General features: G+C 59.1%; 61 protein-coding genes. 28 read left to right on the top strand and 33 right to left on the bottom strand.

The features are described from left to right. The 8 genes from LB577_RS20530 to virB11 form a co-directional block, all read left to right on the top strand. Positions 1 to 1,735: VirB4 family type IV secretion/conjugal transfer ATPase (locus LB577_RS20530; protein WP_224688082.1), on the top strand; the 1,735-nt coding region annotated here is incomplete at its 5' end. Between the two features lie 12 nt (positions 1,736 to 1,747). Beyond that, positions 1,748 to 2,431 (top strand): type IV secretion system protein VirB5, encoded by a 684-nt coding sequence (locus tag LB577_RS20525; RefSeq protein ID WP_224688081.1) that lies wholly within the window; start codon positions 1,748 to 1,750, stop codon positions 2,429 to 2,431. 58 nt (positions 2,432 to 2,489) lie between these two features. After that, positions 2,490 to 3,377, top strand: a complete 888-nt coding sequence (locus LB577_RS20520; protein ID WP_224688080.1) for a type IV secretion system protein — start codon at positions 2,490 to 2,492, stop codon at positions 3,375 to 3,377. Between the two features lie 22 nt (positions 3,378 to 3,399). Next, positions 3,400 to 3,558, top strand: coding sequence for a type IV secretion system lipoprotein VirB7 (locus LB577_RS20515; protein ID WP_013533338.1), 159 nt, complete (start codon positions 3,400 to 3,402; stop codon positions 3,556 to 3,558). Further along, positions 3,555 to 4,268 (top strand): type IV secretion system protein VirB8, encoded by a 714-nt coding sequence (locus LB577_RS20510; RefSeq protein ID WP_013533337.1) that lies wholly within the window; start codon positions 3,555 to 3,557, stop codon positions 4,266 to 4,268. The genes LB577_RS20515 and LB577_RS20510 overlap by 4 nt, the downstream gene beginning before the upstream one ends. Next, positions 4,265 to 5,146, top strand: a complete 882-nt coding sequence (locus LB577_RS20505) for a TrbG/VirB9 family P-type conjugative transfer protein (protein ID WP_013533336.1) — start codon at positions 4,265 to 4,267, stop codon at positions 5,144 to 5,146. Before LB577_RS20510 ends, LB577_RS20505 begins: the two co-directional genes overlap by 4 nt. Then, positions 5,143 to 6,285 carry a type IV secretion system protein VirB10 gene (virB10, locus tag LB577_RS20500; protein WP_224688079.1) on the top strand — a complete coding sequence of 381 codons (1,143 nt, stop codon included), beginning with the start codon at positions 5,143 to 5,145 and terminating at the stop codon, positions 6,283 to 6,285. The genes LB577_RS20505 and virB10 overlap by 4 nt, the downstream gene beginning before the upstream one ends. After that, on the top strand, positions 6,269 to 7,309 hold the full coding sequence (virB11, locus tag LB577_RS20495; RefSeq protein ID WP_224688078.1) for a P-type DNA transfer ATPase VirB11: 1,041 nt from the start codon (positions 6,269 to 6,271) through the stop codon (positions 7,307 to 7,309). The genes virB10 and virB11 overlap by 17 nt, the downstream gene beginning before the upstream one ends. A 118-nt stretch (positions 7,310 to 7,427) precedes the next feature. On the opposite strand, the gene LB577_RS20490 is transcribed toward virB11, so the two are convergent. Together LB577_RS20490 and LB577_RS20485 are read right to left on the bottom strand one after the other, a co-directional pair. Further along, positions 7,428 to 9,872, bottom strand: coding sequence for an ATP-binding protein (locus tag LB577_RS20490; protein WP_013533333.1), 2,445 nt, complete (start codon positions 9,870 to 9,872; stop codon positions 7,428 to 7,430). Between the two features lie 171 nt (positions 9,873 to 10,043). Continuing rightward, complete coding sequence (locus LB577_RS20485; RefSeq protein ID WP_224688077.1) at positions 10,044 to 10,796, bottom strand: carbonic anhydrase; 753 nt, start codon at positions 10,794 to 10,796, stop codon at positions 10,044 to 10,046. Positions 10,797 to 11,778: 982 nt separating this feature from the next. Here LB577_RS20485 and LB577_RS20480 point away from each other — a divergent pair. Together LB577_RS20480 and LB577_RS20475 are read left to right on the top strand one after the other, a co-directional pair. Further along, the gene (locus LB577_RS20480; protein WP_013533331.1) at positions 11,779 to 12,111 is read left to right on the top strand and encodes a helix-turn-helix transcriptional regulator; all 333 of its coding nucleotides are present in this window, start codon (positions 11,779 to 11,781) and stop codon (positions 12,109 to 12,111) included. After that, positions 12,108 to 13,394, top strand: a complete 1,287-nt coding sequence (locus LB577_RS20475; protein WP_224688076.1) for a type II toxin-antitoxin system HipA family toxin — start codon at positions 12,108 to 12,110, stop codon at positions 13,392 to 13,394. The genes LB577_RS20480 and LB577_RS20475 overlap by 4 nt, the downstream gene beginning before the upstream one ends. A 75-nt stretch (positions 13,395 to 13,469) precedes the next feature. Here LB577_RS20475 and LB577_RS20470 read toward each other — a convergent pair whose 3' ends face one another. Then, positions 13,470 to 15,116 (bottom strand): MFS transporter, encoded by a 1,647-nt coding sequence (locus tag LB577_RS20470; RefSeq protein WP_224688075.1) that lies wholly within the window; start codon positions 15,114 to 15,116, stop codon positions 13,470 to 13,472. A 184-nt stretch (positions 15,117 to 15,300) separates the two neighbouring features. Between LB577_RS20470 and LB577_RS20465 the strand changes: the two genes are divergently transcribed. Beyond that, positions 15,301 to 15,441 carry a hypothetical protein gene (locus LB577_RS20465; RefSeq protein WP_155767326.1) on the top strand — a complete coding sequence of 47 codons (141 nt, stop codon included), beginning with the start codon at positions 15,301 to 15,303 and terminating at the stop codon, positions 15,439 to 15,441. A 10-nt stretch (positions 15,442 to 15,451) separates the two neighbouring features. On the opposite strand, the gene LB577_RS20460 is transcribed toward LB577_RS20465, so the two are convergent. The 9 genes from LB577_RS20460 to LB577_RS20420 form a co-directional block, all read right to left on the bottom strand. Beyond that, positions 15,452 to 16,435 carry a beta-ketoacyl-ACP synthase III gene (locus LB577_RS20460; RefSeq protein ID WP_172832176.1) on the bottom strand — a complete coding sequence of 328 codons (984 nt, stop codon included), beginning with the start codon at positions 16,433 to 16,435 and terminating at the stop codon, positions 15,452 to 15,454. After that, positions 16,432 to 17,697, bottom strand: coding sequence for an adenosylmethionine--8-amino-7-oxononanoate transaminase (locus tag LB577_RS20455; protein ID WP_013533327.1), 1,266 nt, complete (start codon positions 17,695 to 17,697; stop codon positions 16,432 to 16,434). Before LB577_RS20455 ends, LB577_RS20460 begins: the two co-directional genes overlap by 4 nt. Next, positions 17,697 to 18,332: a dethiobiotin synthase gene (gene bioD / locus LB577_RS20450; protein ID WP_224688074.1), complete on the bottom strand. Its 636-nt coding sequence runs from the start codon at positions 18,330 to 18,332 to the stop codon at positions 17,697 to 17,699. Before bioD ends, LB577_RS20455 begins: the two co-directional genes overlap by 1 nt. Next, positions 18,329 to 19,468, bottom strand: a complete 1,140-nt coding sequence (locus LB577_RS20445) for an 8-amino-7-oxononanoate synthase (protein WP_224688073.1) — start codon at positions 19,466 to 19,468, stop codon at positions 18,329 to 18,331. Before LB577_RS20445 ends, bioD begins: the two co-directional genes overlap by 4 nt. Beyond that, positions 19,465 to 20,475: a biotin synthase BioB gene (gene bioB, locus LB577_RS20440; RefSeq protein ID WP_224688072.1), complete on the bottom strand. Its 1,011-nt coding sequence runs from the start codon at positions 20,473 to 20,475 to the stop codon at positions 19,465 to 19,467. The genes LB577_RS20445 and bioB overlap by 4 nt, the downstream gene beginning before the upstream one ends. A gap of 186 nt (positions 20,476 to 20,661) precedes the next feature. Further along, positions 20,662 to 21,540, bottom strand: coding sequence for a carboxylating nicotinate-nucleotide diphosphorylase (gene nadC / locus LB577_RS20435; protein WP_013533323.1), 879 nt, complete (start codon positions 21,538 to 21,540; stop codon positions 20,662 to 20,664). Position 21,541: 1 nt separating this feature from the next. Then, a complete protein-coding gene (locus LB577_RS20430; RefSeq protein WP_224688071.1) occupies positions 21,542 to 23,083 on the bottom strand; it encodes an L-aspartate oxidase in 1,542 nt (513 codons plus the stop codon). Next, positions 23,080 to 24,054, bottom strand: a complete 975-nt coding sequence (gene nadA / locus LB577_RS20425; RefSeq protein WP_224688070.1) for a quinolinate synthase NadA — start codon at positions 24,052 to 24,054, stop codon at positions 23,080 to 23,082. The genes LB577_RS20430 and nadA overlap by 4 nt, the downstream gene beginning before the upstream one ends. Before the next feature lie 64 nt (positions 24,055 to 24,118). Further along, complete coding sequence (locus LB577_RS20420; protein ID WP_224688069.1) at positions 24,119 to 25,081, bottom strand: NUDIX hydrolase; 963 nt, start codon at positions 25,079 to 25,081, stop codon at positions 24,119 to 24,121. A 174-nt stretch (positions 25,082 to 25,255) separates the two neighbouring features. Between LB577_RS20420 and panB the strand changes: the two genes are divergently transcribed. From panB to LB577_RS20400, 4 genes are all read left to right on the top strand, one after another. Continuing rightward, positions 25,256 to 26,092 carry a 3-methyl-2-oxobutanoate hydroxymethyltransferase gene (gene panB / locus LB577_RS20415; RefSeq protein WP_013533319.1) on the top strand — a complete coding sequence of 279 codons (837 nt, stop codon included), beginning with the start codon at positions 25,256 to 25,258 and terminating at the stop codon, positions 26,090 to 26,092. Continuing rightward, on the top strand, positions 26,089 to 26,952 hold the full coding sequence (panC, locus tag LB577_RS20410) for a pantoate--beta-alanine ligase (protein WP_224688068.1): 864 nt from the start codon (positions 26,089 to 26,091) through the stop codon (positions 26,950 to 26,952). The genes panB and panC overlap by 4 nt, the downstream gene beginning before the upstream one ends. A gap of 159 nt (positions 26,953 to 27,111) precedes the next feature. Beyond that, the gene (locus tag LB577_RS20405; RefSeq protein ID WP_224688067.1) at positions 27,112 to 27,837 is read left to right on the top strand and encodes a LuxR family transcriptional regulator; all 726 of its coding nucleotides are present in this window, start codon (positions 27,112 to 27,114) and stop codon (positions 27,835 to 27,837) included. Between the two features lie 94 nt (positions 27,838 to 27,931). Then, a complete protein-coding gene (locus LB577_RS20400) occupies positions 27,932 to 28,567 on the top strand; it encodes an acyl-homoserine-lactone synthase (protein WP_224688066.1) in 636 nt (211 codons plus the stop codon). A gap of 559 nt (positions 28,568 to 29,126) precedes the next feature. Here LB577_RS20400 and LB577_RS20395 read toward each other — a convergent pair. From LB577_RS20395 to LB577_RS20365, 7 genes are all read right to left on the bottom strand, one after another. After that, entirely contained in the window at positions 29,127 to 29,690 is a 564-nt protein-coding gene (locus tag LB577_RS20395) for a hypothetical protein (protein ID WP_224688065.1), read from the bottom strand. Between the two features lie 80 nt (positions 29,691 to 29,770). Further along, entirely contained in the window at positions 29,771 to 30,352 is a 582-nt protein-coding gene (locus LB577_RS20390) for an SDR family NAD(P)-dependent oxidoreductase (protein ID WP_013897109.1), read from the bottom strand. Positions 30,353 to 31,013: 661 nt separating this feature from the next. Beyond that, on the bottom strand, positions 31,014 to 31,823 hold the full coding sequence (locus LB577_RS20385; protein ID WP_224688064.1) for a galactosyl transferase: 810 nt from the start codon (positions 31,821 to 31,823) through the stop codon (positions 31,014 to 31,016). Continuing rightward, complete coding sequence (locus LB577_RS20380; protein ID WP_224688063.1) at positions 31,820 to 32,836, bottom strand: polysaccharide pyruvyl transferase family protein; 1,017 nt, start codon at positions 32,834 to 32,836, stop codon at positions 31,820 to 31,822. Before LB577_RS20380 ends, LB577_RS20385 begins: the two co-directional genes overlap by 4 nt. Before the next feature lie 32 nt (positions 32,837 to 32,868). Further along, entirely contained in the window at positions 32,869 to 34,350 is a 1,482-nt protein-coding gene (locus LB577_RS20375) for a lipopolysaccharide biosynthesis protein (protein ID WP_224688062.1), read from the bottom strand. Between the two features lie 308 nt (positions 34,351 to 34,658). After that, positions 34,659 to 35,600 (bottom strand): polysaccharide pyruvyl transferase family protein, encoded by a 942-nt coding sequence (locus LB577_RS20370; protein WP_224688061.1) that lies wholly within the window; start codon positions 35,598 to 35,600, stop codon positions 34,659 to 34,661. After that, complete coding sequence (locus tag LB577_RS20365; protein WP_224688060.1) at positions 35,597 to 36,562, bottom strand: glycosyltransferase family A protein; 966 nt, start codon at positions 36,560 to 36,562, stop codon at positions 35,597 to 35,599. The genes LB577_RS20370 and LB577_RS20365 overlap by 4 nt, the downstream gene beginning before the upstream one ends. 503 nt (positions 36,563 to 37,065) lie before the next feature. Between LB577_RS20365 and LB577_RS20360 the strand changes: the two genes are divergently transcribed. Beyond that, positions 37,066 to 37,353, top strand: a complete 288-nt coding sequence (locus LB577_RS20360; protein WP_013897108.1) for a helix-turn-helix domain-containing protein — start codon at positions 37,066 to 37,068, stop codon at positions 37,351 to 37,353. Positions 37,354 to 37,416: 63 nt separating this feature from the next. Here LB577_RS20360 and LB577_RS20355 read toward each other — a convergent pair whose 3' ends face one another. Beyond that, positions 37,417 to 37,806, bottom strand: coding sequence for a hypothetical protein (locus tag LB577_RS20355; protein ID WP_224688059.1), 390 nt, complete (start codon positions 37,804 to 37,806; stop codon positions 37,417 to 37,419). 295 nt (positions 37,807 to 38,101) lie between these two features. Here LB577_RS20355 and queC point away from each other — a divergent pair, with 295 nt between their 5' ends. From queC to queE, 3 genes are read left to right on the top strand one after another with little or no spacing between them, the layout of a single operon-like run. Further along, positions 38,102 to 38,800 (top strand): 7-cyano-7-deazaguanine synthase QueC, encoded by a 699-nt coding sequence (queC, locus tag LB577_RS20350; protein WP_013533307.1) that lies wholly within the window; start codon positions 38,102 to 38,104, stop codon positions 38,798 to 38,800. After that, the gene (gene queD, locus LB577_RS20345; RefSeq protein WP_013533306.1) at positions 38,800 to 39,156 is read left to right on the top strand and encodes a 6-carboxytetrahydropterin synthase QueD; all 357 of its coding nucleotides are present in this window, start codon (positions 38,800 to 38,802) and stop codon (positions 39,154 to 39,156) included. The genes queC and queD overlap by 1 nt, the downstream gene beginning before the upstream one ends. Next, the gene (gene queE / locus LB577_RS20340) at positions 39,153 to 39,887 is read left to right on the top strand and encodes a 7-carboxy-7-deazaguanine synthase QueE (RefSeq protein WP_224688058.1); all 735 of its coding nucleotides are present in this window, start codon (positions 39,153 to 39,155) and stop codon (positions 39,885 to 39,887) included. The genes queD and queE overlap by 4 nt, the downstream gene beginning before the upstream one ends. Positions 39,888 to 40,973: 1,086 nt before the next feature. Here the strand turns inward: queE and LB577_RS20335 are convergent. The 3 genes from LB577_RS20335 to LB577_RS20325 all read right to left on the bottom strand — a co-directional run bounded on the left by LB577_RS20335 (position 40,974) and on the right by LB577_RS20325 (position 42,803). Next, complete coding sequence (locus LB577_RS20335; protein WP_013525246.1) at positions 40,974 to 41,258, bottom strand: hypothetical protein; 285 nt, start codon at positions 41,256 to 41,258, stop codon at positions 40,974 to 40,976. A gap of 514 nt (positions 41,259 to 41,772) precedes the next feature. Beyond that, a complete protein-coding gene (locus LB577_RS20330; RefSeq protein ID WP_024505443.1) occupies positions 41,773 to 42,015 on the bottom strand; it encodes a hypothetical protein in 243 nt (80 codons plus the stop codon). Positions 42,016 to 42,083: 68 nt separating this feature from the next. Beyond that, positions 42,084 to 42,803: an SOS response-associated peptidase gene (locus LB577_RS20325; RefSeq protein WP_024505444.1), complete on the bottom strand. Its 720-nt coding sequence runs from the start codon at positions 42,801 to 42,803 to the stop codon at positions 42,084 to 42,086. Positions 42,804 to 42,878: 75 nt separating this feature from the next. Between LB577_RS20325 and LB577_RS20320 the strand changes: the two genes are divergently transcribed. Next, the gene (locus LB577_RS20320) at positions 42,879 to 43,112 is read left to right on the top strand and encodes a hypothetical protein (RefSeq protein ID WP_224688057.1); all 234 of its coding nucleotides are present in this window, start codon (positions 42,879 to 42,881) and stop codon (positions 43,110 to 43,112) included. 9 nt (positions 43,113 to 43,121) lie between these two features. Continuing rightward, positions 43,122 to 43,367 carry a hypothetical protein gene (locus tag LB577_RS33320; RefSeq protein WP_013533301.1) on the top strand — a complete coding sequence of 82 codons (246 nt, stop codon included), beginning with the start codon at positions 43,122 to 43,124 and terminating at the stop codon, positions 43,365 to 43,367. A gap of 326 nt (positions 43,368 to 43,693) precedes the next feature. On the opposite strand, the gene LB577_RS20310 is transcribed toward LB577_RS33320, so the two are convergent. Together LB577_RS20310 and LB577_RS20305 are read right to left on the bottom strand one after the other, a co-directional pair. Then, positions 43,694 to 43,909 (bottom strand): hypothetical protein, encoded by a 216-nt coding sequence (locus LB577_RS20310; RefSeq protein ID WP_013533300.1) that lies wholly within the window; start codon positions 43,907 to 43,909, stop codon positions 43,694 to 43,696. Beyond that, entirely contained in the window at positions 43,906 to 44,490 is a 585-nt protein-coding gene (locus tag LB577_RS20305; protein WP_318013532.1) for a hypothetical protein, read from the bottom strand. Before LB577_RS20305 ends, LB577_RS20310 begins: the two co-directional genes overlap by 4 nt. Positions 44,491 to 44,853: 363 nt before the next feature. Between LB577_RS20305 and LB577_RS20300 the strand changes: the two genes are divergently transcribed. Next, positions 44,854 to 45,045, top strand: a complete 192-nt coding sequence (locus LB577_RS20300) for a hypothetical protein (protein ID WP_224688055.1) — start codon at positions 44,854 to 44,856, stop codon at positions 45,043 to 45,045. Positions 45,046 to 45,153: 108 nt separating this feature from the next. Further along, complete coding sequence (locus LB577_RS20295) at positions 45,154 to 45,342, top strand: hypothetical protein (RefSeq protein ID WP_224688054.1); 189 nt, start codon at positions 45,154 to 45,156, stop codon at positions 45,340 to 45,342. Between the two features lie 269 nt (positions 45,343 to 45,611). Here the strand turns inward: LB577_RS20295 and LB577_RS20290 are convergent, their stop codons facing one another. Both LB577_RS20290 and LB577_RS20285 read right to left on the bottom strand, forming a co-directional pair. Further along, positions 45,612 to 45,851, bottom strand: a complete 240-nt coding sequence (locus tag LB577_RS20290; protein ID WP_224688053.1) for a hypothetical protein — start codon at positions 45,849 to 45,851, stop codon at positions 45,612 to 45,614. Between the two features lie 559 nt (positions 45,852 to 46,410). Then, complete coding sequence (locus tag LB577_RS20285) at positions 46,411 to 46,761, bottom strand: hypothetical protein (protein ID WP_013533296.1); 351 nt, start codon at positions 46,759 to 46,761, stop codon at positions 46,411 to 46,413. Between the two features lie 199 nt (positions 46,762 to 46,960). Here LB577_RS20285 and LB577_RS20280 point away from each other — a divergent pair, with 199 nt between their 5' ends. Beyond that, positions 46,961 to 47,584, top strand: a complete 624-nt coding sequence (locus tag LB577_RS20280; RefSeq protein ID WP_013533295.1) for a hypothetical protein — start codon at positions 46,961 to 46,963, stop codon at positions 47,582 to 47,584. A 374-nt stretch (positions 47,585 to 47,958) separates the two neighbouring features. On the opposite strand, the gene LB577_RS20275 is transcribed toward LB577_RS20280, so the two are convergent. From LB577_RS20275 to LB577_RS20250, 6 genes are all read right to left on the bottom strand, one after another. Next, entirely contained in the window at positions 47,959 to 48,339 is a 381-nt protein-coding gene (locus LB577_RS20275) for a hypothetical protein (protein WP_013533294.1), read from the bottom strand. A gap of 21 nt (positions 48,340 to 48,360) precedes the next feature. Next, positions 48,361 to 48,705 carry a hypothetical protein gene (locus tag LB577_RS20270; protein WP_224688052.1) on the bottom strand — a complete coding sequence of 115 codons (345 nt, stop codon included), beginning with the start codon at positions 48,703 to 48,705 and terminating at the stop codon, positions 48,361 to 48,363. A 112-nt stretch (positions 48,706 to 48,817) separates the two neighbouring features. After that, positions 48,818 to 49,477: a GYF domain-containing protein gene (locus tag LB577_RS20265; RefSeq protein ID WP_224688051.1), complete on the bottom strand. Its 660-nt coding sequence runs from the start codon at positions 49,475 to 49,477 to the stop codon at positions 48,818 to 48,820. Between the two features lie 100 nt (positions 49,478 to 49,577). Then, a complete protein-coding gene (locus tag LB577_RS20260; protein ID WP_041163917.1) occupies positions 49,578 to 49,841 on the bottom strand; it encodes a hypothetical protein in 264 nt (87 codons plus the stop codon). Continuing rightward, positions 49,799 to 50,152, bottom strand: coding sequence for a hypothetical protein (locus LB577_RS20255; protein ID WP_224688050.1), 354 nt, complete (start codon positions 50,150 to 50,152; stop codon positions 49,799 to 49,801). Before LB577_RS20255 ends, LB577_RS20260 begins: the two co-directional genes overlap by 43 nt. A gap of 15 nt (positions 50,153 to 50,167) precedes the next feature. After that, the gene (locus tag LB577_RS20250; protein ID WP_013533291.1) at positions 50,168 to 50,377 is read right to left on the bottom strand and encodes a hypothetical protein; all 210 of its coding nucleotides are present in this window, start codon (positions 50,375 to 50,377) and stop codon (positions 50,168 to 50,170) included. 631 nt (positions 50,378 to 51,008) lie between these two features. On the opposite strand from LB577_RS20250, the gene LB577_RS20245 reads away from it, so the two are divergent. The 4 genes from LB577_RS20245 (at position 51,009) to LB577_RS20230 (ending at position 52,511) form a co-directional block, all read left to right on the top strand. Further along, on the top strand, positions 51,009 to 51,233 hold the full coding sequence (locus LB577_RS20245) for a hypothetical protein (protein ID WP_013533288.1): 225 nt from the start codon (positions 51,009 to 51,011) through the stop codon (positions 51,231 to 51,233). A gap of 92 nt (positions 51,234 to 51,325) precedes the next feature. Continuing rightward, a complete protein-coding gene (locus LB577_RS20240; protein ID WP_224688049.1) occupies positions 51,326 to 51,526 on the top strand; it encodes a DUF2076 domain-containing protein in 201 nt (66 codons plus the stop codon). Positions 51,527 to 51,885: 359 nt separating this feature from the next. Beyond that, positions 51,886 to 52,269, top strand: a complete 384-nt coding sequence (locus LB577_RS33315; protein ID WP_318013529.1) for a hypothetical protein — start codon at positions 51,886 to 51,888, stop codon at positions 52,267 to 52,269. Continuing rightward, entirely contained in the window at positions 52,269 to 52,511 is a 243-nt protein-coding gene (locus LB577_RS20230; protein WP_013533285.1) for a DUF982 domain-containing protein, read from the top strand. Before LB577_RS33315 ends, LB577_RS20230 begins: the two co-directional genes overlap by 1 nt. The last annotated feature ends 1,429 nt before the right edge of the window (positions 52,512 to 53,940 follow it).

Genomic DNA, 53,940 nt, shown 5'->3' with positions numbered 1-53,940 from the left:
GATCTACACTGACCAGGTCATCTGCGGGAAGCGGGCGCTTGAGATTCGACGGCCCGGGGGCAGCTCGGTGGGGTCATTGTTTTCGTTCCGTGAATATCCGGCGACGACGCGGCCCGGCATGCTAAATCCCTTGCTGTCGGCCAACTTCCCGCTTGTGCTCAGCCAGAGCTTTTCCTTCCTCACTCGGCCCCAAGCTCATGCGAAGCTTAGCCTTAAGTCCAGCCAGATGACGAGCGCCGGCGACAAGGCTCTCACCCAGATCAATGAACTTGCCGAAGCAGAGGACGCACTGGCAAGCAACCAGTTCGTCATGGGTTCGCATCATCTGAGCCTGTGCGTCTATGCCGAAAGCCTCAACAGCCTTGCAGATCGCGCAGCAAATGCCCGCGGAAGGCTGGCCGATGCGGGCGCCGTTATCGTCCAAGAGGGTATCGGTATGGAGGCCGCGTACTGGTCCCAACTTCCGGGGAACAACAGGTGGCGCACACGCCCCGGGGCGATCACCTCGCACAATTTTGCCGGGCTCGTGTCATTTGAGAACTTCCCAAACGGTTCCGCATCCGGCCACTGGGGCAAAGCTGTTGCGCGCTTTCGCACGAACGGTGGAACTTCTTTCGACTACATCCCCCATGAGAATGACGTTGGCATGACGGCGATATTCGGGCCCGTCGGCAAAGGCAAGACGACGCTGATGACCTTTATCCTCGCGATGCTTGAGCAAAGCGTGGTCGATCGCGATGGTGCCATCGTCTTTTTCGATAAGGACCGGGGTGGTGAACTGCTGGTGCGGGCCACGGGGGGGACATATCTAGCCTTGCGAAGAGGCGCTCCGAGCGGCTTGGCCCCTCTGCGTGGACTGGACAACACCTCCGCCTCGTTGGACTTTCTGCGCGAATGGTTGATGGCCCTTATCGAGAGTGACGGCCGCGGTCCGATCTCGCCGGAGGAAAGCCGTCGATTAGAACGTGGCATTGTTCGTCAACTTTCGTTCGAACCCGTGATGCGCTCAATTGCGGGCCTGCGGGAATTCCTGCTGCACGGCCCCTCCGAGGGCGCAGGAGCACGGCTGCAGCGGTGGTGTAGAGGGAATGCGCTTGGATGGGCCTTTGACGGCGATGTCGACGAAGTAAGGCTTGATGCCTCCATCACCGGCTTCGACATGACGCAGCTCCTGGAATATGAGGAGGTCTGTGCGCCGGCCGCCGCATATCTTCTGCACCGCGTGGGCGCCGTTGTCGATGGCCGTCGGTTCGTCATGAGCTGCGACGAATTTCGCTTCTATCTGCTCAACCCGCAGTTCTCGGCTGTTATCGACAAGTTCTTGCTCACCGTCCGCAAGAACAACGGGATGTTGATACTTGCAACGCAGCAGCCCGAACACGTGCTGGAATCGCCGCTGGGAGCCAGTCTCGTTGCACAATGCATGACGAAGATTTTCTACCCGTCACCGACGGCGGACCGGGCTGCGTATGTCGATGGCTTGAAGTGCACCACGCAGGAGTTCGAGGCGATCCGCCACGGAATGGCAATTGGCAGCCGCAAGTTTTTGCTCAAGCGCGACAGCGGGAGTGTTGTTTGCGAATTCGACCTTGGCCAGATGCGCGAGTACGTAGCCGTACTCTCGGGACGGGCCAATACCGTGCGCTTTGCCGACCAGCTTCGTGACCAGCACGGAGATGCCCCAAGCGGGTGGCTCGACGAGTTCATGGCTCGTTACCACGAAGTTCAAGACTGAAGGAGCATATTCATGAGATTTGCCAAACTTGTAGTGACGACGCTTGCTGTTTCCTTTCTGCTTAGCACACAGGCCAGGTCGCAATTAATCGTCACCGACCCGGCAGTGACAGTACAAGCGGGCCTAACAGCGGGTTCCACAGCGGCGATGCTTATAAAGTCAGCTCAGACGCTCGCTACCACGATCGAAATGGTAGAAATACTGAAGTCGTCATTTGCTGTCACGGGTCTGCTGGGCGCTCTGAACCAGGGAAACCACTACCCATCGAGCAATAAGCTGGAGGGGCAGATGTTTGATGCTCGGGCGCCGGTTTCGACCATGGCGCGTACCATTGTGCAAGACCCAACCCGGAGAGTCACCGGCACGGATTCAGAAGCGAAACTGTTAGAGGGGCAAATCACTGGTGCCGCCAATGCGGCAGCTCTTGCAGCCGACACTCTGGACACAATGGACAAGCGCCTTAAGGCTAACGACAACACGCCTGGTCAGCTTTCGCGCTCGCGAAATATTGTGCAGGCCACCGTGACCAACGGTCTGGTCCTCAAGCAGATTCACGATGCGGTCATCCAAAATGTCGAGGCCACGAGTCTGCTGACGATGACCACTGCACAAGGCAGCCTTCACGCCGTGGAGGAGGCCGCCACGCAGCGTCGCGAGCGCCAGGATACCGCCAAGATGTTTGGCACCCTGCCGTGAACCACGCAGAGTTCGTCCGGCTCAACTGGGCTGATCAGGGACAAATCAGGCTCAGGCCATGAATTTCAAGATTGCCGCGCCATTCACGGCCATACACACGATCTTTGATCTGGCCTTTACGTCAGGGCTGCACAACGTGCTTGAAAAGATCCAAGAGGCGGTCAGCGCACCTCTGGTTGCGTGTGTAACGCTTTGGATAATAATACAAGGCTGTCTGGTCATGCGTGGTCAAGTCGATGCGCGCGGGAGTATCTCGCGCGTAATAATGGTGTCGATTGTCGTTGCCCTGATCTTGGACCAGTCCAACTACCAGCAGTACATTGAAACGTTCTTCGACGACACGATTCCAAGGTTTGCTCACAAAATAAGTAGCAGCGACTTGCCATTCGTCGATATTCCTCGGAAGCTAGACTTTATGTTTGCTGCAAGCCAGTATGCTTTTCAGATGATTGCTTCCGAAATTGGGACAATGAATGGCCAGGACATACTTGCCTTCCAGGGAGCGCAATGGATTTTCTACGGCTCGCTGTGGACGGCGTTCGAGATCTACGATGCCGTTGGAATTCTGACGAAGCTGCTCTTGGCGATCGGCCCCCTGGTCCTTGTCGGCTACCTTTTTGATCGCACGCGAGACATGGCCACCAGATGGATCGGCCAACTGCTCTCGTACGGGCTGCTGCTTCTCCTTCTCAACATCGTTGCGACGATAGTTATTGCGGCCGAAGCAGTCTCGCTGACAGCAATGCTTATCATAATCAAAATGTCGGGCACGACAGCAGCCAAGATCATCGGGCTTTACGAGCTCGACATGCTCTTCCTCGCTGGCGACGCTCTGATCATCGCGCTTCCGACGATCGCCAGCAGCATCGCCGGCGGCTCTTTGGCAGGCGAGAACCGACCTCTTAGCAACCTCAACCGCTACTTTGCCAAAACGGCGGGTGGTTAATCAATCAACCGGTGCCAAAAACATGAAACGCTATCTACTGTTGCTAATCCTCGCTTTGGCGGCCTGCAAGACAACCGATCGGCTTGCGACCTGCACGGGTACGCCATTCCAACTGAACGCGGGACAATGGGAAACCACCCCTGAGGATCTTCAGGTCGAGTGCGCGGAAGAGCCCAAGTGAAATTTCCTGAACATGCCCTTCTGGTGGAGAGAGAAACGCTAGCCGCTCACTATAAGAAGGTGGAAGCGTTTCAAACTTCTCGAGCGAAGTCTGCGCGGCGCTTGTCAAAGGCGCTTATAGCCTTTGCCGCAGCGGCGGTCCTGGGAAATGTCGCCCAGGCATTTACCATCGCTGCCATGGTCCCGTTGGCCAAGCTCGTACCTGTGTTCCTCTGGGTGCGGCCGGACGGTACCGTTGACAGCGAAGTGTCAATCTCTCGACTGCCGGCAACCCAAGACCGAGCCGTCATAAACGCTTCGCTATGGGAATATGTACGCCTTCGCGAGGGCTACACGGCAGATACAGCCCAATACGCCTATGACCTCGTCTCCAGTTTCAGCGCACCTTCTGTGCAACAGCAATATCAAGATTTCTTCAACTATCCCAACCCCACCTCGCCGCAGGTCACGGTTGGGAAGCGCGGCAAGCTCGAGGTCGGGCATATTTCATCAAATGACATCAGTCCCGACGTTCAGCAGATCCGATACAAACGTACGCTTGTTATCGATGGGCAGACGCCGATAGTGACCTCCTGGACTGCTACCATCCGCTACGAGCGCTTGACGGGTCTGCCTGGGCAATCGAGGCTCACCAATCCGGGAGGTCTACTCGTCACATCCTATCAAGCCTCGCAAGACACCGTATCGAACCTGGGCTTCGTGCAGCCATGACAAAAAGAGCATTTCTGGCGCTGGCCTGTTCACTCTTCCTGACGATGGAAGCGTGCGCCGAAGACACGCCACTTGCCGGCAAGCATGATGCTCGGATGCGCTACCTGGCTTACCGCCCCGACGAAGTGGTGCGCCTATCGACCGCAGTTGGGGCAACGCTGGTTGTCACATTCGCGGCCAACGAGACCGTCGCAGCCGTGGCCGTTTCCAATAGCAAAGACCTGGCTGCGCTCCCGCGCGCCAATTATCTCTTTTTCAAGGCTAGCCGGATGCTGTCGCCGCAGCCGGTCGTCGTGCTGGCCGAGAGCGAGTCCGGTACCCGCAGATACGTCTTCAGCATTTCAACGAAAGCGATGCCAAAACTCGATGAGAAGCAACCAGACCTATACTACAGTGTGCAGTTCACCTATCCTGCTGATGAGGCTGCTGCTCGGAGAAAGGAAGCAGAAAGGCGCTCAATTCTTGGCCAGGCCCGGGCGAGAGTGCTGCAAGACGAAAGAGTTCGGGATTTGTTGAATCGGCCCGCCGCAGCTGCCAGTCCGGACGACAGCAATTTTCACTACGTCGCAAAGGGCGATCGGTCGCTCGCGCCGTTGGAAGTCTTCGATAATGGCTTTACGACCGTATTTGGATTCGCAAGCAATTCCCGCATACCCTCCCTCTACGTTATCAATCCCGACGGCAAGGAAGCCGCTGCCAATTACACGGTCAAAGGCGACTATGTTGAAGTATCCGCCGTCGCCCGGGAATGGCGTCTGAGAGATGGCAACACGGTCTTGTCCATTTTCAACAGAGCTTATGACCCTGTGGGACGAGCGCCAGCGACCGGTACAGTGACACCCGACGTGTGGCGTGTTTTGAAAGGCTCGGGACGATGAATGAAACCGGTCCACAGGCGGGACATGATGTCCATGCATCCGGATCGATGGTCTCGGAGCCGGCCCGCCGGCATGTTTCGGGATCGCAGAAGTTGGCCGTCGCTGCTCTTGTTCTCATCTCGTCTCTATCGCTCATCTGGCTCGGAGGTCGTTCCAGCACACAAGACGAACCATCTCAGCCAAAACCGCCAATTGACGCCAACGTCGAGCCATTCCGTCCCGTGCCAATCGAGGTTGCTCCCGAACCTCCAGCACCCGCAGAGGCGGCCAAGGCGGCAGAGCCTGCGCCATCCACGCCGCCCCTACCAGCGGCAGATGATCCGCCGCCGGAGGAATCACCAATTTTCGCCTACAGCGGCAGCGGTCAAATGCCCAATGACGATCAGCGGAGCGAAGACAAGCAAAATGATGCTCCGGCGACCGCAGATGAGATTTCAAACGGTGGCGATCTGTCAGGCCGATTGAAGCCAGATATACAGGAGCCGAGCCGGGCCACACTTTTGCCGCACCCTGATCTCGTGATTACTCAAGGAACGATCATTCCCTGCATTTTGCAAACTGCGGTCGACACAAATTTACCCGGCTATGTGAAGTGCGTCTTACCTAAAGCCGTCCGAGGCGCCACCAACAACGTCGTGCTCTTGGATCGCGGGACAACCGTGATTGGCGAGATCCAGCGCGGTCTCCAGCAGGGGGATGCGCGTGTATTCGTGCTGTGGACGCGCATCGAAACACCCGACCATGCCCTCGTTTCGATAGCATCGCCGGGGGCTGACGAGCTCGGCCGCTCCGGAATGCCTGGCACGGTGGACAATCACTTCCGGGAACGCTTTGGCGGAGCGATTCTGATGAGCGTCATCCAAGGCGCGTTTCAGGCGGCTGGTCAATATGCGGCCAGCTCTGGCGGAGGAAGCGGCACCAACAGCTTCCAGAGCAATGGTGGACAAGCCGTCGAGACGACATTGAGAGCGACGATCAACCTTCCCCCAACCCTGAAGAAAAACCAAGGAGACGCCGTATCCATCTTTGTGGCTCGGGACCTCGACTTCTCGGATGTATACGATCTTAGAGCGACTGCCGCAGCGCCATCCCCCAAACATCGCGAACGCCGGAGAAACAACAATGCAATCGGAGGCTGATCCTCAATTGCGTTTGCTTCTCGATCCCGTTCTGAAATGGCTTGAGGAGCCAAGAACCGAAGAGGTCGCTATCAACGGGCCTGGGGAAGCCTTTGTCCGACAGGCCGGCGTTTTCACGAAACATCCACTGCCGCTGTCTTATGACGATCTGGAGGACATCGCGATCCTCGCCGGAGCGCTGCGCAAGCAAGATGTCGGACCGCAAAGCCCCCTCTGTGCGACTGAGTTGCCGAACGGAGAGCGGCTGCAGATCTGTTTGCCCCCCGCAGTACCCTCAGGAACAATAAGCCTTACGATACGGCGTCCCTCAAGTCGTGTGACCGAACTCAAGGAAGTTTCTTCTCGCTACGAATATTCGCGTTGGAATCAATGGCGGTCACGAAAAGAGCGCCAAGAGCGGCAGGACGAAACGATTCTTCAGCACTACGACCATGGTGACTTGGAGCAATTTTTGCGAGCCTGCGTCTGCGGGCGGCTCACAATGCTGCTTTGCGGACCGACTGGAAGCGGCAAAACGACAATGAGCAAGACTTTGATCAACGCTATACCCCCGCATGAGAGGTTGATCAGCATCGAGGACACGCTCGAACTTGCAATCCCGCACGAGAACCATGTCCGCTTACTCTATCCAAAGGACCGAGCAGGCGCAGGTGCGGTGACGGCCGAGCAACTGTTGCAAGCCAGTTTGCGCATGCGCCCTGATCGAATATTGCTTGGCGAGATGCGCGATGACGCCGCTTGGGCCTACCTTAGTGAAGTCGTCTCCGGCCATGCGGGATCGATATCAACGATTCATGGGGCTGATCCGGTACAAGGTTTCAAGAAGCTCTTTTCACTCGTCAAGAGCAGCGCGCAAGGAGCCGCTGTCGAAGACCGCACGCTTCTTGACATGCTGTCGGCCGCCATTGACGTCATCATACCGTTCCGTACCCAAGGCGACGTGTATGAGGTAGGAGAGGTATGGCTCGCCGCCGATGCCCGGCGACGGGGAGAGACAGTAGCCGACCTTCTCAACAAGCACTAAGACTGGAACAACGTCTCGGGATCGGTAAGCCGGTGTCGACGCGTCATTCTGTTCTGCTTCGATATCTTTTTGACGGGCCTTCTCGCAGTGGTTGGATAGGCTGAGCGATTCGGCGGTATCATGCCATCATCATTGTACGAACCGCATGCGCCATTGTCCGGGACGAGACCGGCTTCGCTAGCCAAAGGACGAGGGCCTGATTAGCGGATATGACCGGCATGGAGTCGATTTGGCCGACGACTATGACAGGCACCGTCATGAGGGTGGGGCATACGGATTCGGCCTGTCCTCGCTCCAGGAAAGGCGTTCTACCTAAAATCACCAGGTCTGCTGCCTTCCCGCTTTCGGTCCACTCGCAAAGACCTTCGAGGGTCGCGAAGCCGACCGGCTCATAACCCAGCGCGGCGATCTGGTCCCTGTAGATCTCCAACTCTGCTGGATCGGGCTCCACGACTGCAACGATTTCTCCGTTGCCAAGTGATCCGTCGTAACGACCGAAAGCGATGTCAGCGCTGACTGGCTCCTCGTCGGAGGCCGGTAGGTAGATATCAAACCGCGTCCCTCGGCCAACAGCCGACGTGACATCAAGGCATCCTGCGAGCGCGCTCACGTGCCTGTCAACCGCAGCAAGACCCAGCCCGGTCCCGCCGACGACAGAGCGCGTGGTAAAAAAGGGCTCAAAGACATGCGGAAGTATCGAACTTGCGATTCCTGGGCCATCGTCGCTGATGGAGAGGAGAACGTAATCTCCAGGTCTCAGGGTGCCCTGAGCCAGCGACTTGGTTTGGCGCACCTGGGCGCGAGAAACGCTGACCTCGACACGGCCCTCGTTCAAGACAGCCTCCGACGCATTCTTGCATAGATTCATGAGGATCTGCTGTATCTCGGTTGGGCTGCCCTCGACCACCGTTTGCCACTCGTTGACCTTGAAGTTCAACTGAACATCCGACCGAACTGTGACCCGCAGCAATGGCGCAAGATCCATGACAATTTCGGAGACGTTGAATGGCACTGCCACGCGCTGTCGGTTTCGGCTTAGTGACAGAATCTGGTCGACGATCAGCTTGGCTCGGTGTCCAGCTAAAATGATCTGGTCGATGTGATTACGGATTCTGGAGGGGCGACGCACAAGGCTTTGGGCAATCTCTGAATAGCCGATTATTGCCCCTAAAATGTTGTTGAACTCATGTGTAACGCCGCTTGCGATCGTGCCCACGGTCCTCAGCCTTTCCACATGCTCCCATCGACTCACCAGAAGGTCGCGTTCCGTATTTATACGTTGCAGTTCAAGATGGTTGCTCAAACGCACAATGGCGCTGGCAAGAACCCGCAGGTCGTCTGCTGAGGGGAGTGAGCGATCTCCTTCAAAAACAAGGATGCAAACCACAACCTGCTGATCGGAAGCCCTGCAGGCAACAATTTGAAAAACACCGGAAAGCCCTAGGGCGGTCCGAACGACGCGAAACACTGGCCGTCCGGCGCGGACAAGTGAAACGACTTCATCAATAAGCGCCACGTTCCAGACGGGTGTGTACGTGTTCGCCACAAAGCACTCGGTATGCCTGCTGAGACTCGGATCCACCAGTGCGAGCGCGCATTGATCCGCATCGAAAACGCGTTGAACGACTCTGAGCGCTTCTTCGGTGGAAAAGCGCGCCGAGGCGTCCTTTGCTTTACTTTCGTTGAGCCGAGTTTCGATCTCACTCATTGCCTCTTCAAGCTCCAACCGCCTTTTCAGCCGGTTCGTCCGTAGAGGCTGCCTGGAGAACCGAATGATCGCAAATATGCAGAGGCACATGGACACCAAACCGAAGAAAAGTCGCGTGCGCTGCGCTTGCGCGCTGGCCAAGCTGTAGCCTTCCAGGTGCTCTCGCTCCAGTTCGGCGGCCTTGGAGAACGTGTCCGGAGATGCGATCTGATCGGCAGCTTCGTCCAACCTCCATGAAGAAGATAAGGCAGCTCCAGCCTTGCTCAGAACGAGCCTCGGTTCAGCCGAAAGCACGATCAGCATCGAAAGTTCAACCATGCTCGACGGTGCCCCCCCAAGGCGACCAATCGAGCGAGCTAGCTGCGCAAGACAGCTTTGCATGAGCTGATTTTGTTCGACCAAGACTGAGACGGCAGCCTTTTTGCTTTCGATCGAGTTTATGAGCTGCGCGAGCAATCTGGATTGCTCTGATCTCTCATCGGAGGAAATCTCGAAAGAACGTTGCAAGTTTTCACGAGTCTTTTGCAATGCCTGTCCGGTAGAAGCAACCGAACGGTAGTCCAATGTCATATCCGTCCCAGCGCGGACGACGTCGCGCCGGAGCAATGCGTCATTGATCTGAATCGTTCGCAGCTGGCTTAGAACCGCGTGATCGATCTGCGGGGGCTGGCCCTGCGTCCCGACCAAGAGCGCAATCGAGGTGGCTAGGGCGATCATAATTGCTTTGTCGGAACTGAGCCATGTTTCCCAGGGAAACGGCGTTTGATCCGCGATGGACCCCTTGCGAAGGTCTGACATGAATTCCAGTTCATGGGCTCGGTATGCGGCCGGATGCTGCTGGAACAGGAAAGCCACGCCTACCTCTCCCCCTTATGAGAATGGCTTAACACCGTTACCGAACTTGGTCCTGGTCCGCTTCCAGCGCGAAATGAGCGCCCAAAGCGCCTACGCGACGCGGAGCACATCCTTATGATCTTGAAAGCAGATCAACATGACGCGCAGGCGGTGCTTCGACCTGTTACGGCGTCAGCTTAGGCCCAGGATGAAGCGCCGATTGGGCGCGCGGATAGGGCGCGTGTTTCCGGGATATAGCGAGGTAAATCGCTCTATATCTGCTGGGTCGACATCAACCGGTTCCGTCGCCACCATCCAGTCGACGTTTTCCGTGCATGGCGGCGTCGTCAAAGATCCTTCATATGTCCAGTAGCCAAGAGAAGCCGGCAGAAGCTCGTTGGGGTCGACGTCATCGACGGCTGCCTCTTCGCCTGACGTTGCAGGAAATGCGGCAGCAAGCCTGGCAAAGCTGGCATTTGTGGCGCCTGGCTTCAGAAACACGCCCAAAACACCCACAGTATCGCTGTTGCGGTCCTTATGGACAAAATGCGCTTCCATCGGGAAACTCTTACCTGCGACGTGGTGCTCGCTTGGTGCATGGAAATGGAACTGTAGCAGCTCATAGACACGATCCCCCCGAGTGAGCGTGCTGCCTTGCGGCAGGTTGATCTGAATGGTGTGGCCGTTGTTCACCATTCTGCCGCCGCCCCGGTGCCAACCTATGGCGATGTGCGGAATATCCGCTTTGACCGCGCCCCTGATATCGACCGGCGATTGCTGCATGCCCGCCGAGCAGACCAAATTCGTCTGGTCCAGATGCCCCCATTGTTCGGGGCCGACCGGGCCGGCATATCCCCATTCGGTGCTGGCCGCCCGCGCGGCTTCAGCGCAAATGGGACAAGCGCCGAGTGCAACGAATCCTTTGATCAGATTACGACGGTGCATATTGCTGTGGCTCCTACTGAACACTTCAATTTGGCGTGGCATGGGAACTGCGGGCGCAGCTGTAATGTGGGCGACAGGGCCGAACAGTTCGGCACGCCACCATCGCGGCCTCAGGGGCGACCGACGGTCCCGCGCACGGCCGTGCTCGCCGGCTACATGCGGTTGTCGCAGCTATTTTCCCCCGGTAGAGGATAGTCCCAGCTACCCGGCTGTATCCATGCTCATTGTCTCCACGACCGCCGTTTGCCGTTCGGCTGCAGATCACATTGGCAACTCCACCGAAGATGGCAGCACCCGGGCCGCACTGGGCAAGCGATTCCACTCAACAACTCCGATGGCCCCACCAGGCCAACTGACGCTTCATATTCATCATCGAACAGCCAGAGAAATCGATTGCTTAGATAAAGAAGCATCCATGACGTGGATGCATACATTGCCATTGCCCAATTTGCGGTGCTGCTTGGGACGCGCCGGCTACGGAAAGGAGGGTCCGCCATTTCCCGACGACAACAACGCGGCTGAGAACTGGGCGAGGTGGAAAGAAATTTGAGTAGACCTTATGAGGTCTTAAGTGGTCCGATTTCGGTCTCCTGGCCCGTCCAAGTCTTAAACGTGACACGCGTGTTGCTCTGCCAGGTCGGCCGAACTTCCGCGGTTCGTCTAGTCGCATAAGGGGTCGACATCTTCGATGCCGACAGCTTTTGTTCGCGATGAAAGGTCACGACAGCGTGCCCGCTCAGGGCGAGCAATCTGGAATTGAGCCAAGCATGGCCCGCTCGGTTCGCACCGGCACATGCGCATCGTCCGCAGCTCACCTAACGCCGAATGGGGATTGGTGATGTATGCTCACGAGATTGGCGCATCTGGTGCAGGACGATATCTTTTGGGGGGCGGGTACAGTCTGGCCAACTCTCGACAAATCCCGAATTCGGACTTATATAAAAGACCTAAAACTAGTTAAGGTCGTTTTTATGAGACAAAAATGCGCTCGACGGTGACCGACACATTGCCTCCCAAAGTCAAGCGGGCGCTCGGCAAGCTGGGCGCCGACATCGCGCTCGCCCGTAAAAAGCGCAGTCTGACCGTAATGATGATGGCGGAACGACTCGGCATCGCAAAGAGCACCTATCTGAAGATCGAAAAAGGAGACCCGACAGTTGCTATGGGGGCTTATGCCATGTCCTTTTTTGTTCTGGGTTTTGACGACGCTCTGACTAAAATCGTCGACACCCAGCGCGACGAACAAGGCCTGCTCCTCGACGCCGAACGTTTGCCCAAAAGGGTAAGGGTGCGGAAGTCGACCGGTGCAACATGAGACGTTCTATTGCTGTTCACCTCGACGAGGAAGCGACGCCACTGGGCACGTTGCGCTATGATCAGCAGGGTTCGCGCGAGAGCGCTGCTTTTGAATACGATGCGAGCTGGCTGAAAGCAGCGGACGGATTCTCGATCGAACCCGGTCTGCCACTCGTCACTGGCCCTCAATTCCATCGAAAGAGCGGCGACGGATCCGTGTTCCACAACGCGATCGCCGACACTGAGCCGGACGGATGGGGTCGGCGTGTCATCCAGCGCGACCACGCCAAGCGTCGCCAAGAGGCGCGCCGGGCGGGAAATGTCGCGGAAACTCGGCCTCTGAATGCGATGGATTACCTCTTGGCGGTGGACGACATGAGCCGCATTGGTGCGTTGCAGTTGAAGGACGAAGAAGGGCGCTACCAAAGAGCGGCGGAAGAGGGTCGACGCACCACGCCGCCCCTCATCGAGATCGGTCAACTCCTCGCAGCTACGCACGCCGTCGAGACCAACACCGAGACGGCGACGGATCTCGCCTATTTGCGTGGACGTGGCACGTCCCTAGGGGGCCTTCGCCCGAAATGCTCTGTCGTCGACGATGACGGACGCCTCGCTATCGGTAAGTTTCCGAGCGTTGCCGATGATCGATCTGTCACAAAAGGCGAGGTGCTCGCCATGATTCTGGCCAGAAAAGCCGGCGTAGAGGCTGCTGAAACACGTTTGATCGACAGCGACGGCGCTCCTGTCGCGCTCATCCGGCGCTTCGACCGGACCCCGAACGGAAATCGACTCATGTATGTCTCCGCCGCCACCATGATCGGCGCGGAGTCAGGGGACGCTGGCGAGCATAGCTATACTGAACTCGTCGATATGCTTCGTCGGCACGGCAGCCAGCCAGCCGCCGACATAGAAGAGCTTTGGCGGCGTATCGCCTTCTCAATCCTTATCACCAATGTCGATGACCACCTCCACAATCACGGCTTTATCCATGTGGATCGCGGGCAATGGCGCTTGGCGCCTGCCTTCGACATCAACCCATTCCCCGAGCGTGTGCGAGACCTGAAAACCTGGATATCGGAGGAAACCGGGCCTGAAGCGAAGATCGACGCGTTGATGTCCGTCATTGCTTATTTCCGGATCAAGACCGATCGAGCAAAGACCATCCTCGCAGAAGTCGAGAGGGCGGTCTCCACATGGCGTGAGGAGGGGCGGGCGCTTGGGATGACCCACCAAGAACTCGATAGCTTCGCTGACGCGTTCGAACATCGCGAAAGGCAAGCCGCCCAAAGGGCGCTGCAATAACGGGTGAATGCGCCCTTGTTCCTCGGGAACTGTGCCTCAAGTCGTCTGCTCCGATCCGCTCGTTTTGTGCTCACGTCACCTCGGAGGGCGAGAAAAGAGTGTTGGGGAACGGGTACGCGCGGCCTCAGTCGTGCGTTCGATGGAAAGCACTGTGTGAGGAGAATCCTCCCCATCATGCAGTGACAGGAGATGATCACCGATTTCCTTATCCGCTGCCGTGAGCCGATGATTCAGGCGTAGAAAGTCCATCCAGGTTGGCGTGCGGAATGTCTCTGTCCAAATCGAAGGCGTTTGAAGATTGCGCTGCAGTGTCCAGTTTCGCGCACCGGCACGGCTCTGAACATGCCGCCTGGCGCGCATGTAGCCCAGAAAGGTCTCGATATTCTCTTCGGGTATCCGATACTCCACCTTGACCACTATGGGTCCACTTCTGGGCTTCAAGTCGAGTGCCAGCTCCGGCGGGCGAAAATCCGAACTTTCCTGATCCGTTTCCTCCCATGGACCGACGGGAAACAGCATTCCCGCAGCCGCAACCAGCAACAGAGCGCCTGCGGCGCCCTCCAAAGCCCAGCCTAAGGAGTAGTTCTGTGCGACAGTACCCCAGATCCAGCTGCCAGCCGCCATCCCGCCTGCGCTCAAGGCGTAGTAGATCGACAATGTGCGGCCGACCACCCATCTGGGGCTTGCCAGTTGCACCGACACGTCGATCCCAGTCCAGGTGATGAGCCAACCCGCGCCGCCAAGTGCCAGCGAAACGGCCGCCACGGGGACCGATGATGTGAGTGCAAGCGAAAGGCAACATGCCGCACAAGCGACGGAGGCGAAGGACACCAGCCTGTTTTGAGACGTGATCCGCCTTAGAAAGCTATTGCTCATGCCCGCAATGAAAGCACCCATCCCGAAGCCGGCCAGCAAGATGCCGTAGATAATCGGGCCGCTCTTCAGCTGGTCCCGGACAAATAGAGGCAGCAATGCAAGGATGGAGATGCTTGCCAGGCCGAAAAGGGTTGCACGGGCAATCGCTGCCCTGATCTCCAGGGACATCACAGTGAAGCGCACTCCGTCGTGAATTGCCATCGTCATGCGTTCACGAGGGAGAGGGAAAGTGCGAACGTTCCATCGTGTGCGCCATATCGCGGTTAGCGGCGCCAGATCACTCAGCGCTGCCAAGGCGAAAGCGGCAAGCGGTCCAAGAAATGCCAAGACCACGCCCCCCAAAGCCGGACCAACGCTGCGCACAATGTTGTATCCTACGGACATCAGGGTGACCGCGGCCGGGATGTCCCTTTTGTGAAGGATATCGCCAACAGATGCGTGCCAGGCCGGATCATTCAAGGCAAAGCCGCAGCCGGCCAGGAAACCCAATGCGAGAATTAGCCATGGACCGGCAAATCCCAGACCCACGGATATCATCAGCGTCGTTGAAGCCAATGCTATCAGGCAGTGCCCCGCAAACATCACCCATCGGCGGCTGAAATTGTCGGCAATGGCTCCGGCAACGATTGAGAGGAGGAACACCGGCAAGGTGGATGCAGCCTGCACGAGCGCAACCATCAGGTCCGAAGCGGAAATAGTGGCCATCAGCCAACTGATGGCCACCGTTTGCACGAGCCAGCCCAGGCTGGAAATTTGTGTGGCGGTCCAGATCGAGCGAAACACCGGGTTTCGAAAGGGAGCGAGCGTTGCTGAGGCAGGCAGATGGGTATTGTTTTCGGACTGCATGATCATTGCCTTCGAGGGGCCGCTTTTTCAATTCTCGGCTGCCGGTGCTGCCGCTACAATATTGATCTATGGACCAGAAGGGCCGGACTTATCGACCAGGAGGACTTCGTCGAGGTGAGGAGGGGTGATGAACTCTGCTGGCTCCGCTCTCCCATGCTGGCGCCGACAACCCGGAAAGACAGCATTGCCGATCGTGCTGATCGACAGAATCGTCTGCAACTTTGATCGCTCTGGCCTGACCACGCCAGCGCCCATGAAGCTTGCCGGCGACCATTTTTTCGTGCGCCCGTTCGTTCGTGTCATCGGTGACGGATCCTGTGCATGACCGCGTACGGCTAAATTCCTATGACGAGTGCGCCTCCGCTGAGACCGGCACCGGCCGCCGCAAGAAGAATCTTTTCGCCTGGCCGAAACGGCTGCACCCGATGCGAAAGCGAGAGCGAGAGCGGGATCGTCGCGGCCGAAGAGTTGCCGTAGTCGGCAATCGTCTTGATAATTGCATCATCCGCTATGCCCAGATTCCTGCCGACCGCATCGAAGATGCGGGCATTGGCCTGGTGCGGCACGAAACGATCGATCTGGTGCGGCGGCATTTGGGCGGCCCCGAGCGCACCTCTCGAGCAGTCAGTCATCATCTCTACAGCCCTGGCGAACACTTCACGCCCGTCACTGATGGTCATCCGGGTTTGCTCGAGGTCCAGCTCGCCATGAAACGGCGTGTTGCTTCCGCCGGCGGGAATCTGGATCAGCCCGTAGCGCGAGCCGTCCGAGGCCAGCGCCGCGCCGAGAATGCCTCGGTCCGGCTCTTTGCACGGGGCAACCACCACCGCGCCGGCGGCATCCGCAAACAGCACCGCGCTTGCGCGCTCGGCCGGATTGATCCGGCGGCTGAGGATATTGGCGGCAATCACCAAGCTCGCTTTGCCATGGAGGCGGGTGAACCCATCCGCCAACATCAAGGCATAGATGAAGCCGGCGCAGGCGCCCGTCAGGTCAACCGCACCGGCGCGGTCGAGTCCCAGCCGGTGGGCCACCAGCGGCGCGCTCGGCGGCAGTAGATGGTCGGGCGTGGACGTCGCCAGCAACAGCAGGCCGATATCGTCACGCTCGACACCGGCATTCGCCAGCGCCATGTCGCCGGCGCGCGCGGCAAGGCTCGATAATGTGTCTTCGCCCGTTGCCCAGAAGCGCGACCGTATCCCGGTGCGCCGCTCGATCCAGCCGGGTTCGAGCCCGAGACGACCTTCGATTTCCGCGTTCTCGACCTTGCGCGCCGGCGCGTGATGACCGAAGCCGACGATGCGCGACGACCGGTTCATGATCGCGAACCGAAGCATTCGCCGGCCTCCTCTATGGCGTCATAGAGCCCGTCCAGTTCGTCGCCGGTGATGCAATAGGGCGGCAAAAGATAGAGGACATTTCCGAGCGGGCGCACCAGCATGCCACGCTCGAGGAAAAAAGCGCGCAGTTTCGGCCCGATCTCCGCCAGATATCCGGCCGAGCCGGTGCGCAGATCGAGAGCTAGGATCGTGCCGTTCGCTCGGCTCTCGGTGAAGAAGGGATTGTTTTGGAAGCGTTGCAGGCCAGCGGCCTGTCTCGCACTTAAGGCCGCAATCCGCTCGGCGACCGGCTCGCATCGCCAGACCTCGACATTGGCAAGTGCGGCCGCGCAGGCGATCGGATTGGCGGTGTAGGAACTTGAGTGGAAAAAGGTCTTCTTTCGGTCCACGCAATAGTGGGCCTGGAAGATGGCATCGCTGGCGAGCGTGGCTGCCAGCGGGACGGCGCCGCCAGTCAAGCCCTTCGAGGTGCACAATATGTCCGGTGAGATCGATGCCTGCTCGCAGGCGAATATGGTTCCGGTGCGCCCCCAGCCGGTCATCACTTCGTCGGCGATCAAGAGCGTGCCGGACGCTTCAGCGATCCGCTTCAATTCCGCCAGCACCCAGGCCGGATACATCAGCATGCCGCCGGCGCCAAGCACGAGCGGCTCGATGATGAGCGCGGCGGCGCGGCGGTCAAGAGACAGGGTCTCGAAACGATCCAGCGTTTCCTGCTCGCGCCCCGCGGCCGGAAAAGGAATGGTGTCGACCTCGAACAATAGCGGTTCGTAGGCGGCATTGAACACGCCCCGGGCGCCGACGCTCATCGTGCCGATCGTGTCGCCATGATAGCTGTGTTCCATGGCGATGATGCGCGAGCGCGGCGCGCCTATGTTGCGGAAATAGCCGAGTGCCATCTTCAGCGCGACTTCAACGCTCGTGGAGCCGCTGTCGGAATAAAAGACCCAGTCGAGGCCTGGCGGTACCATTTCGATCAGCGCCGAGGCCAATTGCTCTGCCGGCTGATGGGTGAGGCCGGCGAAGATCACCTGGTCAAGCATCCCGGTCGCGATCCGGATCGCTTCCATGATCCGTGGCTGGCGGTGGCCGTGTGTGACCACCCACCAGGAGGAGATTGCATCAAGGATACGCCGTCCGTCATTCGTCTGTAGCCAAGCTCCGTCGGTGCTGACGATCGACGGGATGGGCGGCTCGATCGCATGCTGGGTGAATGGATGCCAGACGCGCGACCGCGACATCATTCGCCTCCGGCAATCTGGGCGAGGTCGAAGCCGGCAACCATCGCCTCTCGCAGAGTTTCGCGCGTGAGTGGAGCCAGGTGCGGCAGTCTGCCGAGCCGACGCACCGCGCCGAACTCGGTGATTGTCCTTTGCGTATCGGCCGCCTCTTCACCGATGAAGACAACGCCGATCAGCGGGATGGAGCGAGCCCGCAGGGCTTCGATGGACAGCAGAGTGTGGTTGATGGTGCCGAGCTCGGTGCGGGCGCACAGGATCACCGGCAGCCGCCATTCAGCGAAGATGTCAATGAATCTTGTCTGTCGGTTGATCGGCACCATCAGTCCGCCGGCGCCTTCGATCACCAGCGGTGTGGGCAGGACCGGAAATGCAAGATCGGCAGCCTCGATCGAGACACCGTCGATTTCGGCTGAACGGTGCGGCGACAGCGGGCTCCTCAAGCGGTGGGCTTCCGGCAGCACGCGCCCGGATGGCAGACCAGCGAGCCGTTCGACCACCTCGCTGTCGGTCTCTTCATCGAGACCCGATTGCACCGGCTTCCAGTAGAAGCCGTCGAGCAGGCCTGCGAGCCCCGCGGCAAAAACCGTTTTGCCAATCCCGGTATCGGTTCCGGTGACGACGATGCGTTTGCTCATGCCGTGGCCAACACTTCGGCAAGCGTCTCGACCATCGCCGCAATGTCAGCCTCGCCGACATTGAGCGTCAGCGAAATGCGCAGCCGCGAGGTACCCTCCGGCACCGTCGGCGGACGAATGCCGCGTAAGTCGAAGCCGCGAGCCTGCAGAGCCGCCGCGATCGCCATGGTGCGCGCCACGTCTCCAATAACAAATGGCTGTATCTGCGAACCGCTGGGCTTGGCTCCGCAATGCTCGGCCAGTTGCCGGCTTGCGAAGGCAACGTGCTCGTGCAACTCAACGCGGCGCATCGGCTCGTCGACCAGCATTGCGAGCGCTTCGCGCGCAGCCACTGCCATCAGCGGCGATGGTGCGGTGGCATAGATGAACGGCCGGCAGCGATTGACAATATACTCGCACAGCACTCGCGGCCCGGTGACGAGCGCGCCCGATGCACCGAGTGCCTTGCCGCATGTATGGAGAGCCATGATGTTGTCGCGGCCCTCGAACGACGCGGCCAGCCCGCGGCCCCCCGGTCCCCAGACCCCGGTGGCATGTGCCTCGTCGACCAGTATGAAGGCCTCGTGCCGATCGGCAAGCTCAACCAGGCTCTCCATCGGCGCACAGTCGCCGTCCATGCTGTAGAGGCTTTCGACCGCGATCCAGATGCGGCCAATGCCGCCTTCGGCGCGCCAGCGCCTGATCGCATCCTCAAAAGCATCAATGTCATTGTGCGCCACCAGCCTGAACTCGGCGCGTCCGGCCCGCGCCCCTTGATGCATGCTGGCGTGCGCGAGTTCATCGAGGATCAAGAGGTCGCCCTTTTTCACCAGGGTGCTTAGCAGGGCGAAGTTGGCGATGTAGCCGCTGCCGAAGAACAGCGCCCGCTCGGCACCGAAGAAGGCGGCAGCGTCTGACTCCAACGCCTCATGCTCCGGCGCGTTGCCGCGTAGAAGCCGCGATCCGGTAGCGCCGACCGGGGTGCCCCGCTGGATTGCCGCCGCGACTGCATCGCCAAGCCTCTTTGAGGCGGCAAGCCCGAGATAATCGTTGGACGAGAAGTCGAACCCGACCCGCGGCGCCATTGCGCGCAGCCGGTCCTTGCGTGCCAGCCCCTGCAAGGTGGCTTCATAGCGGGCGAGCGGTGGCTCGTTCATTTCGCCTCGCATTGCATCGGTTCGATGCCCAGCCGCTTAAATAGACGCGTATCCTTGTCCTCTCCGGGATTGTCTGCAGTCAGCAGCGTGTCACCGACAAAAATGGAATTGGCGCCGGCAAAGAAACACAGCGCCTGGGTCTCGTCGCTCATACTTGTCCTGCCGGCGGAGAGCCTTACATAGGACTTCGGCATCATGACCCGGGCGAGCGCAATCGTGCGGATGAAATCGATCGGATCGATGGGTTCGGCATCGGCAAGCGGTGTCCCCCTGATGGGGATCAGCATGTTGATTGGTACGCTTTCCGGCGGCTCGGGTAGGTTCGCCAGCGTTACCAGCATGTCGATGCGATCGGCCCTTTCCTCTCCCATCCCGACAATGCCGCCGCAGCAGACCTTGATCCCAGCCTCGCGCACGCGCCCAAGCGTTTCCAGACGGTCGGCAAAGGTCCTGGTCGAAACGACCTTGCCGTAATAGCGCGCGGACGTGTCGATGTTGTGGTTGTAGTAGTCGAGACCGGCCGCTTTCAGGCGCTGCGCCTGGCTGAATTCGAGCATGCCGAGCGTCATGCAGGTCTCCATGCCGAGCGCCTTCACGCCTTCGATCATGGCGAGCACGGCGTCCATGTCGCGGTCTTTGGGACTGCGCCAGGCAGCGCCCATGCAATAGCGGGTTGCTCCAGCATCTCGTGCCTTGGTCGCCTCCTCGATCACATGATTGACCTCCATCAGCTTCGATGCCTTCAGGCCGGTTTGGTGATGCGCAGACTGGCTGCAATAGCCGCAATCCTCCGGGCATCCGCCGGTCTTGATGCTGAGCAGCCGCGACAGCTGCACCCGGTTGCGATCGAAGTTCTGGCGATGGATGGTCTGGGCCAGGAAGAGCAGATCGTTGAACGGCATGCCGTATATAGCCTCGGCCTCTTTGCGGCTCCATCGGGCTAGTGCTTCCTGCATCGACTGCGTGGCATAGTCCGAGTCGCATTCCTCGTTCATTCCCGTCATCATCGTCAAAGCCTCTATTGCTGATCAGCGAGCGCACTCACCAGTCCGCCAGTGGCGAGCCCCTTCCGAAAGGCTGTCGGCGCAACATTCGGACACCGGAAATATTGAAGGGTGACCCATGTAGCGTGCTCTTTCGCGCCTCTTTGATACGCGTGTAGCCCGAGCGCGTTGCTCCTCATTGTGTCTCCGTTAGTTCAAATGGGTGCTGATATTACCGCGAGCCGGCATATCCAGGCCGATGTCGAGAATGGGCGCGCTGTGTGTCAGCCAACCGACCGAGATGAGGTCAACACCCGTGGCAGCAATCGCCGGAGCCATTTTCGGTGTCACCCGACCGGAAGCCTCGGTGATGGCGCGGCCGCCGACCATTGCCACGGCGCGGGCAAGGTCCTCAACCGACATATTGTCGAGCAGCACCGCGTCGACTCCCAGCGTGAGCGCTGTATCGAGCTGCTCAAGGGTCTCGACCTCGACCTCGATCTTCACCATGTGCCCCGCGGCGGCGCGCGCCCGCTCTATTGTCGTGCGAATGTCGCCGGCGATCGCGATGTGGTTGTCCTTGATCAGGAAGGCGTCGTCGAGCCCGAAGCGGTGATTGGCGCCGCCGCCGACGCGTACCGCATATTTCTCCAGCGCGCGCAGGCCGGGCGTCGTCTTTCGCGTGCACACGATCCTCGCCTTGTGGCCGCGCACGGCTTCGACCATCGCTGCCGTGGCAGTGGCAATGCCGCTCAGATGACACAGAAAATTGAGCGCCGTACGCTCGGCGGTGAGCAGGCCCCGCGCCGGTCCGCACAGCATGGCGATGATTTCGCCCCCCGCGACATCGCTGCCGTCAACTCGCCAGATTTGCATGTCGATCGCAGGTTCGACGAGCATGAAGGCGAAGGCGGCCAGATCGAGGCCGGCAACGATCCCCGTTTGTCGCGACTTCAGCACCAACGTGGCGGTGCGATCGCGCGGGATCACGGCGTCGCTGGTCAGATCGCCGCATCTGCCCAGGTCTTCGAGAAGAGCGCCGCGCACGATCGGTTCAATCAGGGTTGAGGGAAGCGGTGAGAACTTCATGTCAGGTGCTCCGCATCGGTGCTCGCCAGCTGAGTGCGACGGCGGTCTGTATTGCGCTGCGCAGTGTCAGCCGCGACAGGCGCACGTCCGCATCGCGTCCGGCGAAATCGGAACGATAGTGCGAGCCGCGGCTCTCTTCGCGCCGCAGAGCCGCAACGGCGATCATCAGCGCGACCATGGCGGGGTCGGAGGCGGCGCTGTCGTGAGCTGCAATCGGCAACAGGGTCGCCACCCCGTCGCGTAGCGTCTCGCCATCGCGGACGATGCCGAGCGCGGCGGAGACGATTGGACGGATGCCGGAGGCGTCCGGCCGTTGAGGCACGAATGCCGAACACACGCGCGGTCGGCGGGTGTGTGACACGTCGGCGACGCTTTCAGCAACCCAGCTCGCCGTCACCATCGCTTCGATAAGCGAGTTGCTGGCGAGCCGGTTCGCGCCGTGCAGACCCGTGCAAGCGACCTCGCCGCATGCCCACAGTCCGTCGATGGAGCTCCGGCCCGCAGCGTCTACTGCAACACCGCCCATGTGGTAATGTGCGGCCGGGCGCACCGGGATCGGTTCGGTCGCGGGATCGATGCCGGCCTCGCGGCACAAATCGGCGATCGCCGGAAAGCGCTTGTCAAAGCTGAGGCCAAGACATTGCCTGGCGTCAAGGAACACACGGCGTCCGAGAGCGAGCTGGCGCCAAACCGCGCGGGCAACCACGTCGCGAGGCGCAAGCTCGCCCCCTGGGGTATCAGCCAGGAAACGCTCTCCCCGCTCGTCGACGAGCACAGCACCCTCGCCACGCACCGCTTCGCTCACCAGCGGCATCGGCCGCCGCGGGCCCTCGAGAGCGGTCGGGTGGAACTGCACGAATTCCAGGTCGGCGAACTCCGCGCCGGCACAAGCGGCGAGCGCGAGCCCCTGTCCGCATGAGCCGGGCGGGTTTGTCGTATCGCTGAACAAGGCGCCGATGCCGCCGGTCGCCAGCACCGCGCGGCGCGTTGGCAAGGCGATTGCGCCCGTGCACCCGGCCGCCACCACGGCGATGATCGCCCCGTCTTCAACGACAAGCCGGCGGGCCTCGACGTTCTCCAGGACAGTGATGGAGGCTGTGCGCCGTGCTGCCGCGACCAGCGCGCGCACCAGTTCGCGACCGGTGGCATCGCCCGCCGCATGCACGATCCGCCGCTGCGAGTGCGCCGCCTCAAGCCCGAGCCGCAACGCACCGTCAGCGCGTCGGTCGAATGCGACTCCAAACCGCTCTAGAGTCCTGATCGCTTCAGGTGCAGCTCGGACCACCCGCCGCACCGTCGCCTCGTCGCAGAGGCCGTCACCGGCCGCCAGGGTGTCACAAAGATGAAGTTCGGGACTGTCCTCGCCGCCGACACTTGCCGCAAGACCGCCTTGGGCGAGCTCGCTGCAGGCTCCGGTTCCCAGCTCCGCATTGGATAGAAGCACAACCGGTTCCGGCGCCAGATGGAGCGCCGTCATCAGACCTGCCAAACCAGAGCCGATGATCACCGGTGCCCCGCCAATGTCACGAACGTCGAGGCTCATATGGAAAGCATTCGCTCGACTGAGCGGCGCGCGCGCCCTGCAATCCCGGCAGCGATCCGAACCTCATGCCGATTCTCCTCAAGCGCGGCGCGGATGTTGGCCAAGGTGATGCGCTTCATGTGCGGGCAAAGATTGCAAGGCCGAATGAACTCGATTTCGGGATGCGCGACCGCGACATTGTCGCTCATCGAACATTCGGTTAGCAGGACGACGCGCACCGGTTTCTCCCGCTCGACATAATCCAACATGGCCGCAGTCGAGCCGGAGAATTCCGCCTGTGCGACAATCTCGGGCGGGCATTCGGGATGGGCGAGAATGATGACCCCAGGATGTGCATCGCGCAATTCCCGGATGTCGGCCGACGTGAAGCGCTCATGCACTTCGCAGTGGCCCCTCCAGGCGATGATCTCGACATCCGTGTCCGCCGCAACGTTTATCGCCAGATATTCATCGGGCACCATGATCACACGCGGCACGCCGAGCGATTCCACCACCGCCCGGGCGTTGCCCGACGTGCAGCAGATGTCCGACTCCGCTTTTACGGCCGCGGAAGTGTTGACGTAGGTGACAACCGGAACCCCCGGATAGCGCTGCCGTAGCAGCCGCACGTCCTCTGCCGTGATCGAATCAGCGAGCGAGCAACCCGCGCCGAGGTCCGGAATGAGGACCATCTTGTTCGGATTGAGCAGCTTGGCCGTCTCAGCCATGAAATGCACGCCGGCAACCAGGATGACCTGCGCCTCGACCGTGGCCGCCTTGCGGGCCAGTGCGAGGCTGTCGCCGACGATGTCGGCCACGCAATGGAAGATCTCCGGCGTTTGGTAGTTGTGCGCAAGGATCACCGCGTTTCGATCGCGCTTCAGCGCTAGGATGGCTTCAATGTCGTTGGTAAACGCCGGCCATTCGACTGGCGGAATCACCCGCCGGACGCGCTCGTACAGGGACGCAGCCGTAGGTAACGCCCCAGTCATCAGCGCCTCCGCTTATATTCGATCTGACAATAAGGGGAATATGTCTACCTTGACTATAAGTATGTCAAGCCCGCGCGAGCGGCAATTTTGTCCCAGCCACAGCCCTGTCGTCGAGGACGGCATGCCGGAACCGATAGAGCTTTGCCGGTCGCCCGCCCGTCTCGAGAGAGGTCTCGCCAGTTTCCTCGACCAACTCTTGCTGCTCAACAAGCCTGCGGAAATTCGGCTTGTTGATAAGCCTCCCGGCGAGGGCCTCCACGGTCCGCTGCAGCTGAAGCAGCGTGAAGGACGGCCTCATGAGCTCGAACACTACCGGCCGGTACTTGATCTTGGAACGCAGCCGCGCAATGCCCGTCGCCAAGATTCGCCGATGGTCAGCGATCATCGCCTTGCCAGATGTCACCGCGGGCGCGACGTCCCGCCCGCGGCCAGCCTCTTCGATCAGGGCAGATTCGTAGAGCAACTCGTAACGTTGTAGCGTGAGTTCCTCATTCCAGTTGCGGTGGTCGAAACCGAAGGCAATCGCGGCGCGCTGCAGGCGTTCGCGTCGCGTGGTGGGGTCGCTGGCGCCCTCAGCCCACTCACTCAGGCGTGGTCGTAAGATATCGAGCACGACCGGCGTGCCGGAGCGATGGTCCTCCCAAGGCAAATACTCGTACCAACTGCGCCACCCACAGTTAGCGGAGCCCGCTGCCTGTTCCTTGCGAGTGAGTGCGAGATAACTGATTGAGATGGCGCGTTCCTGGCGCTCGGCACCTATGCGGTCCCGATCGGCGAAGGTGTAGAGCTGCTCGATGTAGCCGAGCGGGTGGCCGGTCTGTTGCTCGACCCAACCCCTCAGACCGGATTGCAGCGATCGATGCTCCAGCGCATATGGGCCGGACGGAAGGGTATCCGCGTTCCCGATGGTGAGAAGACAGGGATCGCTGTCGGTTACGGCGACGACAACGGCGATCAGGTCCACTTTTGCTTCGTCGGCCTTGACCGCGGCTCTGCGTTTTCTGGTTCCTTTTGCCTGATGGTTCATGTTTGCGAAGGTGAGTTGTTCCCGAATTCGGGGTTATCAATCGATTGAATTTAAGCGTTGCTGCCCGAAGGTCAACACCTGACAGTTGGACGCTCTTTTTTGCACTTCGCACTCGCACAAAAATATGCCAAACGCGACACCCGCGGCGGGTAACGCTAGGGAAGGACGTATCGGTTGAGCGCAACGGGTGAGACAAAGGCGATCACACCGCCGGATATCCGAGCGCGGAAGGGCCGGGCTCCACTCGTCTGCCTGACGGCATACACCACGCCGATAGCCAGATTGGTTGATCCACACTGCGACGTCGTTCTCGTTGGCGACAGCGTTGGCATGGTATTGCACGGCCTCTCATCGACGCTGGGCGTCACTCTCGACATGATGATCATGCACGGCCAGGCGGTGCGCCGCGGTCTGGTGCGATCATTGATGGTCGTTGACCTGCCATTCGGCTCCTATGAAGAGAGCCCCGTGCAGGCCTTCGGCAACGCTGCGCGCCTGATGGCGCAGACCGGTTGTGCGGCTGTGAAGCTCGAAGGCGGTGAGAAAATGGCCGAGACCATCCGCTTCCTCTGCGCCCGCGGCATCCCTGTCATGGCGCATGTCGGTTTAACGCCTCAGGCGGTCAATACGTTCGGTGGCTACCGCGTCCAGGGGCGGGGAGAAGATGCCGAGCGCATCAGGCGCGATGCCAATGCGGTTACCGAGGCCGGCGCCTTCTCCGTGGTGCTGGAGAAGGTCCCCGAACCCCTCGCAAAACGCATCACTGCGGAGATCGCCGTCCCCACCATCGGTATCGGCGCCTCACTCGCCTGCGACGGCCAGATTCTGGTGAGCGACGATATGCTCGGGCTTTTCAGCTCCTTCCGGCCGAAATTCGTCAAGCGCTACGCCGAACTTGGCGAACAGGCCGATGCAGCGATTGCGGCTTATGCCGCTGACGTCAGGAGACGGTGCTTTCCGGCGGCGGAACATCTCTACACCCACGAGGCGAGGGCCGGAGACGTCACATGAGCGTGCCGATCGTTCGAAGCACTGCCGAGCTCCGCGCTGTTACCGCGCGATGGCGTCGCTCAGGCGCCAAGGTCGCCCTTGTACCGACCATGGGGGCCTTGCATGAAGGTCATCTCAGTCTCGTGCGTGCCGCGCTTCAGAAGGCCGATCGGGTAGTCGTGACGCTATTCGTCAACCCCAAGCAATTCAACAGTGCCACCGACCTTGATGCCTATCCTCGCACAGAAAACCAAGATGCTGCAAAGCTGGCGCCGCTGGGCGTGCATTTGCTCTATCTGCCGGATGCAGAAGAGGTGTATCCGCCAGGTTTCGCCACGAGCATTTCGGTGTCCGGCATCAGCGAGGGCCTGTGCGGCAGCTTTCGGCCTGGCCATTTCGACGGCGTGGCGACGGTCGTTGCCAAGCTCTTCCTGCAGACCGGCGCTGACTTGGCCTGTTTTGGCGAAAAGGACTTTCAGCAGCTTCAGCTGGTCAGGCGCATGGTCCGCGACCTGGACATTCCAATCACCATCCTGGCCTGTCCGACAATCCGCGAAGCCGACGGTCTTGCACTGTCCTCGCGCAATCTTCAGCTCTCGCCAGCACAGCGCGCCATTGCCCCAAAATTGGCAGCGCTCTTGCTGGGGGTGGCCGATCGGCTTGCGCGCGGCGCTCCTGTCCTTCCCACTCTTGCGGAAGCGCGCGCGGCAATCCTGGCTGCCGGCTATCGCGAAGTCGAGTACCTGGAACTTCGCCGCGAGGCAGATCTGCAACCGCTGACGAGCCTTGACCAACCGGCACGCTTGCTTGTCGCGGCATGGCTAGGCGACATACGGCTTATCGACAACATAGGAATGTCACCAATTGGTGCAACAAATTAGAGGCTCGCGGCGCTGCATCGCCGCACAACAGGCTCATTGACCAGTAGCAGAGCAATGCCCGCGATTAAGCCGACCAGCTCGCAAACGTCGAATGGATCGCCAATCATTTAGGCGAAGGTCTGCGCCGAGCAACGGCACGGAGGTTTATGCAAAGCGCAGATGCATCGCGTGTTTGAAAATTTCCTCGAGCAACTCTCCGAAAGCGTCGATGCTGTCGATCTGTGTGAGACAATGGCGTCTGCCGCAGCCGCGTTAGACTTTCCGCTCTTCGCCTATTTCAGTTGCCCGTCAGCTTCCGGCCGGAAGCCGCGCTTGATTTCGAATTATCCCCCATCCTGGACATCGCGCTATATGCAATTGCGCTACCACAGGCATGATCCGGTGATCCTGCGCGGGCTTCAAGGCTGGGACACCTTTGATTGGGGTGTGGATTTAGCTCGGCAACATCTCCCGGCTGCACAGCAACGAATTCTGGAAGAAGCAGCTCGATTTGGCATTCGTTGCGGGTTGACCATGTCGATGCACGACCATCGCGGCCGCTTTGCTGCGCTGACCTTGGCTTCCGACCAGTCCCGTCCGCCTCTCTTGCGGTCACTGTCACGGTACGAACAAGCATTGCAGCTGGTCGCGATCAGCTTTCATATATTTGCCCGGCGCAGGCTCGCCGAAGATTGCGTGGTCGATGGCGTAATCCTGACCCCGCGAGAATTCGAATGCTTGAAATGGGCGGCGAATGGAAAGTCGGCTTGGGATATCAGCCAGATTCTCAGCGTGTCGAAACGCACCGCGACCTTCCATCTGGAAAACGCCAAGGCAAAACTTGGCGTGCGAACCATCAACCAAGCCGTAGCACGGCTGGCTTCTTCCCGACATTCGAGATCCTGATTCCTTTCTTCGGATACCTGTAAAGGTCTACAGGCTGCATGATTGTCGGCTTTGCTCTTCGATGGCGGGAACACATCCTGCACGGAGGCGACAAATGATGCAGCTAATCACACCTGAGCTCTACGATGAGTTTTCGAGCGAGCTCAAAGAAATGTACGGACTGAGGCATCGCGTTTTCAAGGAAAGGCTGGATTGGGATGTTCAGACCGAAGAGGAACTGGAAACAGACGCATATGACGGGCTGAGGCCCGTCTATCTCCCTCTCAAAGGATCCGACTGGCGCATTCGCGGTTGCGTCCGTTTTTTGCCGACGACGGGACCGACAATGTTGCGCGACACGTTTCCGATGCTGCTTGGCGAGACCGCGGCGCCAGCGAGTGCCCGCATTTGGGAGAGCAGTCGTTTCGCACTCGATCTCCCTGCATCAACGCCCAAGGCTGGAGGGCTGGCCCAAGCAACCTACGAGCTATTCGCGGGCATGATCGAATTCGGCTTGTCGAACGAACTCACTCGGATCGTGACAGTGACCGATACGCGCATGGAACGGATCCTGCGTCTTGCAACCTGGCCGTTGGCGCGCATCGGGCATCCCAAGGCGGTGGGCAACACGGAGGCGGTCGCCGGCTTTCTCGAGGTTTCGCACGCTAGCCTCATGCGCATCCGCTGGAGGGGACGTTTGAACGGACCTGTATTATGGCAGCCGGTTCTCGGCCTGCCGGCATACGCTTAAGATCTTCCCACACTTGAAGGCGTCATCGCGCTGCCGTTGGCCAAAGGCGTTTCAGAAGCTCACATGAGGCCTCTATCGACGGTCGGGTATGGTCCATATTGCGGCGAAGGCTGGCGGCTCCAGCAAGGGAGCGGTGCGCAACAGGAAGCTGACCTCAATCACCGCCCGCGCGCTTTCCAACGGAGCTACTAAAGGAATCAGCCTTACGGCTTTGATACCTACGTGAAGCGATGCAGCGCGCCACTGCGTGATGACGACGAGGGGGCATCGCCGGCCGGGCCGGTCAAGCGGCCCGTGAAGGTGGAAAATCTTCCGCCCCAGTCCGCGAGCGGACCGAGAAGGTCCCCCACCTTCCGCACCACGCCACTTGACAGTCCCGCCCGCCGCCGTGGGGCGGGCTCTCGCCATCCCTCCGGAAAGACCGGGGAGGCTTCGCCCGAAAGGGCTTTCCCGTCGGGAAACACACACTCAGGACACAGACCATGACCGAACTCGCAAACTTCATCCCCCTCAACGAGGACGGCACCTATCTCGATGGCGTCGTGCGCTGGCGTCTGTGCTAATCGAAACCACGTTCTTCCACAGGTGCAATCTTGCTTCTGTGAAATAAAATCACCTCGTACGAGCTTCCATATTCCGTCTTCACTCCATCCAAGCCGTATCTCTGCGCCAAGGGAGCCCATGCGCCTAGTTCATCGGGGAACACTTGATTACCCTGCTCGTCCATGACCGCTAATTTGAGGGGCTCTTTCGCCTCGACAACAAAGTACTTTCCAGAACTACCTGCATAGCCGCGTGCCGTGTTTACATCGTTTTCTGAGGTCATCCAAATTGCGTCGCCCGTGTGCCCGCTTTGCCCCCGACCGCCCCACACCCCATCCCTGTTAGCGTGGTTGAACTTTGTTCCCGCCGGAAGTTCTTCCATCTTCTTCCTCTCCCAACCAACTGAGGCTGCCTGATCTATGTGGTGAACGGTTTGTCCCTTGCCCTTAGCCGAAACCTGACTACTCGGTACGAGGACGATCACGGTCGCAGCAAGGATCATCCCCTTCCAGAAAGACGGGGGATGCACTCGATGAATCGGGATGGCCGCGGTGGCGGTCTCTTTCGGTGAGGATCTCATGTAAGGATTTCCTTGTGCTCGTTTGTGAATTGTCCGCCATCGCATCCGTTTCGCGATCGTCAAGTCGAATGGAGTTGCCGTCAGGTCGCGATGACCCGGCGGCGGTATTCGCTGGCGGCGTATGCCATGAGCGCGGCGAAGATCAGGCCGCCAGCAAGTTGTATCCAGTCAATGCTGGCGCCTGAAATAGCGATAGCAGGTTCCTGCGGCACCGGGTTGGCGGCCGGCCAAGCCAGTCCATCCGTAAAGCTCTGAGTAGCGGCAAGTTCCTTATGCAGATCAACCCGCTTGGGCCATTCAGGGTCATGCAGGCAGGCGAAATTCACGATCGAAGAGGCCTCGGGCATTGGGCAGGCAAGTGCATGTGACAGATGACGTATCCCGAGATAATTCACGCGTGCGACAATGTCCCGATCCAGGGTGCCCGAGACGCCTGCGGCATTGACGAGGCCGTCGACGCGTTCGGGGAACTGGGTAAGCGCTGCGTCAATTTCTTCGGGAGAACCCTGATCGATGCGAAAGAACGCGTCCAGCATCACGACGGGATCCTCCAGATCGACTCCAATAAGACGCGCGCCTTCGCACCGGGCGAGACGGGCGACTTCGGCGCCGACCCCGGAGCAGACACCGGTTACGACAACGGTTTTACCGGCAAGCTTCAACGGCTTCTCCATCTTTTCGCAAAGGACGGCGCTCTCGAATGTCTGATCAGGTCGCGGCGTCCTTGAGCGCCGACGCCGATTGGTTGAACTCTTCGATGCCGCCTCAGACTCCCGGGCGTGCGGTTGCCCGACTCGGACGTTTCGTGCCTCAGCGATTGAAGCAGCGATACGGGCCGATGCACCGCAGGTGCTGTCGCTTATGTCGGTTCGGGTACGATCGACAAAACTGATTCTATGCATGGTTTTCATCCACACCGTAGATGCAAAGCGCCCGTCGGCTTGGATGGTTCAAGCGCAAAAACCAGGCCAACTGACAGAGCGCTTCGGCCTGGCTGCTGGGTATGGTTTTCCTTAGGCGCAGCCGGTGCCACCGAGAGACCTTCGGCCCTCGACCGCCAATGCGATACCCTCATTTGCGGATGTCAGAAGCTGGAGAATATGGTCCCCGCCTAATGGCCGCTCATGCTGAAGCGGTGGCCAAGATCCTCCTGAATTGCCCCTGACCGATACTGAGTCGATTCCCTTACCTGGGCTGACAATGGGCTACGCAATTCAGGCCAGGCAATCAATCAGGCGTGTCGAACTCGCGCGTTAAGGCCGTAGAGCGCAGCCGAAAACGCCAATATTGCTCAAGCCCTGCTACAACTTTGCAGCCGCCCGTCTATTCCGGTCGTCCGAAGAACTCTTTCCTGTGGCGAGCTGACAACAGACGCAACCCGGCGACATTCCTCGCGACACGGAAGGGACGCTTCAGAGCGCTTCTGCTTACGAAATACATCTGCATGAGGCTCGGAGTCTTACTGTGCGACCCCTTGTTTGCAACACGGTACACAGCGCCCCGGAACGGTAAGCAATTCAAGGGAGTTCCGCGCTTGGCCAGAACTGGTGCTATACGGACGTGGCTGCCAAGCGTATCTTTGATCCATTCGATGGGGGCATCTTCGATTTTTGCCGGCAGCCCGTACAGATCCGAACGAATGATCAGCGATGTTCCGCAATAGTGACTGAACTGGTCACGACAGAGCAGAACATTGCCGCCATCGTCCCAGAGATACCCCTTGTCAATCCTCCAGCCGTTTTCGTTCGGATGCTTAGAAGCATACTGCACGATACGAGAGCTTACCAAATCGTCGTCGTCAACGATCATGAAGAAGCGGCTGCCAGCGGCATTGAGCATGCCGGCAAGAACTCGGCGGCCTTTGTCGGCGCGGAATGAATCCAGAAAGTCGTTCTCAGTCGCATCGCCTCGCTCATGAATATCGTTCGGTGGAAAGCTCACCCAGACCACCGAGAACTTATCGGGCATGACAGGAAGTTCGGCCCCTTCATTCGCAACCACTATGCCTCGCCAATCGGGGTTGGTTTGATTGGCAATGGATGTGACGGTTTGGGCGAGGTTCCTCTTCAGGAGGCCCCAATCACGCGCGTTATCCTGATGCCTGACAGGCACAATGAACGTTACGGCAGTCATGACAGTCTCCAGTCGTTGACTGTGCCAACCGCCTGTTCTCTTGCCCATCTAATGCCGTCGTCGATCGACATTGCCTTGTAGGATAGATCGGTACCCCCCGAAAAAGCGTTCATGAACCGGCGAATTTTTCCGTAGTTGTTGTCCAGCACCGCGTGGGGGCGCGCTATGAGAATCGAACAGATGTGCACATGCAGGCGATCCGTAAGGATGGCCTTGCCACGGGAAATCTGCCGGATGCCGCGTCGAAAGCGGTTGTTGGCCGCGGCATTCAGTTTGCGCAACCGCACTTCTGAGGGGCTGAGGTGCAGCAAAGCAGATGCCGCACCGAGCGCTTTTGCAACGCGCACCCTCGAGTGGCGCTCGGTGATCCAGTCCTCCCTTGGGATATGGGGGTAGGCAGAGAAATCGACCGCTCCGACCTGCTCCTTGTCCTGGCGAAGCATCGCGAGCACCGGGAAGCGGGGCGCATCAGGCTGCACGCTGCCGATGCAAAAAGCCATGTCGGGGCAGAGATGCACTTGGCAATCGAGCTTTTCCTGGGCGAACAGAAGGGATTCCTCGTCGCGCACCAGCAGCACGAAGTTCTTATGTCGGCCAATGGCGCGTCTGCTTTGCTCAAGCCGTTCCGGAGAGCTGTAATGGATCGATTGCGGAAACTGGACGATCTGCCGGTCGGGAAACAACTCCATTATATGTTCCCGGAAGTCCTGGTGAGATACCCATAAGTCGCCGAAATTGCCGCCCCCATGGATAAATATCGGCCCACTCGGAGCCATCCCCTTGAGTTCATCATGGGAAAAATCGTCCGTCGTGCAGACATAGGAAGGCCGCTTTGCGTAACGATCTTTCAAATATGCAATCTCCCCCAGCCATATTGCCGAGTCGCCACAGTTCTTGATGTCGGGAAAATCCAGTATCGCTATCGGCTCATCGGGCCTGACGAACATCTTTAGGCAATCATGCGTTATGTCCTGCAGCGCAGCAATGAGTTCTAGTTCCTGAGCACCTGGCATCGTACCTCTCTTTTGAATTGACGAGCTGGAGATCACGCGTGGCTGACTTTGGACAGCGCCTTGAAAGCGAGCTTTCTCACTTCGGTTTCTGGCCCATCCGGACGGCCCATAACGATCCAGAGAAAGAGACTGAAACCGCAATAGAGAGTTCCGCCGAGGCAGATGAGGACGGCGAGTTGGAGAACCAAGCCGGTCTGCGTGGTCTGAACGCTGATGTAATGATCGGCGAGCGTTACGCCTGCGGCCAGAACGGCCGAGCTGGCGAGCGCCCTGAAATTCGCCAACAACTGCGCCCTGACCGAGACATTGATGAGCCGCTCCACCACCACCATGTTGACGACAGCGCTGAACAGACCGGTGAGCACCCGGCTGAATATCAGCCCCGGTAGCCCCCAGCACACCAAACCGATCGAAATCACCGGTATGCGGACAAGAAGCATCTGTGTATCACGCACGAACAGGGTCCGGGTCTGCCCCAGCGCCATGCCAAGGGGCTGGTTGAGAGAACCCAATGTTTGCAGCGCGTAAACTGAGGCGAGCGCCTGGATGATGAAAATAGCGGGAAGCCATTTTTCGCCGAGCACCAGTCTCACCAGGGGATCTGCTATCACAGCCATCCCTATGCCGGCGGGCAGGGCAGCCGCTGTCAGCAGGGCCTGCGTTCGCGAATAGGCCGCCGCCAGACGCTGAGCATCATGGCGCACATTGGCGAACGCCGGATAGATGGTTGCTGTCAGTGGCGCAGTGGCTTCACGGGTGGCCATCATCGCAAGCTGCCCACCCAGCGAATAATAGCCAATGGCGGACCTGTCTAACAGCTTTCCTATGAGCAGGTAGTCGAAACGCCAGTTGAGCGTATTCACGATCTGTCCGGCAGTAATCCAGGCCGAAAACGAAAAGAACTCTCGCATGTGGGAGAAAGTTACGCGCGGACGGAACGGCATGACGAGGTAGGACGTCACAACATTTGTCGCCTGCATCACCAAAGTGCCGACCACAAGCGCCCAGTAACTCTGGTAGATGATCACAACGCCGATCGCGGCTACGAAACCGGCCACTCTCTGGGCAACGTTCAACACGAACTCTTGCCTGAAGATCAGTTCGCGCTGAAGAATGATTTTTCGCGGGTTCACCAGTCCGCTCATGGCAAGACTGAGGCTCAAAGCGAGCAAGACGCCGAACAGGCGCGGCTCGTTATAGATGAGGGACGCGGGATAGGCGAACGCGGCGAAGAAGATGCACAGTATGAGGCCTCGCGTCGCACCCAAGGTCCATGCGGCGCTGAAATGGGATTCCCTGGGGTCTTCATGACGGATAAGCGCTTCACTCAGTGAAAGATCGGTGATTGAGGTCACCACGGCCAACAATGTCGTCGCAAGCGCCACCACGCCGAAGTCCGAAGGCAAAAGATACCTGGCCAGGACAATGGTGCCCAGCATTGAGAGCCCGTTGACGATTATTCTTGAGAGAGTGACCCAGAGACTTCCCACTACCAGGCGGTCAGCGATACTCATGACTGAACCCAACTGGCATATCCAGAACTCTCGGCTGCAGCTCCATTCTATCGGTGTCCTCTATGCGCAACTGCCCGGCACCGCGCCTGTCTCGTCGTGGATACGATCAAAGCTTCCTCGCGCCACAATGCAGTCACGTGCGGGGACGCCAACGCACGTCTCGCTGTCTCACCACGCAATTTCGGAATTTTCGGCCCGAGTCACTGCTCGCGCACTTGTCATCGCGTGTCCGTTCAATCGCGCGACCTCGTCTGGCCGCGAGCACCACGCCACGCTGATTTTCAACATTTGCTGGAGCGTCCCGTTGCTTAAAGATAGTCTTTGCGGATTCCGTTCAGAACCTCACCCAAGCGACTCTTCAAGCCGTCTAGCGAGCCATCGGGACTAAGCTGCGGTTCCCGGCGGCTCGCTTTGAACAGACCTGCTGCCGAGGGTGCGGCCAAGAATTTTTTGACCGTCGACCGCAGCAAGGACTGGGGCCTCTCCGGGCGCGTGGGGCGTCGCCCTGGGGTTGGGCCAACCAACACTGGCTTCGGGAGGCTGTCGTTTGGTGTGACACCCCAAAAGGACTTGCCTTTCGCCGACGCTTCCCCCCGCGAGGACACGGGTATCACGTGGGGCTTGTAGGTCGCGCCGACACTCATCGCCCAGTCGTTCCATTTGAAGTCATTGATGGAGGCAGATGTGGCTACCGCGATCCAAGGGACCCGAAAGGCATCGGCGATAATCGCGCCGTGCATGGATTCCGCGATGATTAGCTCCGATTGCGCAATATCGCGGATGACCCCCTTTGCGTCACCGCGTGGGTCCAGATACGTGAGTCCGGCCATCTCGCAGACGGCTTGCCACAGGCCGTGTTCGGCGGATTCCCAGTGTGGAATGAAGGTCTTCTTGGATCGTTTCGGCAGTTGCTGGAATTCCGGCATCTCAGCAATCATGACGGCCGGATCAACGATGCCCCGTTCGACAGCAAGCCCGAGCCGTTCGGCTGTTTTCGGACCTCGCACACAGCGGAGATCCCATTCCCGGCTGTTGCTGATGTCGGGCGGTGTACCGTAGCCCCAGCCGCTTCCCACAACCAGCTTGTGCACACCGCGTGGAAGCAGGCCCGAATTCAGGACAGTGCCGACGCCCACGAGCATTGTTTGTTGGTGCACCTCCCGGAATCCAGGCAACAGAAAGTCCCATAGCCAGAGATTGAGGTCGTCACCAAAATTGCCGTGGCTCGATTCCCAATGATATGGAGTCATTTCGCCTCCGCAAACTTAGCTGTCCCGAGTTCCCTCAGTGTCAGTAGCAACTCAGGGTCACGCCACGCCCAACGCGCGAGCAGGCCGACGTTTGGCACTTTGCCGCGACGAAGAAGTCCGGCCTGGCTCCAAAGCGCCTGGCGACGCGCTCTGCCCTTGGAGGTGGCGATTGATTCAACTTCCTCTGGCCGTCGGGCAAAACAAGCTTCGAGCGCGTCGAGCGCTGCCCAGGTGTTGAATTGCTGCTGCAGGAAGTGGCGCGATGTGCGGTCGATGCTGTGAAAGATATTGACGCCCAAGCCGCGCACGACGCCCGGATCACCGCAGAGCAGGCTGCGCCGAGAGGCGAGGATTGTATCGCAGAAGAAAAGCACGTCCTCCGCGGCGCGCCGAAGAGTGGCGTCGAAACGGATTTTTTTGAAGATGGTAGGGCCGATCACCATTCCAGAGAGATGGAGAAAGCTCCAGTCCTTCAGCATTGCGCTCGCAAGGTCTGGAATTTCGATGACCAGCGGCTGCTCCCCCAATCGAAGCACCCCGTCCGCCTCTGCGAGTTCGGATATTGCGAGGTGGTAATGGAACTCTTCGCTCGCCTCAATTGAGGCCCAGTAACAGTCCCCTCCGAAGCACAACATGCTCTCAAAAGCGTTGTTCAGATGATGTGGCAGCCACGTATCGTCTGAATCGAGGAAAGCGACGAAACGCGTCAAAGGCGAAGTGTTCTCAAGCCCGGTGTTGCGAGCGCCACCAGGGCCGGCGTTGGCCTGCCTTATGACCGTGATGCGCGATCTCTGATCGGCGTCAAGCGCTTCCATCTCGACCTCAGCCGGAAGAGGGGACTCATCGTCAATAACCAGAACCTCAAAGTCCCGATATGTCTGCTCGAATACGCTCTGTAGCGACCGGCGAAGAATGCCCGCTTTTGTCTGATAAAAAGGGATGACGATTGTGAAAGTGGCCAATTCTCATCCTTGCCTTCGGGAAGGTCTGTAGCGAGGCCCGAGTAACGCATTCGGCAATGCGTGGCCAAAGTGATTGTATGGATGATGATCATCCATGGCGTGGATAGGCCGTCAGTGGCTGGCTCGGCCTCGGCGGCATCCTCCTCGTCTATGGCAGCGATAAGCTCGGGTTGCTCGGGCGGACTCTCGGTTGCCCATTCCCCTGGCCAGGGCGGCCCCTTTGAGATGGCTAGCAAGACGGCAGGACCACCGGATCCAGGGTTGAGCAAGCCGAATTCCTGCTCAAGAAGGTCGGTGGTGATCAGCCTGGGTAGCGCGGGCATGGTCGGTACAGTCGATCACACCATATCGCGCCAGTCAGTTTTTTCCGACTTGATCGGACCCAGTTGAACCACCATATATCGCCTCCGGCCGCCGGTCTAAGGTGCCCATGCACGAGACCTTCCAGGCTGAAAATTTGCGTCAGTTTGTTGCCTGTCCGTGTCCGGAGGAACTCTCCCGAGGTGCCGGGCATCTTGCTCTTCTTCGAGGTGTTTATGAAAGATTCACGCATTCCCGAGCCGGTGTTGACGGCCATGTCGGCGGGGACCCACATCATCCGTGCTTATCGTGAGCACCTTGGATATTCCGTCGAGGACCTGGCAGTGGCGTGCGGGCTTGCCGCTGAGGAAATTCTCAACATTGAGTCCGGTCTGAGATACAACAAGGGTTATCGGGATCGCATCGCAAAATCGCTGTCCCTACCCGCCGGAATTCTTGAGGCGGAGCCGGACATACTGGACGCTGCCTGAATGGTGGAAGGCCGGTTTTCCCCGTCTGTTGCCGGAAACAGGTCTCTCGATTTCGTAGTCACACTAACTGCCAAGCAGATGACCGGCATTTCGTAGGGCGGCGAGGAAGAAACCGGCATCAACGGTGACATCGATCTTTGCCTGTGCCGAGAGAGGTATGCTTGTCCAGTTCTCCAAAGGCGCCATCAGATCTGAGAACGTGTCATTCACCATGCAATAGTGGGTAAGAAGGCCCTGCCTGTCCAACGCGACCACGCCAGTTTGTTCGCCTCGATAGCGGATGGCGGCGATGCGCTGCACCTGCGGGTCATCGTCGACCCGCACGTCGAAAACCAATGTGCCCTGGCTCCTCGCCGCTATCTCCGCGGCTCTTTCGCTGAAACTTGATGAGAGTGAGCGGACGCTTTCGACCGCCATCTGGAAAATCGCCCAATCCAGTTCCTGCGAGGCCATGTCGGCAATTGCGGGTAGTAGAGGGGTGATTGCAACAACGCATGCGGCTTGTTCACAGATGTTGGCTGACGACCGATCCTAACCGGGGTTCTGCCGCCCATCGTGCTGTCCGATTCGGACTGATCCGGAAGCGAGGGGCACGCCCACCGCCCCTGAGGAGGCTCCGCGCTGTCGCGAACCCTGCCGCACCCGGCAAGTCAGCGCCACAGGGTTCACAAAGTTGACTGGCTGGGCTAGGGGGAGCGCAGAGAAATCTCCGGTCGCAGCCTTACCCGGTCAAAACAAGGATACCACGATGAAGACTCTCGTCATCTGCTCCGGCGGATTGGACTCAGTTTCCCTTGCCCACAAAGTGGCAGCGGAGCACGAACTCGCCGGGCTGCTGTCCTTCGACTACGGCCAGCGGCACAGTAAAGAACTGAAATTCGCCACGCTGTGCGCACAGCGATTGGACATTGCGCATCAGATCATCGACATCCGCCAAATCGGCCGCGGCCTTTGCGGCTCCGCGCTGACCGATGGTGTCGACGTGCCGGACGGCCACTACGCCGAAGACACCATGAAGATCACGGTGGTGCCGAACCGAAACGCCATCATGCTGGCCATCGCCTTCGGACTCGCCGCCGCGCAGCAGCTCGAAGCGGTGGGGATGGCCGCTCACGGCGGAGACCATTTCATCTATCCAGACTGCCGTCCGGCCTTCATCGAGGCTTTCCAGACGATGCAGGACCGAGCGCTCGACGGAGACGCGCAGATCCGTCTTTATACGCCTTATGTGAACCTCACCAAGGCGGACATCGTCGGCGATGGAGCAAGGCACGGGACCCCATTTGCGCAGACCTGGTCCTGCTACAAGGGCGGCGAACGTCACTGCGGACGGTGCGGGACCTGCGTCGAGCGGCGCGAAGCGTTTCAGCTGGCGCAGCACGCCGACCCGACCGACTATGAGGACACCGATTTCTGGCTTGAGGCGCTACGGAGGCGGAGCGCCTGATGTTCCGCATTACCAAGGAATTCCACTTCTCGGCCTCGCATCAGCTCACCTCCTTGCCACCCGAGCACCAGTGCGCGCGACTGCACGGGCATAACTACATCGTCGTAGTGGAGCTTTCGGCCAAGGAGCTGAACTCGCACGGCTTCGTGCGCGACTATCACGATCTGGCGCCGCTCAAACACTATATCGACGAGAGCTTGGACCACCGGCACCTCAACGACGCGCTCGCGCATGAGCAGGTCACAGCGGAATACCTGGCCAGGCATTTCTATGAATGGTGCAAGGCACGGCTGCCGGAAACCGCCGCCGTGAGGGTGAGCGAAACCCCTAAAACCTGGGCGGAGTACCGGCCGTGACCGACACGCGGCCCGCAATCCGGGTCAGCGAGATATTCGGGCCGACGATCCAGGGCGAGGGCGTGCTCATCGGTTTGCCGACGGTCTTCATCAGAACCGGCGGGTGTGACTACCGCTGTTCCTGGTGCGACAGCCTCCATGCGGTTGACAACCAATTCCGCCATGAATGGAAGATGATGCCAGTGGATGCGGTGTGGCAAAGCGTGGTTGCGCTTTCCGGCGCCCGGCCAGTTATGGTGTCCCTGTCGGGCGGCAACCCCGCCATTCAGCCCTTCGGCGGCCTAATCGAGCGGGGCCATGCTGAAGGTTACCGCTTCGCGCTGGAAACCCAAGCTTCGGTGGCCAAGGACTGGTTTGCCGAGCTTGACGTACTGGTCCTCAGCCCAAAGCCGCCGTCGAGCGAAATGAGGACCGATTGGGTTGCATTCGAGGCTTGCATCGAAGCGGCGCGGGAGAAGCCGCAAGTCGTGCTCAAGCTCGTCATTTTCGACGAGAGTGACTACGCCTTCGCCAAAGACGCCGCCGCCCGATTTCCAAGTCTCCCGGTCTATCTGCAACCCGGCAATCACACGCCACCGCGCCGTGGCGAGGAAGACGCAGCTGTCGACCTTGCCGGAATCATGAGGCGCATGGAGTGGCTGATCGAAAAGGTGACGCGAGACAGATGGTTCGAAGCCCGCGTATTGCCGCAGCTGCATGTTCTGCTCTGGGGTAACAAGAGGGCCGTCTAGGTCTAGCTGGCAGGTGTGGGAACTGCACCAACTCTTCGGCCAGAATAACTCGCTCGCATGTGACAGCGCTGCTCGGACAGGCGATTGGTGATCGAGGTCGGACTAGTTCGGTAAATTGAACCGGGTACATGAATGCCAGGAAGTCTTTCTTTAGGGTTATTTGTGTTTCCGCTTCCGCAAAGCGTCTACCGCCCAGCGGTGTATCTGGGTGATCGCGTTACGAAGATATGCCGCGCAGGCCTCCCAGGGGCGGGCCGATCGAACTCAATCGCAAATCCCGCCTCTAGCTTAGTGAACGTCCGATGAGGTAGGGCGTTGCATAAGTGCGGGATCGCCGGCCCTATGAATGGAGCCGCGTTTCCGAGTTGCCGTCCGTTCTTGCGTCAAAAGCCTGTGCCGGGTTGAACCAGCCCAGATGAGGGCCTCACGCTCCTTGCTGTCGAGGCCAGACGTTCGTTTCCGGGTCGAGGTCGCGCAATCGTTGAGTCACTGCACCGGTCATTTCACGAGCGTCTTAATTGGGATGGCTTGGCGCGGTTGCTCTCTTGCAATTCGTAGCCGTCGACGATCCTCGGCATGCAGGTCTGCCACTCTTTTCTCGGATGAGACGATGGGGGATATCGATGGCAACTTCGGAGGACCGCGCCAAACTGGCGGCGACACGCAGCATCGGCGTGTCACCTCAATGGCAACGTTGATCTTCTGAGACGATCCTTTCCTTCCAAGGCCAGGCCCTCAATTTGACGTCCTGGGGCATTGTCCAGATATGCTTTATTTTTTCCGGGATCAGGCGGCACTTGTTGCCATGTTCCTCCGGAACGTCGCCGGCCTCCCGCCAGAGCCAGCAACACAGGACGCATTGAACTCCCTCGCCGCCGAGATGAACATCGGCCGGTATCATTCAGATCGTGCTGAGGGAGTGGCTAGAAACGAATGCCTATCTGCCAGTCCCGATGATTGACGAGGAAAGCGAGACCGACGGGAGCGCTTAGCAACATGGCTCGCAAGGGAATGGCCCGCAGAAAAGGCCCGTGCCTAAGGGACGGGCCAAATACGTTTCGGGAACAATGCCTAGAGCGGTTATTCTCAGCCGCCCATCTTCTTGGCCATGGCACAGAAATCAGCGTGCGACTTGTTGAGCGTGGTGTCGCCGCAGTCTTTCAGCACCGCCTTTTGTTCATCCGGTTTCATGGACATCCATGCGGTCTTGAAATCCGCTTCCGACCTCAAGGTTTTCATGCCGGCATCCGTGAAGAAAGGTGACATCTTTGCAGGATCATCGAGCGCGGAAGTGGTGCTGCTGCCAGCCAGCGCTGAGCCCGTCATCACTGCGAGCGCCATCGCGCCCATCGTAAGCATTTTGATGCTCATTTTTTCCTCCGTTAGTTCTACACGCGCAAATCGCGTGACCTGGGGAAAAAACGTCGGCGTCTGAACTCTGTTCCCGCATCTCGCCGATTTCGCATCGGCAGCCGTCTGACCGCGCTGATGTCGTGGCCGGTGCAGTGAGGAGTCCACCGTGCGGCGACGGACCACTGCGGCCAGCCTAAAGTGCGATCGGCAAACGCGGGCCCATTAACCACCTTCCTGGATAGATTGGACCCCAATGGGGATGCGGGGGGTTTACCTTGCGTGGAAAATCACAAGCACAGATTCTATTGTCATGTTGAGCGCGACGGATTGTGGGGAGTTTGGGATTGCGTCGCCAACAGGCCGGCAAGGTTGGGCGGTGGCGACGTTCGCGGTTGCACTGCCCAAAGGGCTGAAACTGCGGAACACGTCCTCACGAGAATTTACGACGGCGGACTTGATGCCGTCGTTATCCGCATCGCGGTCATTGTCAGTTCTGCGGGTTCGGCCTGATCGATCCCCGGCCGCCAGGCGCTTACCCAGCCTTAGGGGGCAGCACCGGTCCAGTGGTGTTCCACCGGATGAACTCGACCTCTTTCCCGGTGACGTCCCGCACGGCCTTCAATAGCACCTCATGCAGGACGCGCGTCTGCCTGTAGTGGTCGCAATGTGGCGATATGAACGGCTTGATGATGCTTAGGTGCAGCGCTTCCGCTGCCACCAGGAAGCGCTCGATTTCAGCCTGTGATAACTGCTTTGAGGGTTTTGACCTAGCCATTGCGACACCTTTTGAGAGTCGCCCCACCTGAGGACAATATTCCTACCGCGACCGTTCACTGTAAAGGCTCAAACGTCGAAAAGGTCGTTTGGTCCCACGCCAATTTCGTCAATGATGTCCGGCGTGTTGTTTCGCGGGCTTCCGACCTTCCTGTCGATCGGCCACATCTTCATCAGCTCCGAAGGATATGGCTTCATGAGGTCGCGTGGATCCAGTTCCGGTCCGAGCCAGCGCATGTAATCGGCAGGCGCCAGAATAACCGGCATCCGATCATGGATCGTCGCCATCAACGTATTGGGCTCGCAGGTGACGACAGCGAAGGTCCGGATCAACTCGCCGGTCGCCTTGTCGGCATATTCTTCCCATACTCCAGCCATGGCAAAAGGCTCGTCCTCCGTCATCGCGATAGCGTAAGGCTGCTTTTTCGTGCCCGAACCATCGAGCTTTTGCCATTCGAAATAGCCGTCGACGGGCACCAGGCAACGGCGCGCGGCGTATGCTTTTCGGAACATGCCGTTGCTGGCAATCGTCTCGCACCGCGCATTGACAGGCGGTGGCCGCCCGCCGCCATCGCGCGCCCAGCCGGGAACCAGCCCCCACTTCGCAGAAAGGAAACCGGCCATGCTCGTGGAAAGCTCTTCACGTACAATGATTGGATAGGTCAGGCTGGGCGCGCCATTCCAGACCGGGAACCCGTTGCCCAAACGCTCAACGTCGCCAGGGTGCGCGAACTCGAAGCGCCGCACCATGTCCGGGATGGTCGATTTTACAAAAACGCGTCCACACATTCAGGTCGTCTCATTGACAAGGATCGAGGCCCGCCCAAGATGGGAACGGAGTGAGAACGAGTCAAGGTTGTGGTGATGCCGAAGAAGCCAAAGGACGTAATGCTGCCAGCGGTCTCGGGCGTCACAATCGAAATCGATGACCGTGACAATCCTAGGGTCTGCCTGGTCGGGCTGTTGACTGACGAGGGGAAGCGATCCTTCACCCTGAGCGAAAACGGCGCTCGGATGATGGTGAAGGCGTTGCACTCATTTCTCGATCTCCTCGACGGATCTACGTCCGAGAAAAAGCCCAAAGGCCCCGCCAACTGAGAATCAGATATGGTCAATCCGCCCAAGCGACAGGACGATTATCAGGACCGAGCCATCGACTGCCAGGAGGCCATGGAGCCAGGCTTTCAGGTGATTGTCGATTGCATGCTGGAGGCGGGATGGACGCGAGGCGAGACATTGCGGGCGCTGAAACGGCTCATAGCGGCCGACAATAAGGCTCAGAAAGAGAACGCCAGGCTGGAAACGCAACTCGCAATTGCGCGGGCCATGTTGCGCGCTGGAAAGCCGATTTAAGGTCTGTTGACCTGTTGGGGGTCCCTTGGCAATGCGTCGATTGCCACCGGGCGCATAAACTCTTGCGCCGACCTGGAGGAACATGCGTCCGCAGTCGAAGTTCGGAATGCGCTTGGTAAGGAAATCTCCTTGAAACAGCCAAGCAAGGCCCGCCACTGGCTCCGAGACCCGGTGGCGGGCCACCCGCGATTAATCTTTTTCGTAGGGCTGGAACCTGTTTCTGAAATCGAAGTTGGAAATGTGCTTGGTTGAGATTCCCCTCCTCAAATCCAAGCTCTGGTGCAAGTGCAAGGCCCGCCGCTGTAATTGTGTCCTCAGCGGCGGGCTTACTTCGTCAGGCGCTCCACGGTCTCAATGATCGCCTTGGCCAATGCCTCGCCTTCATAGATCGGCTCTGGGCCATAGTAGCCCGTCACCCATTTCTCAGACGGCAGCACACCGGGCGGGCATACCTGCTCAATGGCCATTCGGACGAGCTTCAAGCCTGCGAGTTCGCCAGTGGGCTCGATTGCCACAGGGGGCGATTCGGGCTGCGGTATCATGGTTTCGCCTCGCGGATCGTTCTCAACGTCGCATGGCGCAATTTGTCTTCGCGCTTAAGGGTTTTCACACGTCCGACAAGGCCAGGTTTGATCCATTCGGCGTCTGGTTTGTCGGCTCCCTTCGGTGGCGTGCCTTTCCCCTCCTGCACCTTGGCCCACAGGCGTTCGCGCATGGCTTTGGTCAGGGCGATGTTTGCCGATCCGACATAGCGGCGTTCTGCATCGCGGGTCGCCATCAAGGCGAGTGGGGCCGATCCCGGCTTGCGCTGCACGCCGGCAACCTCAAAGTCGACTTCCTCGTAGCATTTCGTTTTCAGCCACACTTCGGTATCGCCTGACCGATAGACACTGTCCGGCCGCTTCGACACCATGCCCTCCAGGCCCATGCGATCAACCGCGGCGTAGAAGTCGGCCCCGCCGCCATGCACACGATGGCTGTACTGGATCGCGCCCCTGGCAGGCCCGACGAGGCCGAGCAGCTTTTCGCGACGTTCCAGCAAAGGTGCGGGGCGCAGGTTGACCCCGTCCAGATACAGCAGATCGAAGGCGACGAAGATGATCCGATCCGGCGCCCATCGCATCGCGGACCGAAGCGAATGGAAGCCGACACACCCTTCTTGTTAAGGACGATTGCCTCGCCGTCGATGATTGCCGACTTGGGGGAAAGGGTTGCCGCCGCCTCGACAATCGTCTTGTACGTCTATGACCAGTCGTAGCCCCTTCGCGTGATCGCTCGGGCCGTGCCGTTCTCGATTATGATTTGCGTCCGATAGCCATCGTACTTGATTCCGCGAATCCAGTTGTCCCCTGTCGGCGGCACCTCGACAAGCGTGGGAAACATTGGACGGATCAACTTCAGACGCATGAACTGACCCGCAAAACTGCGATTCAATTTAGCACGCGCTAAGATGGTTCCGGAACATTTTAGACGAATTGAATGTTTGATGGCCATGGCGAAGCTATCCGACATTGGACCACCCATTCCCGGCAAGCAGCACGGCGGCCAGCCAGCCGATGAGGACGACAACTTCTATACCTGCCCGACGTGTGGACAGCAGGTCGACATGCGCGACTTGCGGCAGGTGATTTGGCACGAGCAGCCAAAGCACAAGCCGCTCCTTGTCGTCGTCGAATAACGCGCACCTTCTTGAGCAAACGACGACTGAACGTTTCGTACCCGCCTTGCGGCCCCGACTATGCGGATTTAATGATTTCGATTACCATTGCTTTCTTGGGAGGCTGCGATGGAAAGCGCGAATACGAACATGGCGCCCCCTCGGGTCGAGGTGGCCGAGGCCTGCGGAGAATGGTTCGTCCGCATAGTGGCCGACGACGAAGAGCTTACCCGCTCATTCGATTTGGAATCGTTCGCCCTGTCCTACGCGGAAGGCCAGCGGATACGTCTTGGACTTGCCGAGTTCAAGCGGCTGTAGGAAGGACAAGATGCCTCTCTCTGAGAGCCTGCATTCAGTTGAGATGGAATTCCGATGCTCGGAATGCGGATTGGGTTTTGTCAAGCCGGGGCGCTGGTTTAAGTCTGCCGCTCAACATCGTTGCTCCGGTTGCCATCCCCTCACACACCTCACCTATCCGAAGAAATTGGCATTGTTCGACAAATACGCCAAGCTTCCGACGATGGGGATCGGTGGCGAGGAACGATGAGGAGCGACCGTAGCTTCAATAACTTGTCCTCGGGCAACCCTCATGCCCCTTCATCGGTAAGCGGTCTTGGCCGCACAATGCTCAAATCAAACTTGGTTGAAAGGTCGAGCTCCGCTTTGTTGATGGCGGCGGTGGTCATCCGATGGACGGGCGGGATGATTACCATCCGGACGTTTCGTTCAGGCCAGAGCGGCGCCCCGAAAAGCAGGAACACGACTGCCACCAATACGATGACCAACCCGGCTGTAAACGCGTTCGCAATGATATCACCAGGCTGCATACACTCTCCGTGAATGGGTGCCCGCCACGCCAAGGGGGTCGTGGCGGGCAACCAACCGACGATGAGGGGACGATGATCGACGGTCACATTCCCGATGTCGAAGAGGCCGTGTTGTTTCAGAGGCCGGACCTTTGCGCTTCGGCATCGGACTCTAGTCGGGTGCTTGAGGCGGCCCCGCTCGGGACATTGATCGCCACGGCGAAGGCCCGCCACCGATCAGCAATGACGGACCCCTGCCTCGAGACCGCTCGGCTGTAAACCAAGCTTTGAATCGAACTTCGGTCTCGCAGACAGGTTCCTCGATCTCCAAAAATTGAGCTTCAGTGGGTCCGCCCCCACTGGCGGGCAGGGGCGGACCCGGCCGGGGCTTGGGGCCTCGACCGGCAGCGGGCACGCTGCCGCTTGCTCACCTACCTCGGCATATCAGGTTCCACTAATGCACGAAAAAGCCCGCCACCTTTCGGAAGCGGGCAGGGTCCATAGTAGCTGGGATCAACCAGCATAGGTCAACGGGCGGCGGCGGGGTTGGTTGCGAGGCCACCCAGTCGTAGGGGAATGCTTACACCTTGGATTTTCGCCACCCTGCCCACCAGGCTTCCCATTGAGAGCAAAACCAGCGCTCGCCTTTGGCAGGATTGACGATGGTCTCGTTGTAATATCGCTGACCAGGCAGGTGATAGATGCGCTCGCCTGTCTCGACGCTGATATTGCCTTTGATGTTGCAGCCATCCGCCGCGCTGGAGCCGCCTAGCCGATGCACAGTCGGAAGGGGATGCTGCTCACTTTGCGGGATGAAGTAGCTTGCAGCGGAAACACCGTACAGCAGAACCGGAATTAGCGCCCGCTGCTCCAGCAGCGAACGTCTGCGCCTTCTCCTAGGCTGAGAAGCCTTTTGCCCTTGGAGGCCCATACCCCTCTCTCCCCAAGAGAAGAATGCGACTAACGGCGGTTGAAGTCCAGCCGTGACTGCCACAGCCTATTGGGGTTATGCACGTGTGAACGATCTGGACGGTTCTTGTGAACGGCCAGGTCACTATGAACTTGAGCAGGGCACGGAATGGTGCTCTTGCTTGCGCTTGGTCACAACCCGTTGGATCGGCCTTGCATTCATGAGCCAGTTGCTGAGCGCGATCTTCAAGCCCGACGGCCGGGAGGAAGCTGAACGGGCGAAGTTTCTGTCGCGAATGTTCGGCATATTCTCCGAGAAGATTGTCTCGCTTTGGTGTGATGACGAGCGATCGCCTTATCAAGACATCGGGCGCCCTACGATAAAAACAAGCACCACCGATCGGGGCTACACGCTGGACTTCACCCTGCGAGAACGGAAGACCGACGCGGTGTACGTTGCCGAAATGAAGTGCGAGATCGAGTACCAAAGCTTCCGATACTTCATTCTGACGAACGCCGAGCAGCTCAAGCATCACAGAAAGCCGGCTTTCAACGTTTTCCTGCGGTCAGCTCGGCCATCGGAAGACTTGCAGGCATGGGTTTGCAAACAGAAGACGCCTTTCGCTGGCGCAATTCTGATCTGGGGCGCGGTGTCGCCCTCTGGCCGAATGAGCGCAATTCAGGAATTTGGATTGAGAGACGCTCTGTCGCTAGACGAGATGTCCCGCGATCTCATCTCTTGGAAGTGCCAGCGGTATGAGGGCCTGCTCAGTGAGCGCCGAGCTTGGAGCAATCAACTTTTCGATGGACTGCTGAGCTCCGCTTCTGTCGGCGAAGCTGAATAGGGCCGACCATCGATCTGGCCTACTCGCCCGACTATGCTTAGGCTGGATGGAAAGCGCAACGGCAACCCCTACGCAAGTCCTGCATCGGGTGTTGACCTACCTCCTCGCCGTCCATTGAGGATGGCTTCATCAAGGCCATCAGATTTGTTGCGCCAAGACCTTCCACGTCGAGGTTGCCGAGCAGCTCCTGAAGTGGACCAAGCGTGGCCCTAGGTGGCGACAGGCGGTGGGAACCTGTATGGCCGCAATTGAAGGTATGTGCCCCCTCAGGATGCCCGTAGGGCGTTCGAGGCGGCGGCCAAGGAAGAGCGGATGCTCGCATTGCCCTAACGTCAAGCATGAAAGGCCGGCTAGGGACCCTTCAAAACAGCCCACTATTTGGTGGAGGGGTATCGCTTCGTCAGAAAGTTCTGAAGCTCGTCGCGACTATTGAAGTGCTCAAACCCATCTGAGCTATGGAGGATGTAGCCCCCGCCTGTCGTCTCTTCTATCTTCATGCCTTGATAGTTGAAGGTCGCTTTGACATGGGGTGGCAATCCCTGCGTCTGGGGCTTTCCCAATTGGGCATCCGCCGAGCCTGGACTTGCTGTTGCTTGTCCACTCATGCCGCCAGCGAGCTGCCGGTCCACAGATGAGAGGAAATCCCGGATCTCGCCCAAGCGGGAAAGGATCATGATCATCCAGAGTACCACGAGGATGGAGACGATGATGTTGACGAAAAAGTAAATTCGAATGAAATCGCCAGCGAAATCCATTCCATGCCCCCAAATTAGGCCTCAAACGCCGACGCTCGGCGCTCGCGGGTGAGGTGCCCAAACCGACCATAGCCAGTCGAGTATCGATAACCTCGTATCCATGACGTAATCGCCGGCCCATGACCAGAAGTACAGGCTCAGGCAAATGTTGAGCGCGGCCACCGCATAAAGCCATCTCCTCTGCTCGTTGTCGGATTTGTTGGTGTAGAGCGCCACCAAAATTGCAAGCGTCGGCGGTACCACAAGAAATGGAATGATGCTCAGGACCCATGCCAACATCGAAACCGGATCGCTTCTAATGCTAGCCAAGATTGGAGACAGCCTCTTCAATCCCGCCTGCTTGGCATCCTGAACCGCCAATTCCAACGATAGGACTGCGCCACAAGTCGGACAGGTGCTGACCCCGCCAAGGGTTTCGCCAAAGCAAGACGGGCACGAGCCTGTTGCGGACCTCAAATTCCTATGATCCGAAGCCACATCAACCTCTCGTGGAGATCGGCGAGGCCCCGGCGAGAAGCATGTGATAGCGGAGGTTCATCGCTTTTGCAGTCTTGTAAGCGTCGACTGCAGACCAAATCATAATGATCCATCCCAGAAAGACAAACCAGAGCGCTATTGTGAGGACAAACATGAGAATGCCCTTACCTATCTGGCCGTTGTAGAATTGCCCGAGACCGCAGATGAGAAGCGATAGGATGAGCGCAACGCCAGCCGATTTGTTGGCTGCGGTGCCGTCCAGGAGGACACTCGCAACGCCATAGCCCGGCTGAGGTCCGATGTTGTTTGTCACTTGGACAATGGTGGCACCCTCGGCAGCACTGACCCGGCTGTCCGAATTTGTCCGAGCAGGTGGTAGGGGTGTAACTCTAACGTGTTCGAATAATTGTCCGAGAACATGGTCGTCTTTGGCAGCCTTCCAAGCCGTCCCGCCGACGGGGACTACCTGTGTATTCTCAGTTATTCGTCCCTCCTTCGCGAAACTGCGAAGTTCATGGCCGGTGTAGGGACCATAATTCTGAGCCTCAATGTTCAGATGCCAAGAACCATCCAAAGGATGCGGCGGAACGTTGGAAACTGAGTTCGAAATTTCTCCTGCCGCGCTAGGCAGCGTAGACTTTGGCCCTAATTGTTCTGTCATAATTCCCCCCTAAGCCCCTTTAACATTTTTATCAGGGAGGCCTCAAAAAGCAATGCGCATTTCAGGGCGTTGCTACTATGCCAGTGTAAAGAGAGAAAGTTTACTCCATGTCCGGCACGTCGCCGCCGATAAAGAGGGTCGTCGGCTCCCCGTATTCACCAAGCGAAGGGTTGGCATCACGCGACCACGCAATGACGCCGGTATGCTTCCCCGCTAGACCCTTCGCGGTCCTAATCGCCCGATCCTCCGTCTGCCGTTCGGCAGGCCCAAAAACGGGCTGAAGGTCCCCAGTCTCATCGCGGTCGAAGGCGGTGACGACGATCAACTTCGGTGCTTTCTGCTGTGGGAACAAATTATCTGATATGCAATCTTTCCGTTCGGCCAAGCCCCGATGAGAGGTGAGGGCTCAGGCTCATTGGGAAAGAGCGCCGTCGTGCCGATTATGGGCATCATCGAAGACTCCAGCTCGGGCGCTGTCTGCTTAGCCTTTAGGTGCGTGATTTCCTCATCGCGTCTGGCAATTCTGCTTTCCAGATTGGCGATGCGCTCAGTCAGCAAATACCGCTCGACAGCAAACCCACCGCCTGCGAACAGCACGGCAAACGTGGCAAAGGCTGCCGGGTTGGCCACTACCAGCGCAGAGTTGCTTCCAATGAAAGCGATAAGGTCATGCATTGAGCGACGCCACTTTCATCCCAACACAGGCGGTGTAGGGTCAAAGCTGATCGCCACGAGCCCCGGATACCTGTGAGCGAGGGCAATGATTTGGGTCTCAAGCTCGCAGTTGTGGGCCATAAGCGCCTTCACGGTCTCAAGAGGGCTTTCGTAGCGGGCGATAAGCTTCTCCGCTTCGAAGTGCAATTCCGCTTTCGATTCAGCGTCTAGGTGCATCGTGGCCATTGCGGTCCCTCCTAGCGTGTCGCGCGGCGTGGTGCAGTGATCGCGTCAAGGCGGTCCTGAAGGTGCCCGTTGAGGATGATCATTTCCTTGAGGGCCTTCATCAAGTCGCCCTTGTGTACGGCAACGAATTTTTCTCGGCGACGGCTTGAAGGGCAGCCTCTTGCCGGCTGTCCAGGGTCACAATGAGGTCCATCTGAACGTCTCCTAATGTCTCGTACCAACAGGGATCTGGGACAGGATATCTTTGCGCAAACAGGAACGCGAGATGGAAGACAACAAACTTGGCAATGGCGGAAGCGTCGTTGAGATCGTCATGATCGTCGTCCTCCTCTTGGTATCCATCGGCCTCGTCATAATCGTCGCGACTGGAATGCCTTGAACATCCCGCCCTGGAATGCCTTGAACATCCCGCCCTGGAATGCCTCGACGTAAGGAGAAGTGTGGGGCTTGGTTGCGACCTCGCCGCCCCGTGTGTGGTGGATCGAGAGGGGACGGGGGGTCTAGGCGCGGGCCAGTTATCCGATCAGCCGCTCAGATTTTTTTACCAAATATTCCGATCCCATAATGTGATTTGGTTTTTCAGCAGGTCCTCCCAATATTGTCGCTGAGAGGGGATTGGGAGGTCACGCGGATGGAACGCTTGTTGAAGTCCGACGACGTCATACAGCAAGCCATAGACCAGGCCATTCAGGGCGAAATCGTCTCCCTTAAGAAGGCCGTCGCGTTTATCCGAACGAAGCGCCCTGACCTTAAGGACGAGCTGGACGAATTGGGCAACGACAACCCACTGTGTGAAAAGGTGGTCCAAATAGCTGCAAGAACTGGAAAGGGCGTTCTCTTCGACCTGCACGATTAGCCCTCCGGGTACATGGCCACTTTGGGCTTTGGTCCGAGTTGACATTTACCTGACCCGCTCGAATGATCCGGACAAATGGGCAGGGGGATCACATGCCAGTAACACGCATCGCGAACGGCACCTTCGAACCGGAGGAACTGTCCCTCCTCCAGGGGCTGTTCGATATGCTCTGTGAGGTGCGCGGGATGGACCGCGAAAGCCCTGAAGCTACGACGGCTGCGGAACGCCTGATTGCACGTTACAAAACAGGCCTTCGCGGCGATGATCTTTTCCAATCGGTGGCGGCGGAGTAGCTGCTGCTCCAATCTCTTCAGGCAGTCCTGTTCTTCGGGAACCATTAAGGTCACCAAAGGTTTGGCTCGGTGCTAACCGTGCGGGCCGACCATGGAAGAGCTTTCTCCCGAGCAACAGCAGGCTACATCGCGTCTCATTCGGACGTGGATTACTTCAGAGACACTGCGCCATCAAATCCGCCAACTGCTGAACCTCCCAGCAGATTGGGATATGACCGAGGAGCATCGGTCCATGCTTGACGAGTTGGATCGGAAGCACAACGTATCGCCCCATGGAGCCAAGGTACGAACTGAAACGTGCCCCCAAGGGGAGCCAATCGGACCATAAGTTATAGGCGCCAAACTCATGGGGACTCCCTATGGCGAAGCGCGACAAAGCCGGCCACAAGACTGTTGCCGACTCTCTTCAGGAACTCATACGAAACGAGGACAACCGCCGTCAGGTTCGGAAAGCCTTCAGGTTGGAAGTTGAACCTGAGCTGCCGCCAACTCTAGCCTCATTGCTCGACGCCATTGAAGTGGCTCATCAGGAAACCCTAATTACCCTGATGAGGCAGTTGAGGTACGACCTGAGGAGAGACCAAGACGGGACCTGGACGGTGTTCGACGTGTTCACCGGGCAGCCGGTTTCGCCTGATGGTTGGCCAGCGATAGGCCTCAATAGGGAATATGCCGACGATCTGGTCGACCTACTGAATGCCGAAGACCTCAAGTGCAGGCTCTCCCACCGTAGGTTCATCTGATGGAACTCCATTGGTTCAGCCCTGTGGTCCCCGTCAGAACCGAGAAGGTCGGCATCACGCTGGGCGTCAGCAACGTCGAGACTGCTGCTGAGGAACTCATGAAGTGGCCCGAGAGGGGACCGAAGTGGAACAAGGCGGTGCAGCTCTGCATCGACTGTTTCGAGGACCGAGCGTCACCCCAAGATGTCCAGAAGGCCTTCGAGGAGGCTGCTAAGGAGCAGGGGATGCTTCGGTCTTTGTAGGAAAGGAAAGACCCGCCACCGGAGGGAACAGGCAGCGGGCTCTTTGAGCGGCTACATCCGAGGATCGACCGCTTCGGATGGTTAACTCGCATCACACACGATCGTTCCGAGTAAGTTCCTCGCTGCTCTGGGGGGTCCCATGTCCGTCACGTTTATCCCTCAGGCAGCCCCGCGAGTTCTCCCTGCTGGAGGTTGAGGGCGCACTGGGACACGTTGCGTTGCTTCCCGCCGAGTGGTTGAGTGCCTATTCACACCAAGCCGGCTGCCTAGTAATGTGATTGGGGGAATGGGGCAGCGGAAATGCAGCCTGAGGACGATCTGAAGTCCCGTATCGAGGCTGCATTGGTTCGCGGCCACTTCACCCAATGGCAGCGCCAATTCCTGCTCGACATGCGTGACCGATTGGTGAAGTACGGCCCGCGCACGCGGCTGAGCGCGAAGCAATGGGCAAAGCTTTACGAGATCATAGGCCCCGCGCCGCCAAACGCCAACGCATCGCCACAATCTCGCTCGGATAGGCCCCCATCGTCCCCGCGATGGCAAACGCGCCGCTGGCGAAGCCCACTCGCCCGCGAAGCTCGTTATTTGGCAGCCAGGTTTGCTAGAACCTTTGGGATCGCTTTGGCTCTGATCGTTGGCTCCTTAATCTACTCCTTCATCATTAGGGGTGGTCACGTTACCTGGCCCAGCATGCCATCCTTCGCGAGGTCCGGCGGATCGGAGTGGGTGCCGCTTGCCAGAACCCAGTTCACGATAACGGATGGCGATACTATTCGGCTCAATGGTGCCGCGAAGGGAACCCGGCTTGTCGGCTTTAACGCGCCCGAAAGCATCGAGCCAAGGTGCGACTCTGAGAGAGACCTTGGGCGTCGAGCGAAGGCGCGCCTCAAAGAGTTGGTTGCTGAGGCGAAGCTGGAGCTGAAGATGGTCCCATGTTCCTGCCCAGCAGGCACTGAGGGCACCGACAAGTGCAACTACGGCCGACGCTGTGGCTTGCTCTTTGCCGATGGTCGCGATGTTGGCGACGTGTTGGTGTCAGAGGGTTTGGCTGTGTCGTTCGTCTGCGGCTCGACGAGCTGTCCACCGACGCCTCGCCCTTGGTGTGGATAAGGCGTCCTGAACCCTGAGACGGCCTCGGTTGCTTTGAGCGCTTTGCCAGCTCCACGGGCTGTGCGGGATGGCATGTTCGAGATGCACGTCTGCAACCCGCAAACCTGAGACCTCGGCGAGGCGACATCCAGTCCCTTTAAGAATGCGCCAAATGTGCTGGAGGTCGGTCTTGGCGTGTGACACAAGGCGGGCCGAGATGGCGGCAGCCTCATCCAATGTGAAAGATCGGCGCTTGTCTTTGTCCGGCTCAGCCTTGTCCTTGGGCGCAGCCTCTACCCCGCAGTGTATCTCGCGGTGTATCTCTGGGGAATGGAAACCC

The organism is Mesorhizobium sp. B283B1A (assembly GCF_020165735.1).
Classification (GTDB): Bacteria; Pseudomonadota; Alphaproteobacteria; order Rhizobiales; family Rhizobiaceae; genus Mesorhizobium; species Mesorhizobium opportunistum.
The sequence above is the reverse complement of the archived record's forward strand: the minus strand, read 5'-3'. Positions and strand labels throughout refer to the sequence as shown.

What these genes read in the sequence shown, in the direction of transcription:
- LB577_RS20230 (WP_013533285.1), top strand. Translation starts at nt 52,269, where the DNA reads ATGGAACTCCATTGGTTCAGCCCTGTGGTCCCCGTCAGAACCGAGAAG.
- virB11 (WP_224688078.1), top strand. Translation starts at nt 6,269, where the DNA reads ATGCAATCGGAGGCTGATCCTCAATTGCGTTTGCTTCTCGATCCCGTT.
- LB577_RS20445 (WP_224688073.1), bottom strand. Translation starts at nt 19,468, where the DNA reads ATGAACGAGCCACCGCTCGCCCGCTATGAAGCCACCTTGCAGGGGCTG.
- LB577_RS20280 (WP_013533295.1), top strand. Translation starts at nt 46,961, where the DNA reads ATGAGCCAGTTGCTGAGCGCGATCTTCAAGCCCGACGGCCGGGAGGAA.
- LB577_RS20380 (WP_224688063.1), bottom strand. Translation starts at nt 32,836, where the DNA reads ATGCCAGGTGCTCAGGAACTAGAACTCATTGCTGCGCTGCAGGACATA.
- LB577_RS20265 (WP_224688051.1), bottom strand. Translation starts at nt 49,477, where the DNA reads ATGACAGAACAATTAGGGCCAAAGTCTACGCTGCCTAGCGCGGCAGGA.
- LB577_RS20525 (WP_224688081.1), top strand. Translation starts at nt 1,748, where the DNA reads ATGAGATTTGCCAAACTTGTAGTGACGACGCTTGCTGTTTCCTTTCTG.
- LB577_RS20485 (WP_224688077.1), bottom strand. Translation starts at nt 10,796, where the DNA reads ATGCACCGTCGTAATCTGATCAAAGGATTCGTTGCACTCGGCGCTTGT.
- bioB (WP_224688072.1), bottom strand. Translation starts at nt 20,475, where the DNA reads ATGATGACGGGAATGAACGAGGAATGCGACTCGGACTATGCCACGCAG.
- LB577_RS20310 (WP_013533300.1), bottom strand. Translation starts at nt 43,909, where the DNA reads ATGATACCGCAGCCCGAATCGCCCCCTGTGGCAATCGAGCCCACTGGC.
- LB577_RS20420 (WP_224688069.1), bottom strand. Translation starts at nt 25,081, where the DNA reads ATGAACCATCAGGCAAAAGGAACCAGAAAACGCAGAGCCGCGGTCAAG.
- LB577_RS20375 (WP_224688062.1), bottom strand. Translation starts at nt 34,350, where the DNA reads ATGAGTATCGCTGACCGCCTGGTAGTGGGAAGTCTCTGGGTCACTCTC.
- LB577_RS20505 (WP_013533336.1), top strand. Translation starts at nt 4,265, where the DNA reads ATGACAAAAAGAGCATTTCTGGCGCTGGCCTGTTCACTCTTCCTGACG.
- LB577_RS20255 (WP_224688050.1), bottom strand. Translation starts at nt 50,152, where the DNA reads ATGCATGACCTTATCGCTTTCATTGGAAGCAACTCTGCGCTGGTAGTG.
- LB577_RS20470 (WP_224688075.1), bottom strand. Translation starts at nt 15,116, where the DNA reads ATGCAGTCCGAAAACAATACCCATCTGCCTGCCTCAGCAACGCTCGCT.
- LB577_RS20480 (WP_013533331.1), top strand. Translation starts at nt 11,779, where the DNA reads ATGCGCTCGACGGTGACCGACACATTGCCTCCCAAAGTCAAGCGGGCG.
- LB577_RS20290 (WP_224688053.1), bottom strand. Translation starts at nt 45,851, where the DNA reads ATGCAGCCTGGTGATATCATTGCGAACGCGTTTACAGCCGGGTTGGTC.
- LB577_RS20275 (WP_013533294.1), bottom strand. Translation starts at nt 48,339, where the DNA reads ATGGATTTCGCTGGCGATTTCATTCGAATTTACTTTTTCGTCAACATC.
- LB577_RS20405 (WP_224688067.1), top strand. Translation starts at nt 27,112, where the DNA reads ATGCATCGCGTGTTTGAAAATTTCCTCGAGCAACTCTCCGAAAGCGTC.
- LB577_RS20320 (WP_224688057.1), top strand. Translation starts at nt 42,879, where the DNA reads ATGCCGAAGAAGCCAAAGGACGTAATGCTGCCAGCGGTCTCGGGCGTC.
- LB577_RS20305 (WP_318013532.1), bottom strand. Translation starts at nt 44,490, where the DNA reads ATGCGATGGGCGCCGGATCGGATCATCTTCGTCGCCTTCGATCTGCTG.
- LB577_RS20515 (WP_013533338.1), top strand. Translation starts at nt 3,400, where the DNA reads ATGAAACGCTATCTACTGTTGCTAATCCTCGCTTTGGCGGCCTGCAAG.
- queD (WP_013533306.1), top strand. Translation starts at nt 38,800, where the DNA reads ATGTTCCGCATTACCAAGGAATTCCACTTCTCGGCCTCGCATCAGCTC.
- LB577_RS20330 (WP_024505443.1), bottom strand. Translation starts at nt 42,015, where the DNA reads ATGGCTAGGTCAAAACCCTCAAAGCAGTTATCACAGGCTGAAATCGAG.
- LB577_RS33320 (WP_013533301.1), top strand. Translation starts at nt 43,122, where the DNA reads ATGGTCAATCCGCCCAAGCGACAGGACGATTATCAGGACCGAGCCATC.
- LB577_RS20285 (WP_013533296.1), bottom strand. Translation starts at nt 46,761, where the DNA reads ATGGGCCTCCAAGGGCAAAAGGCTTCTCAGCCTAGGAGAAGGCGCAGA.
- LB577_RS20355 (WP_224688059.1), bottom strand. Translation starts at nt 37,806, where the DNA reads ATGGCCTCGCAGGAACTGGATTGGGCGATTTTCCAGATGGCGGTCGAA.
- LB577_RS20395 (WP_224688065.1), bottom strand. Translation starts at nt 29,690, where the DNA reads ATGAGATCCTCACCGAAAGAGACCGCCACCGCGGCCATCCCGATTCAT.
- LB577_RS20385 (WP_224688064.1), bottom strand. Translation starts at nt 31,823, where the DNA reads ATGACTGCCGTAACGTTCATTGTGCCTGTCAGGCATCAGGATAACGCG.
- panC (WP_224688068.1), top strand. Translation starts at nt 26,089, where the DNA reads ATGAGCGTGCCGATCGTTCGAAGCACTGCCGAGCTCCGCGCTGTTACC.
- LB577_RS20455 (WP_013533327.1), bottom strand. Translation starts at nt 17,697, where the DNA reads ATGTCGCGGTCGCGCGTCTGGCATCCATTCACCCAGCATGCGATCGAG.
- nadA (WP_224688070.1), bottom strand. Translation starts at nt 24,054, where the DNA reads ATGACTGGGGCGTTACCTACGGCTGCGTCCCTGTACGAGCGCGTCCGG.
- LB577_RS20430 (WP_224688071.1), bottom strand. Translation starts at nt 23,083, where the DNA reads ATGAGCCTCGACGTTCGTGACATTGGCGGGGCACCGGTGATCATCGGC.
- LB577_RS20250 (WP_013533291.1), bottom strand. Translation starts at nt 50,377, where the DNA reads ATGGCCACGATGCACCTAGACGCTGAATCGAAAGCGGAATTGCACTTC.
- virB10 (WP_224688079.1), top strand. Translation starts at nt 5,143, where the DNA reads ATGAATGAAACCGGTCCACAGGCGGGACATGATGTCCATGCATCCGGA.
- LB577_RS20240 (WP_224688049.1), top strand. Translation starts at nt 51,326, where the DNA reads ATGCCAGTAACACGCATCGCGAACGGCACCTTCGAACCGGAGGAACTG.
- LB577_RS20370 (WP_224688061.1), bottom strand. Translation starts at nt 35,600, where the DNA reads ATGACTCCATATCATTGGGAATCGAGCCACGGCAATTTTGGTGACGAC.
- LB577_RS20520 (WP_224688080.1), top strand. Translation starts at nt 2,490, where the DNA reads ATGAATTTCAAGATTGCCGCGCCATTCACGGCCATACACACGATCTTT.
- LB577_RS33315 (WP_318013529.1), top strand. Translation starts at nt 51,886, where the DNA reads ATGGCGAAGCGCGACAAAGCCGGCCACAAGACTGTTGCCGACTCTCTT.
- bioD (WP_224688074.1), bottom strand. Translation starts at nt 18,332, where the DNA reads ATGAGCAAACGCATCGTCGTCACCGGAACCGATACCGGGATTGGCAAA.
- LB577_RS20335 (WP_013525246.1), bottom strand. Translation starts at nt 41,258, where the DNA reads ATGAGCATCAAAATGCTTACGATGGGCGCGATGGCGCTCGCAGTGATG.
- LB577_RS20325 (WP_024505444.1), bottom strand. Translation starts at nt 42,803, where the DNA reads ATGTGTGGACGCGTTTTTGTAAAATCGACCATCCCGGACATGGTGCGG.
- nadC (WP_013533323.1), bottom strand. Translation starts at nt 21,540, where the DNA reads ATGAAGTTCTCACCGCTTCCCTCAACCCTGATTGAACCGATCGTGCGC.
- LB577_RS20295 (WP_224688054.1), top strand. Translation starts at nt 45,154, where the DNA reads ATGGAAAGCGCGAATACGAACATGGCGCCCCCTCGGGTCGAGGTGGCC.
- LB577_RS20460 (WP_172832176.1), bottom strand. Translation starts at nt 16,435, where the DNA reads ATGAACCGGTCGTCGCGCATCGTCGGCTTCGGTCATCACGCGCCGGCG.
- LB577_RS20245 (WP_013533288.1), top strand. Translation starts at nt 51,009, where the DNA reads ATGGAACGCTTGTTGAAGTCCGACGACGTCATACAGCAAGCCATAGAC.
- LB577_RS20400 (WP_224688066.1), top strand. Translation starts at nt 27,932, where the DNA reads ATGATGCAGCTAATCACACCTGAGCTCTACGATGAGTTTTCGAGCGAG.
- LB577_RS20300 (WP_224688055.1), top strand. Translation starts at nt 44,854, where the DNA reads ATGGCCATGGCGAAGCTATCCGACATTGGACCACCCATTCCCGGCAAG.
- LB577_RS20475 (WP_224688076.1), top strand. Translation starts at nt 12,108, where the DNA reads ATGAGACGTTCTATTGCTGTTCACCTCGACGAGGAAGCGACGCCACTG.
- queC (WP_013533307.1), top strand. Translation starts at nt 38,102, where the DNA reads ATGAAGACTCTCGTCATCTGCTCCGGCGGATTGGACTCAGTTTCCCTT.